The organism is Acidovorax facilis (assembly GCF_050626955.1).
Classification (GTDB): domain Bacteria; phylum Pseudomonadota; class Gammaproteobacteria; order Burkholderiales; family Burkholderiaceae_C; genus Acidovorax; species Acidovorax facilis.
In genome coordinates this window covers 4,317,918-4,372,756 of the sequence record NZ_CP192460.1, presented here as the reverse complement: position 1 = coordinate 4,372,756, position 54,839 = coordinate 4,317,918, and the positions used below count along the sequence as shown (strand labels likewise).

Annotated in this window: 51 protein-coding genes (2 of these 51 cut by a window edge); 26 read left to right on the top strand and 25 right to left on the bottom strand. The window is 66.7% G+C overall.

Annotated elements, in window-relative coordinates:
* The 3 genes in view from ACQ4MJ_RS20050 to ACQ4MJ_RS20040 are tightly spaced (at most 17 nt apart) and all read left to right on the top strand, a layout consistent with a single transcriptional unit that may run on beyond the window.
* On the top strand, positions 1-97 hold the 3' portion of the coding sequence (locus ACQ4MJ_RS20050) for an ABC transporter substrate-binding protein (protein ID WP_176887866.1). It extends 1,079 nt beyond the left edge of the window; 97 of the gene's 1,176 nt are visible here — the last part of the coding sequence; its start codon lies off the left edge, out of view; its stop codon occupies positions 95-97.
* A 17-nt stretch (positions 98-114) separates the two neighbouring features.
* Complete coding sequence (locus tag ACQ4MJ_RS20045) at positions 115-621, top strand: (2Fe-2S)-binding protein (RefSeq protein ID WP_431151517.1); 507 nt, start codon at positions 115-117, stop codon at positions 619-621.
* A complete protein-coding gene (locus ACQ4MJ_RS20040) occupies positions 618-4,373 on the top strand; it encodes a molybdopterin cofactor-binding domain-containing protein (RefSeq protein ID WP_431151518.1) in 3,756 nt (1,251 codons plus the stop codon). Before ACQ4MJ_RS20045 ends, ACQ4MJ_RS20040 begins: the two co-directional genes overlap by 4 nt.
* Before the next feature lie 509 nt (positions 4,374-4,882).
* Here ACQ4MJ_RS20040 and ACQ4MJ_RS20035 read toward each other — a convergent pair.
* Both ACQ4MJ_RS20035 and ACQ4MJ_RS20030 read right to left on the bottom strand, forming a co-directional pair.
* Positions 4,883-5,425 (bottom strand): EVE domain-containing protein, encoded by a 543-nt coding sequence (locus tag ACQ4MJ_RS20035; protein WP_431151519.1) that lies wholly within the window; start codon positions 5,423-5,425, stop codon positions 4,883-4,885.
* Positions 5,426-5,527: 102 nt separating this feature from the next.
* Positions 5,528-6,148, bottom strand: a complete 621-nt coding sequence (locus ACQ4MJ_RS20030; RefSeq protein ID WP_431151520.1) for a LysE family translocator — start codon at positions 6,146-6,148, stop codon at positions 5,528-5,530.
* Positions 6,149-6,249: 101 nt separating this feature from the next.
* Here ACQ4MJ_RS20030 and ACQ4MJ_RS20025 point away from each other — a divergent pair, with 101 nt between their 5' ends.
* Entirely contained in the window at positions 6,250-6,699 is a 450-nt protein-coding gene (locus ACQ4MJ_RS20025) for an Lrp/AsnC family transcriptional regulator (protein WP_431151521.1), read from the top strand.
* Between the two features lie 8 nt (positions 6,700-6,707).
* Here ACQ4MJ_RS20025 and ACQ4MJ_RS20020 read toward each other — a convergent pair whose 3' ends face one another.
* The 3 genes from ACQ4MJ_RS20020 to ACQ4MJ_RS20010 form a co-directional block, all read right to left on the bottom strand.
* On the bottom strand, positions 6,708-7,136 hold the full coding sequence (locus ACQ4MJ_RS20020) for a VOC family protein (protein ID WP_121507896.1): 429 nt from the start codon (positions 7,134-7,136) through the stop codon (positions 6,708-6,710).
* A 15-nt stretch (positions 7,137-7,151) separates the two neighbouring features.
* A complete protein-coding gene (locus tag ACQ4MJ_RS20015; RefSeq protein ID WP_431151522.1) occupies positions 7,152-7,529 on the bottom strand; it encodes a VOC family protein in 378 nt (125 codons plus the stop codon).
* 94 nt (positions 7,530-7,623) lie between these two features.
* A complete protein-coding gene (locus ACQ4MJ_RS20010; RefSeq protein ID WP_431151523.1) occupies positions 7,624-8,517 on the bottom strand; it encodes a helix-turn-helix domain-containing protein in 894 nt (297 codons plus the stop codon).
* Positions 8,518-8,731: 214 nt separating this feature from the next.
* On the opposite strand from ACQ4MJ_RS20010, the gene pobA reads away from it, so the two are divergent.
* Both pobA and ACQ4MJ_RS20000 read left to right on the top strand, forming a co-directional pair.
* On the top strand, positions 8,732-9,904 hold the full coding sequence (gene pobA, locus ACQ4MJ_RS20005) for a 4-hydroxybenzoate 3-monooxygenase (RefSeq protein WP_431151524.1): 1,173 nt from the start codon (positions 8,732-8,734) through the stop codon (positions 9,902-9,904).
* Between the two features lie 415 nt (positions 9,905-10,319).
* On the top strand, positions 10,320-10,472 hold the full coding sequence (locus tag ACQ4MJ_RS20000) for a hypothetical protein (RefSeq protein WP_431151525.1): 153 nt from the start codon (positions 10,320-10,322) through the stop codon (positions 10,470-10,472).
* A 171-nt stretch (positions 10,473-10,643) separates the two neighbouring features.
* Here ACQ4MJ_RS20000 and ACQ4MJ_RS19995 read toward each other — a convergent pair whose 3' ends face one another.
* The 9 genes from ACQ4MJ_RS19995 to ACQ4MJ_RS19955 all read right to left on the bottom strand — a co-directional run bounded on the left by ACQ4MJ_RS19995 (position 10,644) and on the right by ACQ4MJ_RS19955 (position 22,821).
* Positions 10,644-11,144, bottom strand: a complete 501-nt coding sequence (locus ACQ4MJ_RS19995) for a DUF4411 family protein (protein WP_431151526.1) — start codon at positions 11,142-11,144, stop codon at positions 10,644-10,646.
* A complete protein-coding gene (locus ACQ4MJ_RS19990; RefSeq protein WP_431151527.1) occupies positions 11,141-12,283 on the bottom strand; it encodes a helix-turn-helix domain-containing protein in 1,143 nt (380 codons plus the stop codon). Before ACQ4MJ_RS19990 ends, ACQ4MJ_RS19995 begins: the two co-directional genes overlap by 4 nt.
* Before the next feature lie 216 nt (positions 12,284-12,499).
* Positions 12,500-14,245 carry a tannase/feruloyl esterase family alpha/beta hydrolase gene (locus ACQ4MJ_RS19985; protein WP_431151528.1) on the bottom strand — a complete coding sequence of 582 codons (1,746 nt, stop codon included), beginning with the start codon at positions 14,243-14,245 and terminating at the stop codon, positions 12,500-12,502.
* Positions 14,246-14,318: 73 nt separating this feature from the next.
* Positions 14,319-16,028 (bottom strand): tannase/feruloyl esterase family alpha/beta hydrolase, encoded by a 1,710-nt coding sequence (locus ACQ4MJ_RS19980; protein WP_431151529.1) that lies wholly within the window; start codon positions 16,026-16,028, stop codon positions 14,319-14,321.
* A gap of 121 nt (positions 16,029-16,149) precedes the next feature.
* Complete coding sequence (locus ACQ4MJ_RS19975; protein WP_431151530.1) at positions 16,150-17,850, bottom strand: acyl-CoA dehydrogenase family protein; 1,701 nt, start codon at positions 17,848-17,850, stop codon at positions 16,150-16,152.
* Between the two features lie 274 nt (positions 17,851-18,124).
* The gene (locus ACQ4MJ_RS19970; protein WP_055399779.1) at positions 18,125-19,114 is read right to left on the bottom strand and encodes a Bug family tripartite tricarboxylate transporter substrate binding protein; all 990 of its coding nucleotides are present in this window, start codon (positions 19,112-19,114) and stop codon (positions 18,125-18,127) included.
* A 206-nt stretch (positions 19,115-19,320) separates the two neighbouring features.
* On the bottom strand, positions 19,321-20,085 hold the full coding sequence (locus tag ACQ4MJ_RS19965; protein WP_431151531.1) for an SDR family NAD(P)-dependent oxidoreductase: 765 nt from the start codon (positions 20,083-20,085) through the stop codon (positions 19,321-19,323).
* A 37-nt stretch (positions 20,086-20,122) separates the two neighbouring features.
* Positions 20,123-21,991, bottom strand: coding sequence for a feruloyl-CoA synthase (locus ACQ4MJ_RS19960; RefSeq protein ID WP_431151532.1), 1,869 nt, complete (start codon positions 21,989-21,991; stop codon positions 20,123-20,125).
* 44 nt (positions 21,992-22,035) lie between these two features.
* A complete protein-coding gene (locus tag ACQ4MJ_RS19955; RefSeq protein ID WP_055399790.1) occupies positions 22,036-22,821 on the bottom strand; it encodes a crotonase/enoyl-CoA hydratase family protein in 786 nt (261 codons plus the stop codon).
* 159 nt (positions 22,822-22,980) lie between these two features.
* On the opposite strand from ACQ4MJ_RS19955, the gene ACQ4MJ_RS19950 reads away from it, so the two are divergent.
* The 3 genes from ACQ4MJ_RS19950 to ACQ4MJ_RS19940 are packed head-to-tail and all read left to right on the top strand — an operon-like array spanning position 22,981 to position 27,081.
* Complete coding sequence (locus ACQ4MJ_RS19950; RefSeq protein ID WP_431151533.1) at positions 22,981-24,195, top strand: thiolase family protein; 1,215 nt, start codon at positions 22,981-22,983, stop codon at positions 24,193-24,195.
* A gap of 2 nt (positions 24,196-24,197) precedes the next feature.
* Positions 24,198-25,451 carry a thiolase family protein gene (locus tag ACQ4MJ_RS19945; RefSeq protein WP_431151534.1) on the top strand — a complete coding sequence of 418 codons (1,254 nt, stop codon included), beginning with the start codon at positions 24,198-24,200 and terminating at the stop codon, positions 25,449-25,451.
* 37 nt (positions 25,452-25,488) lie between these two features.
* On the top strand, positions 25,489-27,081 hold the full coding sequence (locus ACQ4MJ_RS19940; RefSeq protein WP_431151535.1) for an acyl CoA:acetate/3-ketoacid CoA transferase: 1,593 nt from the start codon (positions 25,489-25,491) through the stop codon (positions 27,079-27,081).
* 78 nt (positions 27,082-27,159) lie between these two features.
* Here the strand turns inward: ACQ4MJ_RS19940 and ACQ4MJ_RS19935 are convergent, their stop codons facing one another.
* Positions 27,160-27,666 carry a MarR family winged helix-turn-helix transcriptional regulator gene (locus tag ACQ4MJ_RS19935; RefSeq protein WP_370641403.1) on the bottom strand — a complete coding sequence of 169 codons (507 nt, stop codon included), beginning with the start codon at positions 27,664-27,666 and terminating at the stop codon, positions 27,160-27,162.
* Positions 27,667-27,832: 166 nt separating this feature from the next.
* Complete coding sequence (locus tag ACQ4MJ_RS19930) at positions 27,833-29,377, bottom strand: YifB family Mg chelatase-like AAA ATPase (RefSeq protein ID WP_431151536.1); 1,545 nt, start codon at positions 29,375-29,377, stop codon at positions 27,833-27,835.
* A gap of 224 nt (positions 29,378-29,601) precedes the next feature.
* Here ACQ4MJ_RS19930 and ACQ4MJ_RS19925 point away from each other — a divergent pair, with 224 nt between their 5' ends.
* The 10 genes from ACQ4MJ_RS19925 (at position 29,602) to ACQ4MJ_RS19880 (ending at position 38,769) form a co-directional block, all read left to right on the top strand.
* On the top strand, positions 29,602-30,333 hold the full coding sequence (locus ACQ4MJ_RS19925; protein ID WP_218301269.1) for a TorF family putative porin: 732 nt from the start codon (positions 29,602-29,604) through the stop codon (positions 30,331-30,333).
* 46 nt (positions 30,334-30,379) lie between these two features.
* Positions 30,380-30,718: a P-II family nitrogen regulator gene (gene glnK / locus ACQ4MJ_RS19920; protein WP_010466918.1), complete on the top strand. Its 339-nt coding sequence runs from the start codon at positions 30,380-30,382 to the stop codon at positions 30,716-30,718.
* A gap of 36 nt (positions 30,719-30,754) precedes the next feature.
* Complete coding sequence (gene amt, locus ACQ4MJ_RS19915) at positions 30,755-32,287, top strand: ammonium transporter (RefSeq protein WP_431151537.1); 1,533 nt, start codon at positions 30,755-30,757, stop codon at positions 32,285-32,287.
* A 261-nt stretch (positions 32,288-32,548) separates the two neighbouring features.
* On the top strand, positions 32,549-33,685 hold the full coding sequence (gene glcE, locus ACQ4MJ_RS19910) for a glycolate oxidase subunit GlcE (protein WP_431153042.1): 1,137 nt from the start codon (positions 32,549-32,551) through the stop codon (positions 33,683-33,685).
* A gap of 47 nt (positions 33,686-33,732) precedes the next feature.
* Positions 33,733-34,533, top strand: a complete 801-nt coding sequence (locus ACQ4MJ_RS19905; RefSeq protein ID WP_055399803.1) for a YoaK family protein — start codon at positions 33,733-33,735, stop codon at positions 34,531-34,533.
* 41 nt (positions 34,534-34,574) lie between these two features.
* On the top strand, positions 34,575-35,825 hold the full coding sequence (gene glcF / locus ACQ4MJ_RS19900; protein ID WP_431151538.1) for a glycolate oxidase subunit GlcF: 1,251 nt from the start codon (positions 34,575-34,577) through the stop codon (positions 35,823-35,825).
* Positions 35,826-35,956: 131 nt separating this feature from the next.
* Positions 35,957-36,823, top strand: coding sequence for a ProQ/FINO family protein (locus tag ACQ4MJ_RS19895; RefSeq protein WP_431151539.1), 867 nt, complete (start codon positions 35,957-35,959; stop codon positions 36,821-36,823).
* A 187-nt stretch (positions 36,824-37,010) separates the two neighbouring features.
* Complete coding sequence (locus ACQ4MJ_RS19890) at positions 37,011-37,298, top strand: DUF2798 domain-containing protein (RefSeq protein WP_431151540.1); 288 nt, start codon at positions 37,011-37,013, stop codon at positions 37,296-37,298.
* Between the two features lie 186 nt (positions 37,299-37,484).
* Entirely contained in the window at positions 37,485-37,973 is a 489-nt protein-coding gene (locus tag ACQ4MJ_RS19885) for a GyrI-like domain-containing protein (RefSeq protein WP_431151541.1), read from the top strand.
* 61 nt (positions 37,974-38,034) lie between these two features.
* Complete coding sequence (locus ACQ4MJ_RS19880) at positions 38,035-38,769, top strand: helix-turn-helix transcriptional regulator (RefSeq protein WP_055399814.1); 735 nt, start codon at positions 38,035-38,037, stop codon at positions 38,767-38,769.
* A gap of 275 nt (positions 38,770-39,044) precedes the next feature.
* Here ACQ4MJ_RS19880 and ACQ4MJ_RS19875 read toward each other — a convergent pair whose 3' ends face one another.
* Positions 39,045-39,989 carry a LytTR family DNA-binding domain-containing protein gene (locus ACQ4MJ_RS19875; RefSeq protein WP_218301262.1) on the bottom strand — a complete coding sequence of 315 codons (945 nt, stop codon included), beginning with the start codon at positions 39,987-39,989 and terminating at the stop codon, positions 39,045-39,047.
* 180 nt (positions 39,990-40,169) lie between these two features.
* Between ACQ4MJ_RS19875 and ACQ4MJ_RS19870 the strand changes: the two genes are divergently transcribed.
* The gene (locus ACQ4MJ_RS19870; protein WP_431151542.1) at positions 40,170-41,375 is read left to right on the top strand and encodes an acyltransferase family protein; all 1,206 of its coding nucleotides are present in this window, start codon (positions 40,170-40,172) and stop codon (positions 41,373-41,375) included.
* A gap of 58 nt (positions 41,376-41,433) precedes the next feature.
* Here the strand turns inward: ACQ4MJ_RS19870 and ACQ4MJ_RS19865 are convergent, their stop codons facing one another.
* The 3 genes from ACQ4MJ_RS19865 to lplT all read right to left on the bottom strand — a co-directional run bounded on the left by ACQ4MJ_RS19865 (position 41,434) and on the right by lplT (position 44,389).
* Positions 41,434-41,922 (bottom strand): glutathione peroxidase, encoded by a 489-nt coding sequence (locus tag ACQ4MJ_RS19865; RefSeq protein ID WP_431151543.1) that lies wholly within the window; start codon positions 41,920-41,922, stop codon positions 41,434-41,436.
* 73 nt (positions 41,923-41,995) lie between these two features.
* Positions 41,996-42,892: a DMT family transporter gene (locus ACQ4MJ_RS19860; protein ID WP_121421937.1), complete on the bottom strand. Its 897-nt coding sequence runs from the start codon at positions 42,890-42,892 to the stop codon at positions 41,996-41,998.
* A gap of 192 nt (positions 42,893-43,084) precedes the next feature.
* Positions 43,085-44,389 carry a lysophospholipid transporter LplT gene (gene lplT, locus ACQ4MJ_RS19855; protein ID WP_055399829.1) on the bottom strand — a complete coding sequence of 435 codons (1,305 nt, stop codon included), beginning with the start codon at positions 44,387-44,389 and terminating at the stop codon, positions 43,085-43,087.
* A 135-nt stretch (positions 44,390-44,524) separates the two neighbouring features.
* Between lplT and alr the strand changes: the two genes are divergently transcribed.
* Together alr and ACQ4MJ_RS19845 are read left to right on the top strand one after the other, a co-directional pair.
* The gene (gene alr, locus ACQ4MJ_RS19850) at positions 44,525-45,640 is read left to right on the top strand and encodes an alanine racemase (RefSeq protein WP_121507873.1); all 1,116 of its coding nucleotides are present in this window, start codon (positions 44,525-44,527) and stop codon (positions 45,638-45,640) included.
* Between the two features lie 128 nt (positions 45,641-45,768).
* Positions 45,769-46,653 carry a hypothetical protein gene (locus tag ACQ4MJ_RS19845; RefSeq protein ID WP_431151544.1) on the top strand — a complete coding sequence of 295 codons (885 nt, stop codon included), beginning with the start codon at positions 45,769-45,771 and terminating at the stop codon, positions 46,651-46,653.
* 125 nt (positions 46,654-46,778) lie between these two features.
* Here the strand turns inward: ACQ4MJ_RS19845 and ACQ4MJ_RS19840 are convergent, their stop codons facing one another.
* On the bottom strand, positions 46,779-47,252 hold the full coding sequence (locus ACQ4MJ_RS19840) for a MarR family winged helix-turn-helix transcriptional regulator (protein WP_055399835.1): 474 nt from the start codon (positions 47,250-47,252) through the stop codon (positions 46,779-46,781).
* 68 nt (positions 47,253-47,320) lie between these two features.
* Between ACQ4MJ_RS19840 and ACQ4MJ_RS19835 the strand changes: the two genes are divergently transcribed.
* On the top strand, positions 47,321-48,133 hold the full coding sequence (locus ACQ4MJ_RS19835; RefSeq protein ID WP_431151545.1) for a siderophore-interacting protein: 813 nt from the start codon (positions 47,321-47,323) through the stop codon (positions 48,131-48,133).
* A 204-nt stretch (positions 48,134-48,337) separates the two neighbouring features.
* Here the strand turns inward: ACQ4MJ_RS19835 and ACQ4MJ_RS19830 are convergent, their stop codons facing one another.
* Positions 48,338-49,225: a LysR family transcriptional regulator ArgP gene (locus ACQ4MJ_RS19830; protein WP_431151546.1), complete on the bottom strand. Its 888-nt coding sequence runs from the start codon at positions 49,223-49,225 to the stop codon at positions 48,338-48,340.
* A 77-nt stretch (positions 49,226-49,302) separates the two neighbouring features.
* Here ACQ4MJ_RS19830 and ACQ4MJ_RS19825 point away from each other — a divergent pair, with 77 nt between their 5' ends.
* Together ACQ4MJ_RS19825 and ACQ4MJ_RS19820 are read left to right on the top strand one after the other, a co-directional pair.
* Complete coding sequence (locus ACQ4MJ_RS19825) at positions 49,303-49,911, top strand: LysE/ArgO family amino acid transporter (protein WP_176887897.1); 609 nt, start codon at positions 49,303-49,305, stop codon at positions 49,909-49,911.
* 74 nt (positions 49,912-49,985) lie between these two features.
* Positions 49,986-51,566, top strand: coding sequence for an ABC transporter substrate-binding protein (locus ACQ4MJ_RS19820; protein ID WP_431151547.1), 1,581 nt, complete (start codon positions 49,986-49,988; stop codon positions 51,564-51,566).
* A 75-nt stretch (positions 51,567-51,641) separates the two neighbouring features.
* Here ACQ4MJ_RS19820 and ACQ4MJ_RS19815 read toward each other — a convergent pair whose 3' ends face one another.
* The 3 genes from ACQ4MJ_RS19815 to hpaI all read right to left on the bottom strand — a co-directional run bounded on the left by ACQ4MJ_RS19815 (position 51,642) and on the right by hpaI (position 54,214).
* Positions 51,642-52,265, bottom strand: a complete 624-nt coding sequence (locus ACQ4MJ_RS19815) for a glutathione S-transferase family protein (RefSeq protein WP_121421944.1) — start codon at positions 52,263-52,265, stop codon at positions 51,642-51,644.
* 76 nt (positions 52,266-52,341) lie between these two features.
* Positions 52,342-53,319, bottom strand: coding sequence for a 2-dehydropantoate 2-reductase (locus tag ACQ4MJ_RS19810; RefSeq protein WP_431151548.1), 978 nt, complete (start codon positions 53,317-53,319; stop codon positions 52,342-52,344).
* 64 nt (positions 53,320-53,383) lie between these two features.
* A complete protein-coding gene (gene hpaI, locus ACQ4MJ_RS19805) occupies positions 53,384-54,214 on the bottom strand; it encodes a 4-hydroxy-2-oxoheptanedioate aldolase (RefSeq protein ID WP_228897671.1) in 831 nt (276 codons plus the stop codon).
* A 116-nt stretch (positions 54,215-54,330) separates the two neighbouring features.
* On the opposite strand from hpaI, the gene radA reads away from it, so the two are divergent.
* Positions 54,331-54,839, top strand: the beginning of a protein-coding gene (radA, locus tag ACQ4MJ_RS19800; protein WP_431151549.1) for a DNA repair protein RadA. It continues 868 nt past the right edge of the window; only the first 509 of its 1,377 coding nucleotides appear in the window; it begins with the start codon at positions 54,331-54,333; its stop codon lies off the right edge, out of view.

Here is a 54,839-nt window from a genome sequence, read left to right as displayed (position 1 = left end):
CGGTGACTTTCCGCTGCAGTACGGCCCGGGCAACCACAATGGCTCCAACTTTGTGGATCTGGAGATGTACACGCGCACCGGCAGTCTGCGGCGCTGAGGGCACCCCAAAGAGACATGCACGCGCCCGCTTCGCTTCACACCATGGTCGTCAACGGCCAGCCTTGTGCCTTGCCAGCAAGTACCTCCACCCATGCCACGCTGCTGCACGTGCTGCGCAATGACCTGTCGCTCAACGGCCCCAAATACGGCTGTGGCCTGGGGCAGTGCGGGGCGTGCACGGTGCTGGTGGACGGCATTGCCGCGCGGGCCTGCGTGATCCCGGCGCAGGGCGTGGCAGGCCGCGAGGTGACCACGCTGGAGGGCCTGCCTGGGCGCTGCCGCAGCAGCGCAGGACTTCACCCTGTACAGCAGGCCTTTGTCGATGAACAGGCCGCGCAGTGCGGCTACTGCCTCAACGGCATGGTGATGATGGCCGTTGCCTTGCTGGAGCGCAATCCAGACCCCGACGAAGCCACCGTGCGCCGCGAGCTGTCGGGCAACCTGTGCCGCTGCGGCACACATGTCGAAATCATTCGCGCCGTGCTGCGCGCGGCCCAGTTGATGCGCGAGGCCCAGGCATGAGCGCCCCACCTGACAACGCCGCACCCCTGCGCGCCCACAGCCCGCTGACCCGCGCCGACTTCCATGCCGCCCAGGGCGTGCTGCTGGTGGTGCGCAACCCGCCGCCCGCGCCACCGCCCGTCAAGGGCCAGCCCGCGCTCGTGGTGGGCAACCCGGCCGAGGGCGTGGAGATACTGATCGCCGTGTGGGACGACGGCAGCGTGACCGCACTCAACGGCCATGTGGACCTGGGCACCGGCATCCGCACCGCCCTCGCGCAGATCGTGGCCGAAGAACTGGACATGCCGCTGGCGCAGGTGAACATGGTGCTGGGCGACACCACCCGCGCGCCCAACCAGGGCGCCACCATCGCCAGTGCCTCCATCCAGATCCACGCCAAGCCCCTGCGCACTGCTGCCGCGCAGGCGCGCCACTGGCTGGTGGCGCAGGCCGCAGAGCGGCTGGGCGTGCCGGTGGATCAATTGCAGGTGCGCGCGGGGATCGTGCAGGTCACTGCAGACCCGTCGCGCCAACTGGCCTACGGCGCGCTGCTGGCGGGCGCGCACACCACGCTGGAGCTGGTGGATGCCACGCCCACCAAGACCGCCGCCGATTACACCGTGGTCGGCCAGTCCGTGCCGCGCGTGGACATCCCCGCCAAGGTCAGCGGCGAGCTGGTGTTTGTGCACGACATGCGTGTGCCCGGCATGCTGCACGGCCGTGTGGTGCGCCCGCCGTATGCGGGGGCCGACCATGGCGACTTCATCGGCAACACGCTCGAATCGGTAGACCAGCAGTCCATCGCCCACATCCCCGGCATCCGCGCCGTGGTGGTGATCCGCGACTTTGTGGGCATCGTCGCCGAGCGCGAGGAGCAGGCCGAGCAGGCCCTGCGCGAGCTGAAGGTGCGCTGGAACGACTGGCCAGGCTTCCCGCGCCAGGACAGCACCGAGGCGCTGGAGCAAGCCATCCGCGCCAACCCGTCCACCCAGCGCCGCCTGGTGGACGAGGGTGATGTGGATGCGGCCCTGGCCGCTCTGTCCTCTGAAGGCCAGCCCATGCCACGCACCTATGTGTGGCCCTACCAGATGCACGCGTCCATCGGCCCGTCCTGCGCAGTGGCCGAGTGGCGCAGCGACGGCAGCGCAGGCCGCCCGCGCATGACCGTGTGGGCGGGCACACAAAACCCCCACGTACTGCGCGCCGACCTGGCCCGCCTGATGGGCCTGGCCGATGTGGACATCGACCTCATCCGCATGGAGGCAGCCGGTTGCTATGGCCGCAACGGTGCCGACGATGTGGCCGCCGATGCCGCACTGCTCTCGCGCGCCGTGGGCGCCCCGGTGCGCGTGCAGCTCACGCGTGAGCAGGAGCATTTGTGGGAGCCCAAGGGCACGGCCCAGCTCATGCAGGTGCGCGGCGGGCTCAAGGCCGATGGCACCGTGGCGGCGTATGACTTCGAAACGTCCTACCCCTCCAACGGCGCGCCCACGCTGGCCCTGCTGCTCACGCGCACCATCGAGCCCGTCGCCCAGGCCTATGAAATGGGCGACCGCACCGCGCGCCCGCCCTACCAGTACGACAACCTGCGCGTGGCCGTCAACGACATGCCGCCCATCGTGCGCGCATCCTGGCTGCGAGGCGTGTCGGCGCTGCCCAACTCGTTTGCGCACGAATCCTATGTGGACGAACTGGCCACGGCGGCGGGTGTGGACCCGGTGCAGTTTCGCCTGCAGTTGCTGGGCGACCCGCGCGCCGCCGAGCTGGTGCAGGCCACGGCCGAAAAGGCGGGCTGGATTCGCCGCACCGGCCCGCAGCAGCGCCCCTTGGATGGGGATTGGGTGCAAGGCCAGGGCTTTGCCTATGCCCGCTACATCCACAGCAAATGGCCCGGCTTTGGTGCCGCCTGGGCCGCCTGGGTGGCCGATGTAGAGGTCAACAAAAAGACCGGCGAGGTGCATGTGCGCCGCGTGGTCGTGGGGCACGACGCGGGCCTGATGGTGAACCCCGCTGGTGTGGAGCAGCAGGTGCATGGCAACGTGCTGCAGACCACTAGCCGCGCGCTCAAGGAGCAGGTGACGTTCGAGCCCGTCAAGCAGGCCGTGGACAACCGCGAATGGGGCAGCTACCCCATCCTGAGCTTCCGCGAGGTGCCGGTCATCGAGGTCATGCACATGCCCCGGCAGGACGAGGCGCCGCTGGGCTCCGGCGAGTCGTCGTCAGTGCCGGGCACGGCGGCCATTGCCAATGCAATCTTTGATGCGACCGGCGTGCGCTTCCGTGCGCCGCCGTTCACACCCGAGGTGGTGCGCGCCGGGCTCAACCCCTTGCCCGGCGGCGCAGGCGAGGCGGCTGCAGGCAGCACCGCACCCACAGAGCAGGCCGAGGTTTTGCCCACGCTGGAGCTGCCCGCACCCACCGTGCCCGCCAGCGCCACATGGCCCACACAGCGCAGCCCCTGGGCCCGCGCGCTCGCTCTCGTCGCCGGTGGCATCGCCATGGGCGCAGCGCTGCTGGGCTGGCGCCCCTCCATCGCACCCGTGGTGCAGACGGCGGGCGCGTCGGTTTACAACGCCGCCACCATCGAGCGCGGCCGCCTGCTGGCTGCTGCGGGCGACTGCGTGGTGTGCCACACCGCCCCCGGTGGCATGCCGAACACGGGGGGCCGCGCCATGGACACCCCGTTCGGCAAGGTCTACACCACCAACCTCACGCCCGACGCCGAGACCGGCATCGGCCAGTGGTCCTTCAGCGCCTTCCAGCGCGCCATGCGCGAAGGCATCTCGCGCGACGGCAAACACCTGTACCCCGCGTTCCCCTACACGTCGTTCGCCAAGATGAGCGACGACGACCTGACCGCGCTGTATGCCTATCTGATGGCGCAGCCCGCCGTGCGGGCCGAGGTGCCCAAGACCGAGTTGGCCTTCCCGTTCAGCGTGCGCCCCCTCATGGCGGGCTGGAACGCGCTGTTCCACGACGCGACCCCATTCAAGCCCGACCCGACCCGCCCGCCCGAATGGAACCGGGGCGCCTACCTGGTACAGGGCGTGGGCCACTGCGGCGCCTGCCACACGCCGCGCAATGCGCTGGGGGCGGAGCGGGGCGGGGCTGCGTTCCTCTCGGGCACCATGATTGATGGCTGGGAGGCGCCTGCGCTCACGGGCCTGTCGAAGGCGCCCGTGCCGTGGACGGCCGATGCGCTGTATGGCTACCTGCGCCACGGCCACAGCCCGCAGCACGGCAGCGCCTCCGGCCCCATGGCGCCCGTGGTGCGCGAGCTGGCGTACCTGCCCGACGACGACATCCGCGCCATGGCGGGCTACCTGGCCTCGTTCACCGCTGCGGAAGCCGCTACCCATCCAGCCACACAGCCTGTGTCTGACCCGCAGCAGCGCGCCCACACCGCCGTGGCCCAGGCCGCCGCGCTGGCCCCGCAACCCGGCCAGGCCCAGCGCCTGTTCGATGGCGCCTGCGCGGCCTGCCACCACGACGGCGACGGCCCGCGCCTGCTGGGCGTGAACGTGCCCCTGGCGCTCAACAGCAACCTGCACAGCGACCGGCCCGACAACCTGCTGCAGGTCATCGTGCACGGCATCCGCGAGCCCGCCGCGCGGGACATCGGCTTCATGCCCGGCTTTGGCCACGCGCTCAGCGACGCGCAGATCACCGAGCTGGCGGGCTACATGCGCCAGCGCTACGCCCCCGGACGCCCGGCGTGGCGCGATGTGCCCGAGGCGCTGGCGCGTGTGCGGGCAGGGCCTGCGCATCCTTGATTTTTAGTGTTTTTGGCCGCTAGCGCTTGATGAATAAGCGCTGATAGCTATAAAAACAGGAGTGATTGAAGCTGAAGGTGGCCTGGCACTGCCGCGCCTGTGGGCCATCGATGGCCCCGTGGGACATGAACAGCGCCGCCATTTCCCCTCACATCGCCGCATTGCCCCCGTGCCACGTTGGCACAGTGGCATGGGGCCTGGTCCATGGTGGGGCAGGCCAGGGTGCTGGTGGGTCTGCGGGCCTGCAACATGCACCGTGATCCCTCGGCCCACCTGCTTGGTGGCCGAAGAAGACTTCCTCCAAGGAGAACACCATGCCCAATGCCGAAATGGAAATCCACGTGATCGTGCTGCGCATGATGCGCGAAGGCTATGCCGCACTGAGCGCGGCCCAACGAAGGGTTGTGGATGCGTTGATGGCCGTGTGTTGAGGGGCTGCGTCGGCAGCTGCCAGCCCGACGTCGCCCTTTCTGGAGGGCGGTCAGTGTTTGCCGTCCGTTGGCGTGCCGCTATGCCCAATGCAGCAAGGCAGTATCTGCCTCCATCGCTTGTGCAATGAGGCGCATGTCGTGGTCGCTCACGGCAAACAACCCAAAGCGGAACTTGCTGCCCCAGCGCTGGCGGTCGTCCACAAACTCCAGCGCGTCCAGCAGCGGCGCAATCGCCGTCTCACGCGCAGGCACATAGGCCACGTCCCGCCGCGACGGCACAAACCCACCGCCCATATCAAACGCATACGGCGCGCCCGGCAACACGATGCCAATCGAGACAAACGCTTGCAGCCGGTCCTTGCCACCCATCGTGATGGTGGGCGCGTAGTACGCCACGCGGTCGCCGGGCCGTATGCGCTGCAGCGGCGCCACCTTGCCATGGCACACCTGCATGTAGCCCACGCCAGGCGTGGCGCAGCCCCGGCGGGCGTGCTGGGCGCAGGCCACGGCGATCCAGTTGCGGCGCGTGGTGGCTGCAGAGGTCGCTGCCGACAGGGGCATGTCGCTGCGCGCAGGCTCGGCATCCGGCCAGAGAGGGTGTTGCAGCACGGCGTCGGTCATGAGAAAAGCTCCGGGTCATAGAAGCCACCGATGGTGCGGGCGTGCTGCTGACACCGCAGTGTCAGTACCTTTGCAGCATCTCAGTCAGCAGCGCAGAGGTACTTAGATCAGCTGCCCCCACTGCCACAACGCAAACCCGCCCAGCAGCAGGGCCGAGGCCCGGTTGATGCGCTGGCGCCAGGCCGGCGTGAAGCGCTGCCGTTGGTAGGCAATCGCGCCGGTCAGCAGCAGCCACCAGGCGGCAGACCCCACCAGCACGCCCGCCACCATCCACAGCGGCGATGGCAGGCTGGGCCGGCCGCCGCCCAGCGAGCCAAACACCGCAATGAACGACACGATGGTGGCCGGGTTGGCCAGCGTCAGCGCAAACGTGCCGGCCGCCAGGCCCAGCAGCCCCCGCGCATCGCGGGCCGGGGCTGCGGTGTGGGCCACCGGCGCGTGCCAGGTGCGCCAGGCCAGCACCAGCAGCAGTGCGCCACCGCCCAGCGCCAGCGGCGTCTTGGCCTGCGTCAGCCCATCGATGAGCCAGCGCACGCTGAAGGCGCCCACGGCGCCATACACCGCATCGGCCGCAGCGGCGCCCAGGCCGGTGGCCAGCCCGGCTGCCAGGCCCCGCTCCAGGGTGCGTTGCATGGTCAACAGGCCAATGGGGCCCACAGGGGCCGCGATGAGCACGCCGATGACGGCGGCTTGCAGAAACACGGTGATTGAGGTCAAGTCCATGCACCGATGCTAGGGCGATGGCTGGCGGTGGAGAATGCAGAAAATTCGGCGAATCCAGAAAATGGGTTCGTTTTTTTCTGTGCCAACCGATAAAGGCTTTTATGGAAGTCGATGACAAAGCCTGGCGCCTGATCAGCGCGCTACAGGCCGATGGCCGCGCCTCGCTCAAGGAACTTGCCGAGGCCGTGGGCCTGTCGGTGCCCGCCACGCTCGAGCGCCTGCGCCGCCTGCAAGAGGCGGGCGTGGTGCGCGGCGTGCATGCCGACATCGACCCCGCCAAAGTCGGCTACGGCGTGCGCGCCGTGGTGGGCATCAACGTGCCGCAGCCCGGCAAGAAGGCGCTGATCGACAAGCTGCGTCAGTCGCCCCAGGTGCTCGAATGCCACCACGTCAGCGGCTACGACTCGTATGTGATGCAGGTCGTGGCGCGCGACCTGCCCGATCTGGAGCGCTTTCTGGGCGACATCAATGGCTATGGCGAAACACGCACGTCCATCGTGTTCTCCACGCCCATCCCGCTGCGCGGCCTGGCCCGCCCGGAGGCGGGCTGACCCACCCTTCAGAACGTGATCTTCACCGACGCCGCACTGCGCTGCGCGTCACCATGGAACACGGCCTCGATGTTGTTGCCATCCGGGTCCAGCACAAAGGCGGCGTAGTAGCCCGGGTGGTAGGGGCGTTCGCCCGGTGCGCCGTTGTCGGTGCCGCCGTGGGCCAGTGCGGCCTGGTAGAAGGCATCCACCATTGCCCGGTCCTGCGCCTGAAAGGCCAGGTGCGTGCGGCCGGTGAGGTGGCCTTGCGCGGCAGGGCTGTCGGCGGACGACACAAACAGCTCGTCCGCCCAGAAATAGCCCTCGTCAGCGCCACCCATCGGCACCTTCAGCGCCCCCAGCGCGGCTGTGTAAAACGCCTGGCTGGCCGCCAGATCGCGCACGACGAGCTGAATGTGGTCAATCAGACGGCCTCGGTGCAGTTCCTGTGTTTCCATGCGGTTGTCCCTTCTTCAAGAAAGTGCGTGCAAACCCACGCGGTTGCCATCCAGGTCATGGATGTGCGCAAAGAACCCCATGCCCGGTGGCAATGCCTGGCGGGGCAGTGCTACCTGGCCGCCCTGGGCTACGGCGCGCTCCAGCGCGGCGTCGAGCGAGGGCGAAGCGTCCAGGTACACCAGTGTGCCGCTGCCCGATACCTGCGGTGCCGTCGGGCCCATCATCAACGCGCCGCCCACGCCGTCTGCTGCGCCGTCGTAGTGAAACACAGCACCTTCGCTGGGCCCCATGTTCTCGCGGCGCAGGGGCTGGCCCAGCACGGCTTCATAAAAAGTCTGGGCGCGGTCGAGTTGGGTGGTGGGGATTTCAAACCAGGCGATAGCGTTTTTCATGCAAAGGCTCCTTGTGTGTGCAAAGTCAAAAAAAGAAGCCTTGATGGTCGCGGCGGCCTGCTGACAGCGCAGTGTCAGCAGCGTGTCACCGGGCTCACATGCTGCGGCCCGGGCTCGATGCTGCAACCTGCGCGCGAAAGCTGCGCGGCGACAAGCCTGCATCGCGCGTGAAGGCGCGGGTGAAGTACGCCGGGTCGGCATAGCCCAGCGTGTAGGCAATGGTGGCCACGCCCAGGTGGGTGTAGGCCAGGTTGCGCCGCGCCTCGCGCATCAGGCGCGCCTCGATCAGCCGCTGGGCCGACACGCCCGTGGTGGCCCGCGCCACGCGGCTCATGTGCGTGGGCGACACGGCCAGCGCCCGCGCGTAGTCGGCCACCTGCCAGTGCTCCAGAAAATGCGCCTCGATCAGCGCCTCCAGCCGCTGCACCAGGCTGGACTCTGGTGCAGCGGTGTCGCTCGGGCTGTGGTCCTCAATGGCCCGCGCCACCCAGCCCAGCAGCGTGGCGCTCAGGCCCCGCAGCACCAGCGCACGCGCCTTGGCGCGGCCTGAAAACTCCTGCCAGATCTGCCCCATGGCCTGGCTGATGGGCGGGCTGGCGGTGACCACGGCGGGCCGCGCCAGGTCGCGCCGCACATCGCCCACGCGCACAAAAATCTCGTCCATCAATTCATCGGCCAGCGTGGCCACCCAGCCCTGCGTGTGCTGCGTGAACCGAAACGCGTGCACATGGCCCGGCGGCACGTTGATGAGCGCACCGGCGGCCAGCCTGTGCTGCTCGCCATCCAGATGCGCCACACCACCGCCCGATTCGATCAGCAGCACCTGGTGCAGCCGCGTGTGCCGGTGCGGCGCCAGCTCCCAGTCGTGCAGCACCGATCGCGCGGCAATCGTCTCGCAGTGCAGCACGTCGGGCAGGTGCTGCGACTCGCCGAACAGGCTGTACGACTGGATGCTGCTGTGGTTCTCGGCCATGTTCGAAAAGTGCATGTTCTGGCTCCATCCGTCCATTCAACGCGGCGACTGTGCCACGTATCTTTGGGGGGTCGTTTTGACCCATGTCATCAACCCAACAGAGCGGCTCACACAACTCAGCGAAGCGGCCCTGGCTAGGCGTCCTGCCGCAGACAGTACAAGTAGTACGGCAAGGCAGGACAACAACGCCAGGGGAGTTTTGTGAGCCGCTCGCCACAAAGGAGACACCATGAAAACCCAGGTTTGCATCATTGGCGGAGGCCCCTCGGGCCTCATGCTCTCGCAGCTCTTGCACCTCAAGGGCATCGACACCATCGTGCTGGAGCGCCAAAGCCGCGAATACGTGCTCGGCCGCATCCGCGCCGGCGTGCTGGAGCACGGCTTTGCCGCGCTCATGCGCGAGGCCCAGTGCGGCGAGCGCATGGACAAGGAAGGCGAGATCCACGACGGCTTCATCATTGCCCACGACGGCAAGATGGACCGGGTCGATTTGCACAAGTACAGCGGCGGCAGCTCGGTGGTGGTCTACGGCCAGACCGAGCTGACGCGCGACCTCTACGAAGCGCGCGACCGCATGAAGGGCATCGTCATCCACAACGCCGAAGACGTGCAGCCGCACGACCTCAAAAGCGCCAACCCGTACGTCACCTACCGCAGTGGCGACGAAGTGGTGCGCATCGACTGCGACTTCGTCATTGGCGCCGACGGCTTTCACGGCGTGAGCCGCAAGTCCATCCCGCGCGACGTGCTCAAGGAATACGAGAAGGTGTATCCGTTTGGCTGGCTGGGCGTGCTCTCGCGCACCAAGCCCGTCTCGCCCGAGCTGATCTACGCTAAACATGAGCGCGGCTTTGCGCTGTGCTCGCTGCGCTCGCAGGTGCTGAGCCGCTACTACATCCAGGTGCCGCTGACCGACACGGTGGAAGACTGGTCCGACGAAGCCTTCTGGGCCGAACTGAAACGCCGCCTGCCCGCCGAGGTGGCCGCACAGCTCACCACGGGCCCCTCCATCGAAAAGTCCATCGCCCCCCTGCGCTCCTTCGTGGCCGAGCCGATGCGCTACGGCAACCTGTTCCTGGCCGGCGACGCGGCCCACATCGTGCCGCCCACCGGCGCACGGGGCCTGAACAGCGCGGCATCCGACATCTACTACCTGTACCACGCCATGGTCGCGCACTACAAGAATGGCGACAGCACCGGCCTGGACAAATACTCCGAGAAGGCCCTGGCCCGCGTATGGAAGGCCCAGCGCTTCTCATGGTGGATGACGACCATGCTGCACACCTTCCCCGAGTCGCTGACCTACGACCAGAAGCTGCAGGACACGGACTTGGCGTACCTGTTCTCGTCGGAAAAGGCGCTGGGCTCGCTGGCAGAGAACTACGTGGGGTTGCCGTTCTGAGCATCCGGCAATAGCACTGCCGCTCAATCAAAGGCTTGCATGGGGTTCCCTTATGCAAGCCTTTTTTGTGTGCGCGCGGTCGGCGTTGCGTGCAACCGGCGATCCGCCTGCTCACTCTCGGCGCGCACCATGGCCCGCGCATAGTGGTCACACACAGCCCCAATCACAAAGCCGCTTTCCAGGCAGTTGCCTTGCACAGCGACCTCCATCTGCTACGCAAAATTTAGGCAGAACTGATGCTTACGCCCACACAGCAGGCCCGATAGCATCGCACCAAGTTTTCAGATCATTTGCCCAACGGTGTCGAGGTGCGATTCGACGATGGCTTGAACACGATGAAGCTGCTGACGCAGCGTTTTGAGGCAGAGTGCTTCACGGTAGTGACTGCCCATCAACAGCCAGGAAAATCTCAAAAATGGATTGGGTCCCGATAGTCTTCATTGTGTTCAAGGTGGCCGTGTTTGGCACCGGCATGTTCTTTGCCATCAAGTGGCATTACGACCAAGGGAAGATGGCGAAGAACGAAGCCAGCAAATCGCATGAACGCACACCGGGCGAGTCGGGGTAGGCGGCTGTCTCCCCGGGAAAAGAAAGGCTTGCATGGGACCAACCTTTGCAAGCCTTTCGCGCCCTGTTCGACACTCCATCCGTCGTGACGTTTCGTCGCGTGGGCATCCTCAAGAGGTATGTGTAGATAGGGACCAAAACGGACAGGCGGTTGTAAGGCGCCTAACCTGCTTCAGTCGGCCAAGACGAAGCGCGCGTCAGTTCGACTGAGCAGTTCAAACGTGTCGATACACGTCACGCCAAAAGGCTCGCAGACGTTAGGGATGCTGTATTTGCGGCGCAGTTGAGGGTTGAACTGCTCATGCGTTACCACGATAGCGCCGGGAATAGTCATCGCCTTTGCGAGAAGCCAAGGGTCTGCGCCACCGAGAAATTCCTCCATCGCACCTGTTTTCATCATCACGGCTTGTGAGGCAACATATGCAGCGACATGGGCGAAGGCCTGCTGTGTCGCTTCATCTGAAACAGGTAGGAACAGCCCGTTTTGGTTCTTTGCCCACTCCGCGAGCTCGTCGTTCCCGCGCCTGAGTTCAGCACCAACTGGCTCAATACTGACCACGACTCCAGCGTGATGGCTGCGTTGCACCCAGCTCCAGTAAGCTGGGCAAGTGGTCATGCGGTAATAGCGATTCTTCGCTTCGATCAGCGTATTGGTGTCAAGTAGATAGGTCATGCGCCAAGCTGTCCTGCGAAGTCACGGATCTTCGATGGTTGAACACCCAAAAGCCTGCCGGCATCGCGAAGGAGTAAGCGGCCGCTGAACGCTTCTGCAATAACTGCTCGGGCGAAGCGAGCGCTGTTCTTAGCCCCAGCATTTCGATAGAAACTACCGCCGCCGCCCTCTTCGGTGCGGAAAGCGTCAAGCTCTGCTCGGTAAAAGGCAGAGTAAGTTGCCTGACTGACGAGGCCTAGGTCCAAAGCCCGGCGAATAACTACAAATCGGCTCACATGGAAGCTGTGCGTAAGCTCGGCCACGCGTACGGCAAGGTCTTGAGCACCAACAGCCCACAGCTTGGCGAAGATGTCCGTCGGGGCCAAGAATTCACCTGCAATAGCGTTGCTGGCGATCTCCTCGCGGCGTGTACCGCCGGGCGCAACGTTGGAAATTCCGCTACTGCCGAGCCAGATATGGGCGAGTTCGTGCAAAAGCGTAAAGAGTCTGGCGGAAGGTGCATCGGCAGAGTTAATGAAGACGACAGGGGCCAGCGGGTGGCAGATCGCAAAGCCTCGGAACTCACCTACGTCGAGCTTCCGACGGGTGTTATTTCCGACGATGCCACTACGCATCACCAGTACCCCAGCGCGTTCAGCAGCTTCGATCAACTCCCGGTAGTACGTTTCCCAACTGCGTTGCCCTTGCTCGACATCGACTTTGAGCACGGTGCGAATGTCTTGCGCTACCTTTACTACGTTGGCACTCGTGTTGAAACGGCCCACGAAGGGCAAAGGCTGCGCACCTTGATCTTGAAGGTACTCGACGAACCAAGCCTGCCGCTGCATTGCGTGCTGGACAGTTTCCGTGAGGTCGACACTGGGTTTGCCGGCTGGGGCTCCGCCAACGGTACGAAGGTCAGGCAACACAGGCTCCTCGGCAGGGGCCTCGTTCAAGAAGAAATAACCGAACGGCGCATGCAGCGCATTTGCGACTTGCTGGGCTTGTCGGAAGGTCGGTTGAGAGTCACCTTCTTCCCAGCGTTGGAACTGCTCCGGTTTAACGCCAACCGCTATCGCTGCCTCGCTCACATCGAGACCGACACGACCACGTGCCCAGCGAAGCATTGCTGGGTTAATAAGAGCGTGAGGGTGGGCCATAGACCTATTCTAAGAAAACAACCTGTCTATCAGTTGCCTACCGAATGACCGCAACGAGTCGTGTATTGATACCAGCAACTTAGGCAGATTGTCACTGGTAAGAACGCTGGCTGCAGAAGGATAAACGCTTGCTAAGTCACCACCCAGAAACTTTAGTCAAACCCTCGTACAAAAAAAGGCCCGGCACAAGCCGGGCTTCCCACTTTCAATCTCCCCTCACTTGCAGCTAAAACTGCTCGCACTCTCCACATCCCCCGTCCCGTTGTACCGTGCCACCTTGGGGTACACACACAGCGGCCGGGTGCGGTTGGCAGACCAGCTGGCAGGCAGCTCGGCATTCACCACCTTGGCTCCCGCGCCACGCGCGTTCGCCGTCACGCTCTCGGGCGCCTTGCCTTGTTCCACCCACGCCACCAGCGGGGCCAGCATGTCGAACTGGTCGGTGGCGGGGCCGCCGGAGCAGTGGTTCATGCCGGGCACCAGGTACAGGCGGGCGAAGTCGTCGGCCTTGCCGCCGTGGCTTGCCTGCACGCGGTCCATCCAGTGGGCGGTGTCGATGGGCGAGAACACGCCGTCGGCCACGCCGTGGTAGACCATCATCTTGGCGCCCCGGTTGCGCAGTGCGCTCAGGTCAGCCGCGTTGGGGGGCGTCATGTACGACCAGGATGACTCGGTGTAGACCGGCGTGGTGGCGAACATCTTGGGGTAGTCCGCGTCCATGCTGAAGTTCAGCGCGTACTGCAGGCCGGTGGTGGCCTTGAAGGCGTCCAGGGTGGAGGGCGGGGTGGTGAACAAGAAGGCCACGGCCCCCGCGTCGCGCGTGGTGGGCGCGTTGAAGTGCCAGAACGCAAAGTTGCTGCCCGCCACGCCGGGGTCGAACCAGGTGCCGGTGTACAGGGCTTCGCCCTTGCTGTTCTTGGGCCCGGCAAAGATGTTGGCCAGCACGTTCTTTTGCTCGGCAGAGATGCACGATCCATCCCGCGCAGTATTGGCAGCGGTACAGGTGGGCACGTCGCGTTGCAGGTTGAATGCGGCCTGGCAGGCATGCACGTCGTTCACCTGGCCGTCGGTGGCGCCGTCCAGCGCGTCGCAGCGCTCCACGATCTTGCGGCCGATGAGCTGGAATTCGGCGGGGCTCACGGCCTTGGTCAGGTCGGGCTGGCCGTTGGCTCCGGCGGGGGATGCCTTGGCGTATTGCTGGGCCTTCCACAGCTGCGCGGTGGCGGCCTTGGGCAGGCTGAAGCCGGGGTTGCCCGCCAGCACGCCGTCGTACTGGTCTGCATAGCGCGATGCGGCCACCATGGCGTGGCGCCCGCCGTTGGAGCAGCCTGCGATGTACGAGCGGTCGGGGCCTTTGCCGTAGGCGCCCTTGATCAGGTCTTTGGCCATGGGCGTGAGGGTGCCCACGGCCTGATAGCCGTAGTCGCGCCGGGCCTGGGGGTCCAGCCCAAAGAAGGGCGTGGGTGCGCCGTGGCCCGCGTCAGAGCTGAGCACCGCAAAGCCTTGCACCAGGCCGGGGGCCACGGGCGCGGCGCCGCTCACCGCGCCGAGCGCGGTCACCACGCTGCCGTCCAGCCCGCCGTTGGCCTGGTGCAGAAAGCGGCCGTTCCAGTTCTGCGGCAGGCGCATCTCAAAACCAATGGCATAGCTGGCACCGTCCACGGGGCCGGTGCGCTCTTTCATCTTGCCTTTGACGAGGCAGTGCGCCGGTGCCTGGGTGGTGTTGCCCTGCAGCGTGATTGGGCCCTCGGCCACCATCTCTGCCGAGGTGATGCGCGTGTCGGGCAGCGCGAGGCTCTGGGCCAGCGTGGTGCAGTTTTTCAGCGTGGCGGGTGTGGCGGCGCCGAGCTGCGGTGGGGGCGTGGTGCGCGGTGCGCTGGCGCAGCCCGCCAGCAGCGTGGCGGTGCCCAGAGCCATGGCCAGGGCCGACAGGGGGAGGGTGCGCGGGAGGGGGTGTGGCATGCGATGTCTCCAGGTGGGCGGGGGAAGGGCGCAGTCAAAAAAGGCCCTGGCCGCAGTGGCCAGGGCCGGGGCACTACTTGCAGCTGAAGCTGCTGGCGCTTTCGATATCACCCGTGCCGTTGTAGCGCGCCACCTTGGGGTAAGCGCACAGCGGGCGGGTGCGGTTGGCAGACCAGCTGGCGGGCAGCTCGGGATTGGCGCCGGCCACATTGCCCGCTGCTCTTACCCCTGCAACCACGCTATCGGGCGCCTGGCCTTTTTCCACCCAGTTGACCAGCGAGGTCAGCATGTCGAACTGGTCGGTGGCCGGGCCCATGCCGCAATGCGACATGCCGGGCACGGGGTAGTACCGCGCGAAGTTCGATGCGTCGCCGCTGTTGTTTGTGCGCAGGCCCTCATACCAGCTGGCCGTGTCGTTGGCCGAGAAGATCGGGTCGCTCACACCGTGGTAGACCATGACCTTGGCGCCGCGTTGCTTGAGCGTGGCCAGATTGGTAGGGTTGACGGGCTGCATGAATGCCAAGCCCGATTCGGTGTACACGCCGCTGGTCGCAGCCACCGAGGTGAGCATGGTGTCGATGGGTGTATTCAATGCAAACGCTGGGGCGCTGAAGCCTGTGGGGGACACTGGCGGCGAGCCCCAGGTCATGGCAGTCATCGCGGGGTCGATATTGGTGGAGACGAAGAACTCCCAGAACGACGAGTCCGCAGCGTTGTGGCCAGTGTCGAAGGGGAAGCTCGCGTAGAACTTGTTGCCCTTGCTGTCCACCGCGCCCGAGAAGATGGGCGCGATGGCCGTCTTCTGGGCGGGCGTCAGGCAGCTGCCGTCCCGCGCGCCAGAGCACGACGGAATGTCGCGCTGGAAGTCGAAGTTGGCCTGGCAGGCCGCAGTGTCTTGCACGATGCCGTCCTTAGCCCCGTCCAGCGCATCGCACTTTTCAAGCACCTTGGCAGAGACCATAGCCCGCTCGGTGCTCGTAAAAGCGGTGGACAAGTCCGCTGGGTCGGTTGCGATGGTCGCGTACTGCTTGGCGCCGAACTGGTTGGCGATGGCCGCCAGCGGCAGGCGGTAGCCGGGGGCGCCAGCCAGGTAGCCGTCGTATTCACCCGGCATCCGGGTCATTGCCACGAAGGTGTGGCGGCCGGCATTGGAGCAGCCGCCGATGTAGGAGCGGTCGGGTTTTTTGCCGTAGGCCGAAGCGATCAGGTCCTTTGCCATCGGGGTCAGCTTGGCCACCGCTTGGTAGCCGTAGTCCAGCCGGGCCTGGGCATCGATACCAAAAGTCATGTTCCCCTGTCCGGCGTGGCCGGCGTCAGAGCTGATGACTGCAAAGCCTTGCTGCAGCGCCACGGTGGGCTGCGGCCCGGTCTGGGAGCCAATTGCGGGCCAGAGCACGCCGTCAGAGCCGCCGTTGGCCTGGTAGAAGAACCGGCCATTCCAGGCCAGCGGCATACGCATTTCAAAGGCAATGGCATAGCGCTGGCCGTCCTGCGGGCTGATGCGGGGAAACATCTCGCCGCGCACCAGGCAGTGTGCGGGCATGGGAGCATCGCCACGGGTCAGTGCCCCTGCAGCCACCGGCTCGGCCAGGCTGATCTGCGTGTTGGGGTGGGTGAACTTGCTGGCCAGGTCAGAGCACGTGGCCAGCGTGCCCGGTGTGGCCGCGCTCAGCTGCGGCAACCCCGCGTCCGACGACCCCCCGCCGCAACCCATGAGTAGCGCCACCGGCAGGGCCGACAGTGCGAGAGGGTGCAATCGCATTCTTCTTTTCGTACGGTTCATGCTGTTGTCTCCATTTTTTTGAGGCGCAAGGAATCCCGCAGCGCGGCCTCAACACGCTGTGGGAGGGAAAGCGGGAGATCGTCTGGTTGCTACTGAATCAATAGCTGATGGCGCTTGCCTATCAGGCGGTAGCGGCTTTTCTTGGCAAAGATTCGAACGCCTGGGTGATGCGTTGGCGGATGATGGCCGCGCGCATCTCGAACTCAGGCAGTACCCACTGTGCGAAGGCGTTGGCAGGCTCTTGCCAGCGCGGCGTGTTGCTGGCGGCGGCAATGCGCTGCCAGGCCCAGTCCAGCAGCACCAGCGCCACAGCGCGCAGGTAGTCGTCGGCCACCCAGTAGGGCAACTCGGCGTCGGACTGGGCGGCAATCGCCAGCGTCTGTGTGATCTCCACCAGCGCATGGCGGCGTGCGCTGGCCGCAGGGCTGGGCGCTGTGCCGGGCAGTGTGGTCAGCAGCGTTGCCAGGCCCTGGCCGCCATCGGCCAGCACCTTGCGCACCAGCAGGTCAATCGCCTGGATCTCGTTGGTGCCCTCGTAGATCATCGCCACGCGCGCATCGCGCACGATCTGCTCGATGCCCCATTCGCGCACATAGCCGTGGCCACCAAACACCTGCAGGCAGGCACTGGCGCCGTGGAAGCCCTGGTCGGTGAGTGCGGCCTTGAGCACGGGCGTGACCAGTGCACACCAGCGCTGGGCGGCGGCGCGCTCGCCCGCGTCGGTGCTGTGCTTGGCCACATCGAGCTGCAGGGCGGTGTGGTAAGCCAGCACGCGCCCGCCGTCGATCCAGGCGCGCTGCGTGTGCAGGATGCGGCGGATAGCGGGGTGGTCGTGGATGAGGCTGGTGTCTTTGGCGCCGGGTGCGCGCATCTGGCGGCGCTCGGCCGCATAGGCGCTGGCCTTTTGCCAGGCGGCTTCGAGCAGGCCGATGCCCTGCAGGCCCACGTGCAGGCGGGCGGCGTTCATCATCACGAACATGGCGTTCAGGCCCTTGTTCGGCTCGCCCACCAGCCAGCCGGTGGCGTCGTCAAAGCGCATCACGCAGGTGGGGCTGCCGTGCAGGCCCATCTTTTCTTCGATGCGCTCGCACACCACGGCATTGCGGCTGCCGTCTGGGAGCACTTTCGGTACGAGGAACAGCGACAGCCCCTTGGGGCCCGCCGGTGCATCGGGCAGGCGTGCCAGCACCAGGTGCACGATGTTGTCGGTCAGGTCGTGTTCGCCGCCGGAGATAAAAATCTTGCTGCCGTTCACCCGCGCGCTGCCGTCGGGCTGCGGCACGCCGCGTGTGCGCACCAGGCCCAGGTCGCTGCCCGCGTGGGCTTCGGTCAGGCACATGGTGGCCAGCCATTCGCCGGTGGCGACCTTCTCCAGGTACTGCGCCTTGAGTTCGTCGCTGGCGTGGTGCTTGATGCACTCGTACGCGCCGTGCAGCAGGCCGGGCGCCATGGTCCAGCCGTGGTTGGCACCGGCCAGCCATTCAAACAGCACACACTCCAGCACCGCAGGCAGGCCCTGGCCGCCGTCCTCGGGCGCGCACGACAGCGACGGCCAGCCCGCCTGCCAGAAGGCCTGGTAGGCATCGCGAAATCCTGCGGGCGTGTGCACTTTGCCTGCGTCAAACCGGCAGCCTTCCTCATCGCCCGTGCGCTGCAACGGGGCGATGGCGCTGTCCACAAACTTGGCGGCCTCGTCCAACACCTGCGCAGCCAGCTCGCCATCGGTGTCGGCAAACGGCGCCAGCGCCTGCCAGCGGCTGGGCGCCTGCAACACGTGGGTCAGCAGATGCTGGATGTCGGCAAGGGCTTGGCGTGCTTGCATTAAATGCTCACTATTTGATAGCTATTGGCGCTTGATAGATAAGCGCTGGAGGCCGTTTTCTTCTGAATTTCGTCTGCACAAGCCTGGTGGCTGCTTGCGCGCTGGCTTCGACAGGCTCAGCCCGAACGTGTGGGGTGTGGGGGTTGCGCCCGCCACCTGTCGATACCGGCGCGCCCCCAGGCGAGGGCCACCGCGCAAGGGCCGCCCCGCCGCGCTGGTGGCGTCCCCCCCAAGGGGGGAAGCGGCGAAGCCGCTCAGGGGGGATTCACAACCTTCAAGAATCTGCGGTGAAGCCAATCTTCTTGATCAGCGGGCCCCAGGTGTCGTACTCGGCCTTCTGCCAGCGCGCTTGTTCCTCGGGCGTGGAGCCGTGGGGCATCAGGCCCACGATGGCCAGGCTGTCGATGACCGACTTTTCCTTCAGGGCGGCGTTGATGGCAGCGTTGGCGGCGGCAATCACGGGCTTGGGCGTGGCGGCGGGGGCGTAGAAGCCAAACCATTCTTCGGTGGTCAGCTCGGGGAAGCCCTGCTCGGCGAACGTGGGCACATCAGGAACGTACTGCGAGCGCTTGGGGCCCGAGGTGGCCAGGATGCGCAGCTTGCCCGCCTTGTAGTTGGCGATGAAGTCACCGTGCGGCGTGACCATGGCAGCCACCTGGCCGCCCACCACGTCCGTCACGCCCGGGATGGAGCCACGGTAGGGCACGTGGCGCAGGTCCACGCCGCTGTTGATGCCCAGCAGCGCACCCAGGAAGTGCGGTGTGGAGCCCGCGCCGGGCGAGCCGTAGCTGGCGTCCTTGGGGTTGGCCTTGGCCCAGGCCAGGAAGTCCTTCACGTTCTTCACGCTGGCGGGCACCATGGGGCCCACGGCCAGGCCGTGGTGCATCACGGCGGCAATCGACACGGGCGCGAAGTCCTTGTCGGTGTAGTTCATCTTGCTGTAGATGTGCGGGTAGTTGGCAATGGCCGAGACCTGCGCCAGCGCCAGCACCGAGCCGTCGGCGGGCGCTGCCTTCAGCGTCTCCAGCGCAATGCGGCCGCCCGCGCCGGGCTTGTTCTCCACCACGCCAGCGTTCTTGCTGAAGGCGCTGCCGCCCCATTTTTCTGCCACGCGACGGGCCACGGTGTCGCCCGAGCTGCCAGCGGGGAAGCCGAAATACACCTTCACCTGGTCCACCTGGGCGTGGGCAGCAAAGGGATGCAGGGCGCCCAGCGCGGCGCTGGCGCCAAAGGCCTGGACGAGTTGTCGGCGGGTGATGGTCATGGTGTTGTCTCCTGGTATGACGGGGTAAAACTCAAAAAATTGGAACGGGGCTTTTCACGCCCTCTCGTTATCTGGCAAATGGCGACGCATTTCCTGATGCGCTCCAAACGGGCGCTGCATAAGCCAGCGCCACCGTGGAACTGGCTTGCCAGGCCACGGGTGGCGTCCCCCAGGGGGGATGGCGCGAAGCGACTCAGGGGGGCTTCTCATCTCGGCGCCATGCGCAGTGCGCCATCGAGGCGGATGACTTCGCCGTTGAGATGGCCGTTGGTCACGATGTGGCAAGCCAGCTCGGCAAACTCCTCGGGCTTGCCCAGGCGTGGCGGGAAGGGGATGCTGGCGGCCAGCGACTGCTGCACGGCCTCGGGCAGCTCCTTCATCAGCGGCGTGGCAAACAGGCCGGGCGCCACGGTGCACACGCGGATCGCGTGCTGTGCCAGGTCGCGCGCCATGGGCAGGGTCATGCCCGCCAGGCCCGCCTTGGAGGCGCTGTAGGCCTGCTGGCCCACCTGGCCGTCAAAGGCGGCGACGGAGGCGGTGAACATCATTACGCCGCGCTCGCCGTTGTCCAGCACGTCGAGCTTGCTGCAGGCGGCGGCAAACAAACGACTCACGTTGTAGGTGCCGATCAGGTTGATGTTGACCACGCGCACAAAGTCTTCCAGCGGCGCGGCACTGCCATCGCGCTGCACCACGCGTTTGGCGCTGCCGATGCCTGCAACATTCATGAGAATGCGCGCGGGGCCGTGGGCGGCGGCGGCCTTGTCGATGGCGGCCTGCACGCTGGCGGCGTCGGTGATGTCGCAGGGGCAGGCCACGCCGCCGATTTCGCTGGCCACTTTCTCGGCCAGTTCGGCATTGCGGTCCAGCACCGCGACCTTGGCGCCCTGGGCGGCCAGTGCGCGGGCGGTGGCTTCACCGAGGCCCGATGCGCCGCCGGTCACGAGGGCGGCTTGTCCTTGAATCTGCATGGTGGTGTCCTTGGGTAGTCGTTCAGTTCAGGTCAATTCATTTCTGGGGCACGAGGGTGAATGGCAACTTGCCTTCGTGCATGGCTTCCACCAGGTTGGCGCGGTGTTTGAGCACGGCGCGCTGGTTGATGGAGCCCTTGTCGGTGACCTCGCCCTTGTCGAGCGAGGGCGGCTCGGCCATCAGGTGCATGCGGGCCACACGCGTGGCACTGCCCGTGGCTTGTGCGGCCAGCTGGTTGATCACCTGCTGAAAGTGCTGCTGCACTGGCGCGCTCTCCAGCACCTGTGGCAGGCTGGCGTCGCTGGGCAGCCCCGCCAATGTGCGGATATGGGGCGTGGGGATCAGCAGCGCGCCCACTTCCTTGAGGTTGATGCCGGTGATGACGGCATCCTGCACATAGGGTGCGCAGGCCGCGATGATCTTGGCGCGCATGGGGCCCACGCTCACGAAGGTGCCGGTGGAGAGCTTGAAGTCCTCGGCAATGCGGCCGTCGAACTTCAGGCCCTTGTTGTGGTCGGTCTCGTCGATCCACTTCACGGCGTCGCCGGAGCAGTAGAAGCCTTCTTCGTCGAACGCCTCTTGCGTGGCCTCGGCGTTGCGCCAGTAGCCCTGCGTGATGTTGGGGCCGCGATAACGCACCTCGACCTTGCCATCAATCGGCACCAGCTTCAACTCCAGGCCCGGCGTGGGCACGCCGATGTCGCCTGCCTGCACGTTGGGGCTGTTCACGGCCACGCAGAAGGGGCAGCCCTCGGTCATGCCCAGGCCGGTGTTCATCACGATGCGCTCGCCCACCTCCTGCTCGGCCACTTCAAAGAGGGCATCCCAGATGGGTTGCGAGAGTGCGGCAGCGGCAAAGAAGAACATCTTCACGCGGCTGAGCAGGTTCTTGCGCAGCTGCGCGTCGGTCTTCATGGTGTGCGCCAGCACCTCGAAGCCCGTGGGCACGTTGAAGTACACCGTGGGCGCGATCTCGCGCAGGTTGCGGATGGTCTCGGCCATGCCCGCGGGCGTGGGGCGGCCTTCGTCCAGGTACAGCGTGCCGCCGTTGTAGATGACGATGCCGAAGTTGTGGTTGCCGCCGAAGGTGTGGTTCCACGGCAGCCAGTCCACCAGCACCAGGTCTTCCTCGGCCAGCACGGGCATGGACTGGTTCATCTGCTGCAGGTTGGCGGCCCACATGCCGTGCGTGATGATCACGGCCTTGGGCGCCTTGGTGGAGCCCGAGGTGAACATGAACTTGGCGATGCTGTCGCCCGTGATGGCGGCGTGTGCGGCGTCCACTGCGGGCGTGGCCTTGGTGGTCAGCAGCGCGCTGAATGGGGTGGTACTGCGGCCGGGCAGGGTGCCCTCGATCAGCGCCACCTCTACGTCGGCGCCCACGGTGGCGTTGATGGCGGCGGCAAAGCGCTCGCCGCTGCTCGCAAACACCAGGCCGGGCGTGAGGGTGTCGATGGCGTGGCGCAGCTTGTCGTAGTCCTTGCTCACGGTGGAGTAGGCGGCGGACACGGTGCACTGCGGCACGCCCGCCACCAGGCAGCCCAGCGACAGCAGGGCGTGCTCCAGATCGTTTTCGCTGAGCATGACCACGGGGCGGTCGGCGCTCAGGTTGCGGTCCAGCAGCGCCTGTGCAATGCGGCATGCACTGTCCCATGCCTTGCGGTAGCTGATGTGGCGCCAGTCGCCCAAGCTGCCGTCGGCGTTCTTCACACGCTGCGCCATCCAGGTGCGGTCGGGCGTCGTCTGCGCCCAGTGCGCCAGGCGGTCGGTCAGGCGCACGGGGTGGGGCTGCAGGTCTTGCGTGGCGCGCACATAGACCACGCCGTTGTCGCCCTGGCGGGTGGTGACCTCGGTCACGCCAAAGCGCAGCGGCCGGTAGCGGGGGGTGGGGGCGGTTGCCATCATGGGTGCTTTCAAGAACTCACTGGCGCGGGCGGGGGCTCGCATCTTCAGGCCTTCTGGACCTTGGCTGCCTTGCCGTCGAGGAAGGCGCGCACGCGGGCCTTGGCTTCGGGCGCGCTCTGGGCAATGGCGGCCATCATGGCTTCGGTCATCAGGCCCTGGTCGGACGGCTGCTCGGCAATGCGGGGCAGCGCGTGCATGAGTGCGTAGTTGGTCAGCGGTGCGTTCTGCGCAATGCGCTGGGCCAGCTCAAAGGCCTTGTCGAATGCGGTGCCGGTGGGCACGAGGTATTGGGCAAAACCCACACGCTCGCCGTCCACGGCGTTGTAGACGCGGCCGGTCATCATCATGTCGGTCATGCGGGCCGTGCCGATCAGGCGCGGGATGCGCACCGCACCGCCGCCGCCCACAAAGATGCCGCGCGAGCCTTCGGGCAGTGCGTAGAAGGTGGATTCATCGGCCACGCGGATGTGGCAGGCGCTGGCCAGCTCCAGCCCGCCGCCCACCACCGCGCCGTGCAGCGCGGCCACCACGGGCACGGGGCCGAACTGCACGCGGTCCAGCGCTGCATGCCACATGCGCGAGTGGTGCAGGCCCTGGCCCGCGTCGCGCTCTTTCAGCTCCGAGAGGTCGAGGCCCGAGCAGAAGTGCTCGCCATCGCCATCGATCACGGCGGCGCCCACGCTTGCGGGCAGGTTGTCCATCACGTCGCGCAGCGCCAGGATCAGGCCGTCGTTCAAGGCATTGCGCTTGGCGGGGCGGGTGAGGCGGATGACCGCGATTTCCTCGCGTTCGCCACGGATTTCAAGGGAGATGTCGGAGTTCTTGGTCATGGTGGTGTGAGTGAGTTAGGGAAATTATGGTTATCAAAAATAACTAAAACAAGACCGCAAGGCCGCTCTTTGCTAGGGGGTTTCCCTAGCTTTTCAAGCGACTCATATGGTTATGATAAATAACTAAAATTGGTGCGCAATCCAAGCAAGGACCCTGTCATGAACGCCTTCATCCCCTACGGTATCTACTGGTCGTCCCCGTTTGCCAAGTGGCAGGGCACGCTGGCCAACCTAAACGCGCTGCCGCTGGCCGCCGCCGTAGGCAAGCAGGCGCTCGCCGCGCGGGGCTACGACCTGACGGCGGTGGACCTGGCGATCCTCGGGATCACCAACCCGCAAAAGGGCAGCTTCTACGGCCTGCCCTGGGTCACCGGCATGATGGGTATCGACCGTGTGGCCGGGCCCACGGTGCAGCAGGCCTGCGCCACCAGTGTGCGCGCGCTGCAGATGGCTGCACAAGAGGTGGCCTGCGGCACGGCCACCAGCGCGCTGCTGGTGATGGCCGACCGCCAGTCCAACGGGCCGGTGGTGTACTACCCCGACTCCAGCGGCACGGGCGGCTATGGCATTACCGAGCACTGGGTGCCCGACAACATGGGCCACGACCCGTATGCCAAGAACCCCATGCTGCAGACCGGCGAGAACGTGGCGGCGCGCTATGGCATCAGCACCGAAGAGCAGCATGCGCTCAAGCTGCACCGCTACCACCAGTACCAGGAGGCGCTGGCCAACGACCGCGCCTTCCAAAAGCGCTACATGGCCGATGTGCCCGTCACCGACTCCAAATTCCGCAAGCAGACCGGCACGCTCAGTACCGACGAAGGCATCTTCCCCACCACCGCCGAAGGCCTGGCCAAGCTCAAGCCCGTGAAGGAAGGCGGCACGGTGACCTTTGGCGGCCAGACGCATCCGGCCGACGGCAACGCGGGCGCCATTGTCACTACCCGCGAACGGGCCCGCGCCGTAGCCACCGACCCCGGCATCGAAGTGGAGATCCTGGGCTTTGGCATGGCGCGCGTGGAGGCGGGTTACATGCCCATGGCACCGTCGCCTGCCGCGTTCAACGCGCTCAAGAACGCGGGCCTTTCCATCAGCGACGTGGTGGCCATCAAGACGCACAACCCCTTCGCCGTGAACGACATCGCCCTGGCGCGCGACACCGGCTTTGCCTGGGAGCGCATGAACAACTACGGCAGCTCCATCATCTGGGGCCACCCCCAGGCACCCACCGGCATGCGCGCCATCATCGAACTGATCGAAGAGCTGGTGCTGCGCGGCGGCGGCGTGGGCCTGTTCACCGGCTGCGCGGCCGGCGACACCGGCTACGCCACCGTGCTGCGTGTGACCGACAGCAAAACCACTTCCAAGGCCTGACCATGACGACCACTTCGACAAGCTCTTTCTCCGCGCCCCTGAACGCCTGGCTGGTGGACGGCGTGCGCACGCCCATGGTCGATTACTGCGGCCCGCTGGGCCATGTGTCGCCCACCGACATGGGCATCAAGGTGGCGCGCGCCGTGCTGGTGCGCAGCGGCGTGCCCGCTGCCGATGTGGGCTCGGTCATCACGGGCTCCATGGCGCAGGCCGATTTCGACGCCTTTGTGCTGCCGCGCCACATTGGCCTGTATGCAGGCGTGCCGCAAGCCGTGCCAGCCATCCTGGTGCAACGCATCTGCGGCACGGGCTTTGAGCTGTTCCGCCAGGCCGCCGACCAGATTGCGCTGGGCTACACCGACGTGGCGCTGGTGGTGGGTACCGAGTCCATGACGCGCAACCCGATTGCGGCCTACACGCACCGCACCGGCTTCAAGCTGGGCGCGCCCGTGGAGTTCAAGGACTTCCTGATGGAGGCATTGATCGACACCGCAGGCCCGGTGACGATGATCGAGACGGCCGAGAACCTGGCCAAGAAATACGGCATCACCCGCGAGGACGTGGATGCCTACGCCTCGCAGTCCTTTGCCCGCGCGCTCAAGGCGCAGGAGGATGGCTTTCTGGCGGGCGAGATCGTGCCAGTGACCAGCGAGAAGTTTGAACTGGAAGGCTACGCCACGCGCGGCATTACGCTGCCGCGTAAGGTCGCGCAGCTCGACCGCGACACGCACCCGCGTCCTTCGCCGGTCGAGGCCCTGGCCGCGCTGCGCACCGTGTACCCGGGCGGCGTGCAGACCGCCGGCAACAGCTCGGCCCTGGTGGACGGCGCCGTGGGTGCCGTGGTGGCCAGCGATGCCTATGTGCAGCAGCGTGGCCTCAAGCCGCTGGCGCGCCTGCGCGGTGTGGCCGCTGTGGGTGTGGCGCCCGAGTACATGGGCATCGGCCCGGCCCCGGCCATCCGCGCGCTGCTGGCGCGCACCGGCCTCACGCTGGATGACATCGGCCTGTTCGAGATCAACGAAGCCCAGGGCGCACAGACCCTGGCCGTGGGGCGCGAGCTGGGGCTCGACCTGAACAAGCTCAACGTGAACGGCGGTGCGATTGCCCTGGGCCACCCGCTGGCCGCCACCGGCGTGCGCCTGACCGTGACGCTGGCGCGCGAACTGCGCCGCCGAGGGCTGCGTTACGGCATCTCCAGCGCCTGTGTGGGCGGCGGGCAAGGCATTGCTTTGCTGATCGAGAACACCGACGCGTAAATCCAGTCTTCACACCCATTTGCAAGAGCACAGCACCATGAAAATCATCACCGCAGCCCAGGCGGGGGCCCTGATCCCCGACAACGCCACCATCTTTCTGGGCGGTCTGGCCGTCTCCAGCCTGCCGGAGGAAGTGCTCAAGGGCATCGAGAAAAACTTCCTCGACCACGGCAGTCCGAAGAACGTGACCACCTGGGCCTGCGGCGCCATCGGCAACAGCAAGGACGCGGGCATGGTGCACTTTGCCCACCCCGGCATGATCAAGCGCACCGTGGCGGGCCACTTCGGCCAGACGGGCGCCGAGATGATGAAGATGGTGTTTGACGGCGAGGTGGAGGCCTACAACTTCCCGCAGGGCAGCCTGTCGCACCTCACGCGCCACATTGCCAGCCGCAGCCCGGGGCTGCTCACCAAGGTGGGTCTGGGCACGTTTGTGGACCCGCGCATCGAAGGCGGCAAGCTCAACAGCAAGTCCACGGAGGACCTCGTCAAGCTCGTCGAATTCAACGGCGAGGAATGGCTGTTCTACCCCTCGCCCAAGATCGACGTGGCCATCATCCGCGGCACGCTGGCCGACGAGAACGGCAACCTCACGCTCGACAAGGAAGGCGTGCTGCTGGAGCAGATCAACATCGCCCACGCGGCCAAGGCCTGCGGCGGCATCGTGATCGCGCAGGTGGAGCGCATCGTCAAGGCGGGCAGCCTGCACCCCAAGTCGGTCAAGGTGCCCGGCGTGTCGGTGGACTACGTGGTGGTCAGCCAGCCCGAGAACCACATGCAGACCATCACCACGCAGTTCAACGCCGCGCTGTGTGGCGACGTGCGCGTGCCGGTGAACTCGCTGGCGCCCATGGCACTGGACGAACGCAAGGTCATCGCACGCCGCACCGCGCTGGAGCTGAAACCTGGCGCCATCACCAACCTGGGCATCGGTATTCCGGCCGGTGTGCCGTCGGTGGCGGCGGAAGAGGGTGTGGCGGACCAGTTCACGCTGAGCGTGGAAAGCGGCATCACCGGCGGCATCCCGGCGCAGCTGGGCGACTTTGGCACGGCCTACAACGCCGACGCGATCATTGAGCAGTCGTTGCAGTTCGACTTCTACGACGGCGGCGGGCTGGACGCGAGCTTCCTGGGCCTGGCGCAGGCCGACAACCACGGCAACGTGAACGTGAGCAAGTTCAACGGTCGGCCCGTGGGCTGTGGCGGCTTTGTGAACATCACGCGCTCGACCAAGAACCTGGTGTTCTGCGGCACTTTCACGGCGGGTGGCCTGGAGGTGAAGGTGGCCGACGGCCAGCTCACCATCGTGAAGGAGGGCCGCTCGCGCAAATTCATCGAGAAGGTCGAGCAGATCACCTTCAATGGGCTGGATGCTGCCCAGCGCGAGCAGAACGTGCTCTTCGTGACCGAACGCGCCGTGTTCCACCTGACCACCGAAGGCCTGGAGCTGACCGAGATCGCGCCCGGCATCGACCTGGAGCGCGACGTGCTGGCGCACATGGGCTTCAAACCGATCATGCGCAATGTGAAGACCATGGACGCGGGCCTGTTCCACGAAAAGTGGGGCGGGCTGGCGGCGGCCATGGCGGCGAAGTCTGAGACCGTGGCACCGGCGGCCGCAGGCCTGTAACCGGGGCGCAGAAGCTGCCCGAAGCCGGGCACAAAACCAAAGACCAAGGGGCGCTGGCTGCAGCGCCCCTTTTCTTTGTCAGGCTCCGTCGCGGGTGTAGACCTTTTGCAGCAGGCGGATCAGCGTCTTGCGTTCGGCGGCAGTGAGGCCTGCGGTGGCGTCCACCTCCAGCTGCGCGGCGGTCTGCTCGGCCTGGGCCGTCAGCTCCACACCGGCGGGCGTCAGGTGCAGGCCCATGGCGCGGCCGTCGCTGGGGTGGGGGCGACGCTCGATCAGGCCGCGCCGCTCCAGCGCAGCCACCAGGCCCACCAGGTTGGGCGGCAACACGCCCAGCGTCACGCACAGCTGGCGCGAGGTCACGCCCGGGTTGTGCGCCACCAGCGACAGCACCGAAAAATCCACCACCTTGAGGCGGTACACCGCCATGCGCTCCATGAACACCTCGATCACGGCCAGCGATGCGCGCCGCGCGTTGTAGCCCACCAGGGTGCGCAGAAAGCCGGTATCCACCGATTCGGGTGCGGGCGCCGGGTTGGCTGGAACCATGGAGGCGGTGGTCTTTTTGGTGGGGCGAACGCTGGACATGGGGTGATTGTGGCGGGGGGTGGGCGCGGGTTGGCAGCAGGTTGCACGGAAATTTGATTCAAATCAGCCGCTAGCGCTTATTTGACGGATATGTATTGCTATAAAAATTATAGTAATTGATGTGTGGCAGGCGACACACACGGTGCAGCATCGGCGCCTGTGGCTCTCAGACGGGGCTGCGCAGCACGCGCCGGTATTGCACGGCCTCGGCCACATGGCCCACTTCGGTCGAGGGTGCACCCGCCAGGTCGGCAATGGTGCGCGCGACCTTCAGCGCACGGTGCGTGCTGCGGGCCGACCAGCCCAGGCGGGCGGCGGCGGTGTTGAGGAATTTGGCGGCGGCATCCTGCAGGTGCAGGTGGGTGTCGATCTCCTGGCCCTGCAGCGCCTGGTTGGTCTTGCCTTGCCGTGCCAGTGCCCCGGCGCGGGCCTGCGCCACGCGTTCGCGGATCGCCTCGCTGGCTTCGCCCGCGGGTGCCTGCACCAGCTGGTCGGCGGGCAGGGCGGGCACCTCCACATGCAGGTCAATGCGGTCCAGCAGCGGGCCGCTGAGCTTGGCTTGGTAGCGGTTCACCTGGTCGGGCGTGCAGCGGCACGCGCGCTGGGTGGAGCCCAGGTAGCCGCAGGGGCAGGGGTTCATGGCCGCAATCATCTGGAACCGGGCGGGGAAATCCGCACGCTGCGCCGCTCTGGAGATGGTGATATGTCCTGTCTCCAGCGGTTCGCGCAGGGCCTCCAGCGCAGCGCGCGGAAACTCGGGCAGTTCGTCCAGAAACAAGATTCCGTTGTGCGCCAACGAAATTTCGCCGGGCCTGGGGGGTGATCCGCCACCCACCAGGGCCACTGCGCTGGCGGTGTGGTGTGGCGCGGCTGTGGGCCTGTGGCCCCACTGGTCGGTGCGAAAGCGCCCGGCCAGGCTGGCAATGGCGGCGCTCTCCAGCGCCTCGTCCACGGTCATCGCGGGCAGCAGCCCCGCAAACCGCAGCGCCAGCATCGACTTGCCCGACCCCGGCGGCCCGGCCATGAGCACGCTGTGCCCGCCAGCGGCAGCAATCTCGAGCGCGCGTTTGGCGCTGGCCTGGCCTTTCACGTCGCACATGTCGGGGCCTGCTGTGCTCGCCGCCATGGGGGTGGCCTGCAGGCGGGTCCAGCCGTCGTTGGCCACGTCGGCATCGCCCGCAGCCACGCTGCCCGGCGGCAGGAAGGCGCGCACCACATCCAGAAGATGCCGTGCGCGCACCACCTGCGCGGCGGGCACCAGGGCGGCCTCTTCAGCGCTGCCGGGGGGCAGCACCAGTTGCGCGGTGATCTGCTGGGTCTGCAGCGCCAGACTGGTGGCCAGCGCGCCGCGCACGGGGCGCAGTTCGCCCGACAGCGACAGCTCGCCCGCAAACTCATAGCCCGCCAGACGGCTTGCGTCCACCTGCCCGCTGGCGGCGAGGATGCCCAGTGCAATCGGCAGATCGAAGCGCCCTGAGTCCTTGGGCAGATCGGCTGGTGCCAGGTTTACCGTGATGCGCTTGTTATGCGGGAACTCCAGCCCCGCGTTCTGCAGCGCCGAGCGCACCCGTTCGCGGGCCTCCTTGACCTCCACCTCGGCCAGGCCCACCAGCGTGAAGCTGGGCAAACCATTGGCCAGATGCACTTCGACGGTGACAGAAGGCGCCTGCAGCCCCAGAAGGGCGCGGCTTTGCACCAAAGCAAGACTCATGAAGCGGTTTCTCCCCAGATGGGTGCGTTTTATGGTTTTTTAGCGCGGCCCTGTTGTGTAGTGCACCAACAAGGTGCAACATGGTCCGCGCGCACACCGTCACTGTACTTGGGGATCGGTGTAACGCAACGCAACGGCGATGTGAAGGCGATGCAATGGTTGCACTGGCGTGGCACGGTCCGTGCTTAAAACGCTCGTCCCTACTTTGTCCAACCGGAGGAAACATGACCCGCGCCATCATCAAGACCCTGGGCGTTGCCCTTGTTGCAACCCTTCCCATGCTGGCCAGTGCCCAGCTCACCGGCAATGTCAGCCTGACCACCAACTACAAGTTCCGTGGCCAGGACCAGGACGTTTCCAAGTCCAAAGCGGTCAAGCCTGCACTGCAAGGCGGTTTTGACTACGCCTTCGGCGACACCGGCTGGTACGTGGGCAACTGGAACTCCAGCGTGGACTGGCTGGCCAACAACTCGCTCGAATCCGACCTGTACGGCGGCTACAAGTTCAAGGCTGGCGGCGCCGACCTGGACGTGGGCGCCCTGACCTACATCTACCCTGGCAACAGCAACGGCAACACCACCGAGCTGTATGGCGCGGCCACCATGGGCCCCTTCACTGCCAAGTATTCGCACACCATCTCCAAGGACTACTTCGGCTTTGCCGGCGCCAAGGCTGGCTCGGGCCTGAAGGGCCGCAACACCGGCTACCTGAACTTCGCGTTTGCGCAGGAAGTGGCCCCCAGCATCACAGTGAAGGCCTCGGTCGGCTTCACGCGCTTTGCCAGCGACATCAAGGACCTGGGCGTGCCCAACTACATGGACTACAGCGTGGGCGGTGCCTACGACTTCGGCGGTGGCCTGTCGCTGGGCGCTGCCGTGGTGGGTGCCAACAAGAAGGCCTTCTTTGGCCACGTCAACAAGTCGCGCGTGATCGTCACGCTCACCAAAACCCTGTAAGCAAGTCTCAATGGGCGCTTGCTGCGCCCATGTCGGAGGAACCAAAATGAAAATGGTGACAGCCATCATCAAGCCCTTCAAGCTGGACGAGGTGCGTGAAGCGCTTTCGGACATCGGCGTGCAAGGCATCACGGTCACTGAGGTCAAGGGCTTTGGCCGCCAGAAGGGCCACACCGAGCTGTACCGCGGCGCGGAATACGTGGTTGACTTCCTGCCCAAGGTCAAGATCGAAGCCGCTGTGGCGGACGACCTCGTGGACCGCGTGATCGAGTCCATCGAAAGCGCCGCCCGCACCGGCAAGATCGGCGACGGCAAGATCTTCGTGACCCACCTGGAGCAGGTGGTGCGCATCCGCACTGGCGAAACCGGCAAGGAAGCGCTGTAAGGGCGCGGCCGTACTACATCCAAGAAGAGAAACGCCATGAAAAAACTGCTTGCTTCCTTCATTCTGGGGCTGGGTCTGCTGACCATGGGCAACTTGTCCCTGGCACAGGCGCCCGCCGCCTCCGAGCCGGCTGCTGCCGCTCCTGCCGCAGAAGCCCCGGCTCCTGCTGCTGCCGCAGCCCCCGCAGCGGCAGCGGCCGCCGCTCCCGCAGCTGCCGCCGAGGCACCCGCTCCTGTCCCCAACAAGGGTGACACCGCCTGGATGATGACCTCCACCATCCTCGTGATCCTGATGGTCCTGCCCGGCCTGGCGCTGTTCTACGGTGGCCTGGTGCGCAGCAAGAACATGCTGTCCGTGCTGATGCAGGTGATGGTCACGTTCTCGATGATCGTGGTGCTGTGGTTCATCTACGGCTACAGCCTGGCCTTCACCGAAGGCGGCGCGTTCATCGGTGGCTTTGACCGCCTGTTCATGAAAGGCATCTGGGACAACGCCGCAGGCACGTTTGCCAACGCGGCCACGTTCAGCAAGGGTGTCGTGATTCCAGAAGTGGTGTTCGCCGCCTTCCAGGCCACGTTCGCCGGCATCACCTGCGCCCTGATCGTCGGTGCGTTCGCAGAGCGCATCAAGTTCAGCGCCGTCATGATGTTCATGGTGCTGTGGTTCACCTTCAGCTACCTGCCTATTGCCCACATGGTGTGGTTCTGGATGGGCCCTGACGCCTACGCCTCCAAGGAAGTGGCCGACGCCATGACCGGCAAGGCTGGCCAGATCTGGCAGTGGGGTGCTCTGGACTTCGCTGGCGGTACCGTGGTGCACATCAACGCCGCTGTGGCGGGCCTGGTGGGCGCGTTCATGGTGGGCAAGCGCATCGGTTACGGCAAGGAAGCCATGGCGCCTCACAGCCTGACGCTGACCATGGTCGGTGCCTCGCTGCTGTGGGTGGGCTGGTTCGGTTTCAACGCCGGCTCTGCCCTGGAAGCCAACGGCTTTGCCGCCCTGGCCTTCATCAACACGCTGGTGGCCACCGCCGCTGCCGTGCTGGCATGGTGCATCGGCGAAGCGCTGATGCGTGGCAAGGCTTCGATGCTGGGTGCAGCTTCGGGTGCCGTGGCCGGCCTCGTGGCCATCACGCCTGCCGCTGGCAACGTCGGTATCGGCGGCGCCCTGGTGATCGGCCTGGTGGGCGGTTTTGCCTGCCTGTGGGGTGTCAACGGTCTCAAGAAGCTGCTGGGTGCGGACGACTCGCTCGACGTGTTCGGCGTGCACGGCATCGGCGGTATCGTGGGTGCCCTGCTGACCGGCGTGTTCAACGCCCCTGGCCTGGGTGGCCCTGGCTACGTGGCCGACTGGGTGACGGCAACGATGGTGACATCGGCCGACTACTCCATCGCCGCGCAAGTCTGGACACAAGCCAAGGCTGTGCTGCTGACCATCGTGTGGTCGGGTGTGGTCTCCTTCGTCGCCTACAAGATCGTTGACCTCACGGTGGGCCTGCGTGTCACGGAAGAAGACGAACGCGAAGGTCTGGACATCACTTCGCACGGCGAGACAGCGTACAACCGCTGATCCGCCTGCACCCCACGCGCTGCGGTGTCTGGTGGCACCGCAGCGTCGCAACAAGAACAAGCGAGTCACTCCTCTGGTTGTTGAGCCCGCCGGCAACGGCGGGTTTTTTTCGTACCGGTGGGGGGCTCGCTGTTGGCTTTGGCAGGGTAGCCAAGGCATGTTCCCCCAGACAACTTGTCCGCAGGACCGAGTCCTTTGCACGCGCCCTGTTCAAAAAATTCACGCATTGCAGGTGTAGCACCGGACATGGCTGCAGCTACGATGCAAGGCATGGACCTCGCCCTTGCCCAGATCACCGAACGTGTGCGCACCGCCGCCGCCGACCAGACCCCCTTGCGCATCCGTGGCGGTGGCACCAAGGATTTTCACGGCCTGGCACTGCATGGTGAAGTGCTCGACACGCGGGTGCTGCGCGGCATCGTGAGCTACGAGCCGAGCGAGCTGGTTGTCACCGTGCGGGCGGGCACCCCGTTGGCCGAGTTGGAGGCCGCGCTGGCCGAACAAGGCCAATGCCTGCCTTTTGAGCCCCCGCATTTCGCCAAGGCCTCCTCGGATGCCGCCACCGTGGGCGGCATGGTCGCGGCAGGCCTCTCAGGCCCCGCCCGCGCCAGCGTGGGGGCTGTGCGCGACTATCTTCTGGGCGTGACCCTGCTCAACGGCAAAGCCGAGCTGCTGACTTTTGGCGGACAGGTCATGAAAAACGTGGCGGGGTATGACGTGTCCCGCCTCATGGCCGGTGCCTGGGGCACGCTGGGTTTGCTGACCGAGGTCAGCCTCAAGGTGCTGCCCGTGGCGCCCGGCGAGGCCACGCTGCGGTTTGACGACATCAACCAGGCCGACGCATTGCGCAAGCTGCACGCCTGGGGCGGCCAGCCGCTGCCCCTGAACGCCAGCTGCTGGGTGCAAGACGGTGGCGTGGGCACGCTCTATGTGCGCCTGCGCGGCGCCGTGGCGGCGGTCGAGGCCGCCTGCAAAACGATGGGTGGCACGCGCATGGACAACGCCACGGTGGCTGCCGACTGGACGGCCTGCCGCGAGCAGACCCTGCCCTGGTTCACCGCACGTGCTGCACAGCCCGGCCACGCCCTGTGGCGCCTGTCCGTGCCCGCCACGGCCCCGGTGCTGACCTTGCCGGGCGGCGCGCAGCCGCTGGTCGAGTGGCATGGCGCGCTGCGCTGGGTGCAAGCGCCCGAATCCACAGGCGACGCCCTGCGCGAAGCCGCTCGGGCTGTGGGTGGAAATGCTTCTATTTTTGTAGCTGCTAGCGCAGGTGGGACAAGCGCCAGTGGCACATTTGACCTTCAGTCCAAGGCGCTGGAACACATCCACGCCCGGCTCAAACACAGCTTTGACCCGGCTGGCATCTTCAACCCCGGCCGCATGGCGCGGGCCTGGTAGGCGGGGTCAGTTCCATCACCACCACCGTTTTCACCGTCACCTTGGCCATGCGACGCCTTCGCCACCTCACCGGAAACCGCCGCACGGTCGCCAGCAACCGGGTGCTGGGCCTGCTGCTGGCGTTCAATGCGGGGGCCGTCAATGCAGGGGGCTTTCTGGTGGTGCACCTGTACACCTCGCACATGACCGGCTTTTTGTCCTCGCTGGCCGACAACCTGGTACTGGGCCAGATGAAGATCGTGCTGGGTGCCATCGGTGCGCTGTGGGCCTTCATGTCGGGCGCAGGCACCACGGCCATCATGATCAACTGGGCGCGCCAGCGCAAGCTGCGCAGCACCTTTGCGCTGCCGCTGGTGCTGGAGTCCGTGCTCATGCTGCTGTTCGGCCTGGTGGGGGCCATCACGCTCACCTGGCCCACACCGTTTGCCGTGCCGCTGGCGGTGTTGCTGCTCTCCTTCATCATGGGCCTGCAGAACGCCACGGTGACCAAGATGTCGTCGTCGCAGATCCGCACCACCCACATGACGGGCGTGGTGACCGACCTGGGCATCGAGATGGGCAAGATGCTCTACTGGAACCGCACCGGCACCGCGCCCGAATCACAAGTGCGCGCCAACCAGGCCCGGCTGCGGCTGTTTGCCGGGCTGGTGGGCATGTTCCTGGTGGGCGGCATTGCGGGCGCGGCGGGCTTCAAGCATGTGGGCTTTGTGTTTGTGGTGCCGCTGGCGCTGGTGCTGCTGGCCCTGTCGCTGCCCCCGCTGTGGGCCGACCGCGCAAGGCTGCGCCACCCCTTGCGCAAGCCGCTGGCGCTGGAAGCGCCCTTGGACCCACCGACCGCGCCGCGCTGAATCGGCCCTGATCTTTCTGTCTTTTCGCCCAGGCATGCACCATGCAAACCCAGCTCTCTCCTGAATACCGCGCCCGCGCCGATGGCCTGGAGGCCGAATCCATCCTGCGCAAATGCGTGCACTGCGGCTTTTGCACCGCCACCTGCCCCACCTACCAGCTGCTGGGCGACGAGCTGGACGGTCCGCGCGGCCGTATCTACCTCATCAAGCAGGTGCTTGAAGGCGAGACCCCCACGCGCAAGACCCAGATGCACCTGGACCGGTGCCTGACCTGCCGCAACTGCGAAAGCACCTGCCCCAGCGGCGTGCAATACGGCCACCTGGTGGATATCGGCCGCAAGATCGTTGATGAAAAAGTGGCCCGCCCCGTGGGCGAAAAAGCCCTGCGCTGGGCGCTGAAGGAGGGGTTGCCCTCGCCCCTGTTTGCCCCGGCGATGAAGGCCGGGCAACTGGTGCGCGGCCTGCTGCCCGCATCCCTCAAGGCCAAGGTGCCGGCGCCCCAAAATGCCGGCGCCTGGCCCACACGCGAGCATGCCCGCAAGGTGCTCATGCTGGCGGGCTGCGTGCAACCGGCCATGATGCCCAACATCAACACCGCCACCGCCCGCGTGCTTGACGCCGTGGGCATCCAGACCGTGATCGCGCCCAAGGCTGGGTGCTGCGGCGCCGTCAAGTTCCACCTCAACGACCAGGAAGGCGGCAAGGCCGAGATGCGCGCCAACATCGACGCCTGGTGGCCGCTGGTGGAGCAGGGGGTGGAGTCCATCGTCATGAACGCATCCGGCTGTGGCGTGACGGTCAAGGAATACGGCCACATCCTCAAAGACGACACGATGTACGCGGCCAAGGCCGAGCGCATCAGCGCCCTCACGCGCGACCTGTCGGAGCTGCTGCCTGACCTGTTGCCCGAGCTGGCGCATAAGCTCGCCGGTCGCGTGCAAAAGCCCGACACGCTGTTCGCCTACCACCCGCCCTGCACGCTGCAGCACGGCCAGAAGCTGCGTGGCGGGGTGGAGATGCACCTGAACCAGCTGGGCTTCAAGTTGCGCGCGGCGCGCAACGATGCCCACCTGTGCTGCGGCTCGGCGGGCACCTATTCCGTGCTCAACCCCGAGCTGTCGTACCAGCTGCGCGACCGCAAGCTCGGCGTGCTCGGCGAGGCCTTTGGCGACCAGCCTCCGGACATGATCCTGTCGGCCAACATCGGCTGCATCACGCACCTGCAAAGTGGCACGGGCACGCCCGTGCGGCACTGGGTGGAGGTGCTGGACGAGGCGCTGCGCGCAGGCTGACCCTCCCTGCCCTGCTGCACAGGCACAGGGTAATTCAGGCCTCTGTCAGAGGCTGTTTTGCGCCCGCCGACCCAACGCTGGCATGATCGAGGGTTTTGTCGCCCCCATTTTTGCCCCGGAACTGCACCGCCATGACCGACTCCGTGTCCGCACAAGAACAACCCCACACAGCCCCTGTCGAACCCTTGGCAGCGCCTGTGGCAGCCGCGCCCACGGAGGCTGGGGCTCCCCCCCAGCGTACAGGGGGCTCGCGCCGTGGTGGCCGCAACCGCCGCAATGCTGACGGGCGCCAGGCGCCCCGGAGCGCGGAGGGTGCCGAGGGCGCCACCGTGCCAGCAGGCGCCCCGGGCCCGCGTGCGCCCCAGCGTGTTCACCCCGCGCTGGAACAACTGGCGGGGCTCTATCCCCATCTGTTTGGCGCCGTGTTCCGCCCGCTCAAGCGCGGCATCTTCCAGGACCTGCTGGCTGCGCACCCCGAGCTGTTTGAGCGCGAGGCGCTCAAGGTGGCGCTGGGCATCCACACCCGCTCCACACGGTATCTGCAAAGCGTGGCGGCGGGCGACAAGCGCCATGACCTGCAAGGCCAGCCTGTGGAAGACATGGCGCCCGAGCATGTGCACCACGCGCTGCTGGAGGTCTACCGCCGCAAGAAGGCCCGCGCCACCGAAGACCTGCTGCCCAAGCTGCGCAACCGCATGATTGCCGCGTTCGAGGCCTCGGGCCTCACGCGCGAGGCGTATACCGAGCTGGTGCAAAGCCGCGACGAGGCCGCCAACGCCATCCTCGAAGAAGCCTTTGCCGAATGGGCAGCCCGCAATGCCAAGGACGAAGCCCTGCTGCGCGCCTTTGAAGCAAGCGGCCAGACGCTGGAGGCCTTTGCCGACATGTACGGCATGGTGCCTCGCACTGCGGCCCAGCAGGTCGAACGCGCGCGCCGCCTGGCCGCCGCGCGGGCCCAGGCCACCGTGGCTGCGGCGCCTGAGGGCCAAAGCAGCTAAGGCCAGCGCGGCCCGGGCCGACTGGGCCTAGAATCTCCCCGCGACCCGGTTCATGGGTTGCCGTAAGCGTTTACGTCAATCAACGTGCCAACCAACACCGGCCCTGCCGGGGTTGTGGTCCCTGGCCTGCATCTGCTGCAGGGTGGGGGCGGCACCTTGCTTGACCGGTCTGCTTTCTGGAATTTCAATGAACCAACCTTCCTCGCTCCCGCCGTCGTCCCGCCAGACCTTCCTCGGGCTGCGCAGATTGCCCGCACGCTCGGCGGCCTGGGTCATGCCACTGCTGCTGTCGCTGCTCATGACCTTCATCGTGTCCCTGATCAGAACCGTGCGCGTGGCGGGCTTCTCGCTGGACCTCCCGCGCCTGTGGCTGAGTGCCTGGGCGCTGTCCTGGGTAGTGGCCTTCCCCACGCTGTTGCTGGTGCTGCCTGTGGTGCGCCGCATCACGGCGGCTATCGTCGAGCAGCCGCGCTGACCGATCGCGTGGCGGGCGGTGGGCACCCTCACGCCGCCCATGGGCTGAGCCCACCCGGAGTCACCAGCGTGCGTGCACGCTACTGACATCAGGTTGTCAGTAGCGTGCACGCACCATGCCTCTCCTGCACGGCGCCCAGCGGCCCGCGCGTCAATTCCATCCATTGAAGACCAGAGAGGACCCGCCATGACAAACACCCCCGCAATCATCCAGATTCCAGCATTCAGCGTGGCCGGCATCGCCGTGCGCACCCGCAACAGCGAAGAGATGAACCCCGCCATCGCGCGCCTCGGAGGCCTGTGGAACCGTTTCTTCAGCCAGAGCTGGGAGCGCAAGCTGCCCAGCCGGGGCGACGATGGACGCATCTTCGGCGTGTACAGCGGCTACGAGTCGAACGAGCACGGCGCCTTTGATGTGACCGCCGGTGTGGCCGTGGCCGACCCCGATGGGGCCCAGGCCGTACCCGGCGCCAGCCGCGTTGACATTCAGGCTGGCGACTACCTGGTCTTTACCGGCCAGGGCGATATGCCCCAAATGGTGATCGACACCTGGGTGCGCATCTGGCATTACTTTGCCGAGAACCCACAGGTGCAACGCCGCTTTGGAACCGACTTCGAGGCCTATGAGGGCCCAGACCAGGTGGCCATCCATATCGGAGTGATGCTTCAAAATTAATAGCTTGTAGCGCTTGATGGATAAGCGCTAGGGCCTTAGAACTCTGAAAAAATAAACCACCATGCGCCGCGCCGACCGCCTGTTTCAGATCGTCCAGCTCATCCGGGGTCGGCGCTTGTCCACGGCCGCCTTCCTGGCCGAGCGGCTCGAAGTCTCGCAGCGCACCATCTACCGCGACGTGGCGGACCTCCAGCACCAGGGCGTGCCCATTGAGGGCGAGGCCGGTGTGGGCTACCGCCTGGGCGCGGGTTTCGAACTACCGCCGCTGATGTTCAGCCAGGGCGAGGCCAACGCCCTGGTGGCCGCCGCGCGCCTGGCCCAGGCCTGGCTCGACGCTGGGCTGGCGCGCGAGGTCGAAGGGGCGCTGGGCAAGATCCTGTCGGTGCTGCCCCCCGCTGCCCGCGTAGCGGCCGAGGCGCAGGCGCTGTATGCGCCATCGGTGGGGCTGGACCCGCGCGTGCAGGCCACCCTGCAGGCCCTGCGCGAGGCGGTGCACAGTCGCCACGTGGTGCAGATCAACTACGCCGACGTACACGGCCGCCCCAGCCTGCGCCGCCTGCGCCCACTGGGTTGCTTCTACTGGGGCAAGGTCTGGACGCTGTCGGCCTGGTGCGAGCTGCGCAATGACTTCCGGGGTTTTCGCATCGACCGCATCGTGGATCTGGTGGTGCTCGACGAACAGTTCCGCCAGGAGCCCGGCAAGACCCTGGCCGACATGCTGCGCAAGGTGGAGGCGGAGATGGCCGCCTGCCCGCCCGAATGGGGGGCTGCGCAGACGCCGGGGCTCAATGCCTGAAGTGAAACACCCCCTGAGTCGCTTCGCGCCTTCCCCCCTCTCTCTCCTCGCTGCGCGAGTCGGGAGGGGGACGCCCCCAGCGCGGCGGGGCGGCCCTTGCGCGGGAGCACTGGCCTTGGCCGCGCCAGCTTCGTGCGTCGAGGGTGGCGCGCAGCGCAATGAATAGCTGATACGGATTCGCGTTCGATTGCGTCAAACCGTCCACGCTCAGCGTGGACGGTTTTGTATTTTTTGACTGCAGTTGGGTATGGGACCTTGAACAGCTCCCGAGGTATTTAGCCCGCGCGGGGTGCCAGCCCGTCCCGGTAGCGCCGGCTGCAGGGCACGCTGCTCCCATCCTTCATCACCAGGCGCGCGTCGCCGCTGTCCAGCGGCTCGATCACGGCGATGGCGTCCAGGTTGACCGCGTAGCTGCGGTGCACGCGCACGAAGCGTGATGGGTCCAGCTGGGTGAGGAAGTCGGTGAGCGTGGAGCGCAGCAGGTAGTCGTGCCCATTCACATGCAGGCCCACGTAGTTGGCCTGGGCCTGCAGCCAGGCGATGTCGCCTGCGGCGATCAGGAACTCGCGGCGCAGCTTGCGCACCAGGAAGCGTTCGGGGCGTTGTGCGGGCGGGGCGTGCGGGGTTTCGGGCGTTGATGCCGGGGCTTGCGCAGCGGGCGTTTCGGGCACGTCCTGCACCTGTGGCGCGGGCGGTTCGGGGGCATCCAGCACGCGCGCCTCGCCCTGCAGGCGCAGCAGCAAGAAGCGGTAGCTGACCAGCGCGCACACCGTGAGCGCGTAGCTGCGCACGTCTTTCAGGTATTCATACCCCCACTGCGCCCACCAGCTTGGCGGCTGGTAGCGCTCGCCCAGGGCCGCATAGCCCGCATGGCGCAGCGCCCACATGCCCGCCAGGTGCACGGTGCAGTAGGCCACGCTGGCCAGCACGTGCCAGGGCAGATGGCGCCGCAGCGTGCCCCAGCGCAGCACAAAGCGCCGCTCGAACGCCACCACGGCCGGGATCAGCGCCGCCACCACCAGCGCGCTCGTCAGCTCCCACAGCAGCGGCTCCCACGCGGCCACGGTCCGCCCGGCGCTGCGCAGTTCGATCCGGGTCACCACCGTGTTGAAGGTCGCCTGCACCAGCAGCACCACGGCCCAGAAGCTGACTTCCGCACGGCGCCGCAGGGCGCGGTCGTGGGGGTAGCGGTCGATCCAGGCGGGCGCGGGGGCGGTCATGGGTGGCAAGTGTAGGCAGGGCCGTGCGCCGCCGGGCGGGAGTTTCCCTGGGGCGGTTTCTTTTCGTCCCTCCTGCCCGCCACTGGTCCCAGTGGCACCCCGGCCCGTCCCCCGGCGGTGCCGTGAGAAGGGGCGGGGCTGCAGCATCAGGCCCTGTGTCCACCCTGTCTGCGTTGTGCCATGTCTACACCTTCCTGTGCCTCCACCCCCGTCCGCCGCCATGACATCGACGCGCTGCGGGCGCTGGCCTTTGGGCTGGTCATCCTGTACCACGTGGCCATGTATTACGTGGCCGACTGGCACTGGCACCTCAAAAGCCCGTACGCGGCGGAATGGCTGCAGGCGCCCATGCGCGCGCTCAACCTCTGGCGCATGGATCTGGTGTTCCTGGTCTCGGGCCTGGCCTTCGGGCTGGTCCGGCGGGGGCAGTCGGTGGCGGGGCTGGTGCGGCTGCGCAGCCTGCGCCTGCTGGTGCCGCTGGCCTTTGGCATGGCCGTCATCGTGCCCTACCAGCCCTACGCGCAGGGGGTGGCGAACGGGCTCATCGCGCCGGGCTTGGGGGCCTTTCTGCTGCGCTACTACAGCGGCAGCACCTGGCCGACGGGCGCATTTGACGGCTGGCACGCTGGCGTCACCTGGAACCACCTGTGGTACCTGGCCTACCTGTGGGTCTACACCATGGTGCTGGCGGCGTTGCTGCCCTTGGCCGAATCCGCCGCCGGGCAGCGCCTGCGCCGAGCCTTCACCGGGCTGCGGGGCGCTGCACTGATGGTGGTGCCCGTGCTGCCGCTGGTGCTGTATTCGGTGCTGCTGTGGCCGCATTTCCCGCCCACGCACGACCTGGTCCATGACGGGTGGCTGCACGCCGTGTACTTCACGGTGTTTGTCTACGGCTACTGGATCGGGCTGGATACCGGTCTGTGGGCCGAACTGGTGCGCCTGCGCTGGCGCACCCTCGGCCTGGCGCTGGTGCTGCTGGTTCTGTACCTGGGTCTGCTGGGCCTGGCGCAGCAGCACGGCGTGCGGTCCGCGCGCTGGCCGCTGCGCGTGCTGGCAGACGTGTACCTGTGGGCGGCCCTGCTCACTATCCTGGGTTGGGCCCATCACCGCCTCAATCGGCCCTGGCCCTGGCTGCGCTGGGCCAGTGAGTCGGTCTACCCCTGGTACCTGCTGCACCAGACGGCCATCATCGTGCTGGTGGTGTGGCTGGCGCCTGCGCACCTGGGGCCGGTGGTGGAGCCGCTGGCCCTGGTGGCCGGGACGGTGGGGCTCTGCTGGGGGCTGACGGCGGTGGTACGGCGTGTGCGGTGGCTGCGGCCGCTGTTCGGGTTGCCGGGCCAGGGCGAAAAGCCGTTGGTCAAACGGGCCCCAGCAAGTCTGGGATAGGAAGCGCTACCACGACCGCTGGTGCGATGAACACCATGCATCGATGGCTGCGTTGGGATCAACCCGCCAGCGCTGCCTCGATATCCCCCGCCAGCTTCTTCGGCGCATCCTGCGGCGCATAGCGGCGGATCACGCGGCCGTCCTTGCCGACCAGGAACTTGGTGAAATTCCACTTGATCGCCTTGCTGCCCAGCAGGCCCGGGGCTTCGGCGGCCAGCCACTGGTACAGGGGCGAGGCATTGGCGCCGTTCACGTCGATCTTGGCCATCATCGGAAAGCTCACGCCGTAGTTGAGCTGGCAGAAGCTGGCGATCTCGTCGTTGCTGCCGGGGTCCTGGCTGCCGAACTGGTTGCAGGGGAATCCCAGCACCACCAGACCCTTGTCGGCATATTGCTTGTGCAGCTCTTCGAGCCCGCCGAACTGGGGCGTGAAGCCGCAGGCGCTGGCAGTGTTCACGATGAGCAGCACCTTGTCCTTGTATCGCGACAAGGGCACGGTCTTGCCGTTCATCTGCTGGGCTTCAAAGTCGTAGATGCTGGTGGGCATGCGGAACCTCCGGGGTTGGGATGACGGGCCATGGTAGCCCCTGCCGCCCATCCGCGTGCGGCGCGTGGCCTGCTCAGTGGGCCGTGGCGCCGGGGCGGCGAAACTGCAGCGCCGCGAGCAAGGATGCCAGCAGGATCAGCGCCCCACCCAGCACGGTCCGCGTGCTCAGGGTGGAGGCGCCCAGCAGGGCCGACGACACGCTGGCAAACATCACCTCCGACAGCATCACCAGCGCCGTGGTGCCCGCCGCCAGGCGCGCGGCGCCGAACTGCAGCGCCCAGTTGCCCAGCATGAGCACCCCCGCCAGCAGCAGGCCGGTGACGACCCAGGTGGTGTTGGGGGCAGGGAACGGCTCCACCACCCCCACTTGCAGCCCGATGCAGGCCACCACCAGCGCCATGAGCATGCAGCCGCCGAACATGGTGACCATGCGCGCAGGCCCCGGCACGGCGTGCAGGCGGCGCAGCGTGACGTTGGTGAGCGCGAACATGAAGCCGCCCAGCAAGGCCAGGCCATCGGCCAGCGACAGGTTCTGCAGCAGGCGCGTGGCGGGTGCGCCCTCGGGCAGCAGCACCAGCACCACGCCTGCAAAGGCCAGCGCCAGGCGCAGCAGTGCCGAGGGCGTGGGGCGCTCGCCCAGAATGCGCCAGGCCAGCAGCACGGCCCAGGCGGGCATCAGGTAGAACAGCAGGATCACGCGCACCACGTCGCCAATGGTCACGGCCCAGTTGAAGGCCACGTTGTTCAGCCCCGAGGCCAGCGCCAACAGCCACAACTGCGGGTGCGCCCGCACCTGCGCCAGGATCCCCGGCCGCCAGGCCAGCAGCGCCACCAGCACCACGGCGTACATCGACGCCGTGGCCCACAGCGGATGCAGCCCCGCCTGGTGCATGCGCTGAAACGGCCACCACGCCAGGCCCCAGACGAAAGCGTTGAACAGCAGGGCGGCAAAGGGCAGGGGAGATTGCATTGAGAGTAAAAATAGGCTCTAGCGCTTTATGGATAAGCGCTGGAAGCTATAAATTATGTAGCAATTTGCGCCAAGTCACACAGCGCTCAAAACAGGCACGCCCCAAGGCCTGTGCACCCGTGGAACTGGATCTGCCAGGCCAGCGGGTGCGTCCCCCTCAGGGGGAAGGCGCCGAAGGCGACTCAGGGGGATTCAGTGGTGCGTATCGTGCCGCGCAATGTCCAGCAAGTGGTTCACTTCGTCGCGGTAGTTGATGCAGTTGCGCTGGTGCCAACGGCGGATGATCCACATGATTCCGGCCACCACGAGGCCAAACGTGATGATCGCGCCAAACACCGACAGCCCCAGCTTGAGCGACAGGCTGTAGAACGCGCCCAGGCCCAGGATGCAGGCCTGTTCGTTGAAGTTCTGCACAGCAATCGACCGGCCCGCGCCCATCAGGTTGTGGCCCCGGTGCTGCAGCAGCGCGTTCATGGGCACGACCAGGTAGCCGCCCAGGCCGCCCAGCAGGATGAGGAAGGGGATCGCCAGCCAGATGTTGCTGATGAACACCATGAGGATCAGCAACAGCCCCATGCCAATGCCCAGCGGGATCACCTTGGTGGCCATGTCCAGGCGCATGCGCATGGACGCCACCACCGCGCCCACGGCCGTGCCGATGGCCACCACACCGGTGAGGGCCGAGGCCTGCGTGGTGTTGTAGCCCAGCGCCACAGCCGCCCAGGCCAGCACGATGAACTTGAGGTTGCCGCCTGCTCCCCAGAACAGGGTGGTGGTGGCCAGCGAGATCTGGCCGAGCTTGTCGCGCCACAGGCGGCCGTTGCAGGCCCAGAAGTCGGGCAGCAGATTGAGTGCGTTGGCCAGCACGCTGCGCGAAGGGTCGGCGCGCAGGGGGCGCATCTCCACCCCGGTGTGCGGGATGCGGGTGTTGAACCAGGCCGCCAGCGCATACACCGCAATCAGTGCGGCGATGGCGGATTCAGCGGGCGTGTCCACGCCGGTGTCGATCATGGGGATGTCGATGCCCAGCAGCATGTGCGACAGGTGCTGCCCCACCAGCTGGCCGCCAAACAGCACGCCGAGGATGATGGACGCAATGGTGAGCCCCTCGATCCAGCCATTGGCCTTGACCAGTTGCGAGGCCGGTAGCAACTCGGTGAGGATGCCGTATTTGGCGGGCGAGTAAGCCGCCGCACCCAGCCCCACCACCGCATAAGCCATCAGCGGGTGCGAGCCAAACAGCATCATGAGGCAGCCCACCACCTTGATGGCGTTGCTGACAAACATGACCTTGCCTTTGGGCAGGGCGTCGGCAAAGGCGCCGACAAAAGGCGCCAGCACCACATAGAAGAGCGCAAACATGGGCACCAGGGCGGCGCGCTGCCACTCGGGGGCACCTTCTGTACGCAGAAGCTCCACGGCGGCCACGAAAAGTGCGTTGTCGGCCAGCGAGCTGAAAAACTGCGCCGACATGATGGTGTAAAAACCGCGCTTCATCGAATGGCTGGTGGCAGCATCAGTTCGGCTGATGCCCTGTTAAATGTGGGGACCCTGGCAAGTGACGGACGGTTATATCACGCGGATAAACGGCCACGGTGCCAGAATCCGGTGCTTCCCACCCGGTCAAACCCCATGCCCCGTCCCATTGCCGCCACCATCCACACCGCCGCCCTGCACCACAACCTGGAGCGTGTCCGACAGGCGGCCCCTGATGCCAAGGTCTGGGCCGTGGTCAAGGCCAATGCCTACGGGCACGGCATCGAGCGCGCGTACGAAGGCCTGCGCGGCGCTGACGGTTTCGCGCTGCTGGACCTGGCCGAGGCCGAGCGCGTGCGCCACCTGGGCTGGCGCGGGCCCATCCTGCTGCTCGAAGGCGTGTTCGAGCCGCGCGATCTGGAGCTGTGTTCGCGCCTGGGCCTGTGGCACGCAGTGCACTGCGACGAGCAGATCGACATGCTGGCCGCCCACAAGACGCAGGTGCCGCACCGTGTGTTCCTCAAGATGAACTCGGGCATGAACCGCCTGGGCTTTGCGCCCCAGCGCTTTCGCGCGGCCTGGGCGCGCCTCAATGCGCTGCCGCAGGTGGACGAAATTTCGTTCATGACCCACTTCAGCGACGCCGATGGCCCCCGGGGCGTGGCGCACCAGCTGGCCGTGTTCAACACCGCAGCGCAAGACCTGCCGGGTGAGCGCACGCTGAGCAACAGCGCCGCCACCCTGCGCCATGCGGCGGACGCACGCGTGCGTGCCGACTGGGTGCGGGCCGGCATCGCGCTGTATGGCAGCGCCCCCGACTACCCGGAGCACACCGCCACCCACTGGGGCATGCGCCCCACCATGACCCTCGCCACCCGCCTCATCGCTACGCAGCAGCTGCAGGCGGGCGACACCGTGGGCTATGGCTCGCGCTTCACGGCCGAGGGGCCGCTCTTGATTGGCGTGGCGGCCTGCGGCTATGCCGACGGCTACCCGCGCCACTGCGACACCGGCACACCCGTGCTGGTCAACGGCATCCGCACGCGGCTGGTGGGGCGGGTGAGCATGGACATGATCACGGTGGATCTCACGCCGCTGCAGCAGGCGGGCGTGGCCGCAGGGTTTGGCAGCGAGGTCACACTGTGGGGCCAGGCCAGCAACGGCACGGTGCTGGGTGTGGACGAGGTGGCCGCCGCTGCGGGCACCGTGAGCTGGGAGCTGCTGACGGCGCTGGCCCAGCGGGTGCCGGTGTCGGTGGACGGCAACGCCTGATTCATCGACAAGTTCACGCACGGCCGTATGCAGGGCTGCAGCGGCGCGGCAAACTGGTGTGAAATGGCGCGGTTCTGGCCGAACATGCGGCCGGCGACCACCCACTTTTCACCGCAGGCGTTCCCTCCATGGCCACTTCCCGCAGCGACCGCAGCAGCAACACCAGCAACCACGGCAAGAAGAAAACCTCCACCTGGCGCTCCGTGCGCATGCCACACCACGGCACGGTGGCGCGCACCCTGCAGCAGCGCTACAGCCTGCGCTGGCATGGGCTGCTGATCGGCAGCTTCACGCTGCTGCTGATGTGGTGCACCTCCCATGTGCAGATGCTGCTGGGCGTGGAGTCGCTCGCGCTGCGGTATTTCGTGACCCTCTCGGTCGGCTACCTGGGGTACCTGCTGGTGCTGCGGGCCTGGGCGGCGCGGCTGGTACGGTCGGACCGGGACACAGGGGGCGATGGCAGCAGCCTGGACGTGCCCGATGTGTCCTGGCCCAGTGGCTCCTCGTCCGGCGGCAGTGGCCAGGTGCCGCTGCCGCGCACCGGCGGCGGTGATTTTGGCGGCGGCGGCGCATCCGGTGACTTTGGCGGTGCGTGGACGCAGGGCCTGTCCAGTGGGGGCTCCGGCAGCGATTCCAGCGCGCTGGGCGACCTGGCCAGCGGCGCCGCCGACGCCATTGGCAGTGCCGACGAAGGCGCGGTGGTGGTGGTGCCCGTGGTGGCGATTTTTCTCATCGGCGCGGCGATCATCTTTGGCGCGGGCTCGCTGGCCATGCTGTTCTTTGGTTGGGACGTGCTGCTGACCGTGGCGGTCGAAATCGCCTTCTCGGTGGCCACCGCCCGTGCCGCTGTGGGCGTGGAGCGCGAGGGCTGGCTCACGGCTGCCGTGCGCCTGACCTGGAAGCCGCTGCTGGGCGCGCTGGTCTGCGCCGTGGTGCTGGGCGCCACCATCGACCATTTCATGCCCGGCGTGCAGTCGCTGCCCCAGGCCGTGCGGGTGATCCAGGGGCAGTGATGGAAAAGATGAAATGCTACTAAATTGATAGCTATAAATGTAGATCCATAAAGCGCTAGGCCCCGGTTTTCACCATTTTTCCGTCTTGGAGCGGGGGCGGGCCTCCTGCGCCTCCCTTCCCGTCGCTAGCTGCGGCAGTCCCGGCCGCCCTGGCAGCCGGTGTCGATGGCGTCCAGGTTGCTGCGCACCTGTGCCAGCAGGGCGAGCAGCTGGGCCTGCGTGGCGTCGTCACACCCTTTGAGCAGCGACGCCGCCAGCCCCCGGCGGGCGTCGCGCAGCGCCTGGTGCAGGGCCGCACCCTGGGCGCTCAGGCGCAGGCAGCGGCTGCGCTTGTCCTCGGCATTCGGTGCGCTCTCCAGCCAACCCTTGTCCTGCAGCATCCCCACCATGCGGGCCACCTGTGCCTTGTCGGCACCGCTGTGCGCCACCAGTTCGCGCTGCGTGGTGCCAGGGTGGCGCCCCACGAACATCAGCGCCCGCACTTCGTTGTGCGTCAGGTCGGGGTGGATGGCGGCCATCGTGCGCACCATGTGCGCCCGGTAGGCATGCAGCAGGTCGTGCATGGCTTCAAAGACATCGGCGGGTGCGTGGGTCGTCATGGCGATATGTGGTTGACAAAATCAACCAATGCGCAGATCATTGGTTGACTAAATCAACATTTTACGCCATGAACGCACCTCTGCCTACCGCCACTCCCCCGGTTGACGCTGCACACCTTGCCGTCGAACGCGTCCGCCATCCCTTGCAAGCCCGCCACCTCCAGGTGGTGCGGCGCACCGCCGTCAGCCCCGGTTTCGTGCGGCTCACCCTGGCCGGGCCCGAGCTGGCCGGGTTTGTGAGCGCGGGGTTTGACGACCATCTCAAGCTCATCCTGCCCCAGCCGGGCCAGGAGCGCCCCTCGCTGCCGTCCCTGCACGATGGTCGCCCGGTTTTCCCCGATCCGCGCCCCGTGCTGCGCGACTACACCCCTGCACGTTATGACGCCGCCACGGGCGAGCTGGACATCGAAATCGCCCTGCACGACGCAGGCCCCGCCACTGACTGGGCCGCCAGTGCCGCCGTCGGCCAGTGGGTGGGCATTGCCGGGCCGCGCGGCAGCATGGTGGTGCCCACCGGGTTTGACTGGCACTGGCTGCTGGGCGACGAAACCGCGCTGCCCGCCATCGCCCGCCGCCTGGCCGAGCTGCCCGCCCACACCCAGGCCACGGTGCGCATCCAGGTGCGCAACCCAGCCGACCAGCGCGTGCTGGCCAGTGCGGCACAGCTCGACCTGCAATGGGTGAGCGCGCTGCCCGCCGCCGTGGAAGCGCTGGCGCTGCCAACCGGCGCTGGGTTTGTCTGGGCTGCCGGCGAACACAGCGAGATGTCCGCCGTGCGCCGCGCCATGCTCGCCAAGCCGGGTGTGGATGCCAAGCGCATGCGCATCTCCGCCTACTGGAAACGGGGCGCCGCTGACCACCACGAAGACTTAGTCCAGTGAACCTGAGAAATCGGCGGTACGTGAGTACCTAGCCGCCCCGCATGCTAGGCGGCGAGGCACTCACCCAAAGGGCCGGGGCCCCACGAGTCGCAGTGCAGCGTTGCAGTCCTTGTCAAGGCGGCCAGCCTTGACTGCGGCCTGCGCCTAGCCCCGCACCCCTTGGAGCACCGGCGTACCGTCGATTTTTCAGGTTCACTGGACTACTCAGCGCAGCAGGGTAAGCCCCGCCGCCCGCTGCACTGCTTCGGTCATGTGGTGCAGCGCCTGCACGTTCAGGCGCCAGGATTGCCAGTACAGCGGCACGTCCACCGGCTTGCCTGGAATCAGCTCGACCAGCGTGCCAGCCTCCAGGTCGTGCTGCACCATCGGGTCGGGCGTCATGCCCCAGCCCAGCCCGGCCCGGGTGGCCATGACAAACGCGTTTGCCTCGGGCAGCCAGTGCACGGGCGGCGTGAGTTTGCGGCGCGTGATGCGCCCCACAAACCGGGCCTGCAGCGCATCCTTGCGGTTGAACACCAGCATGGGCGCCGTAGCCAGCGCAGCAGCGGTCACCCCCTGGGAAAAGTAGCGCTGCATGAACGCGGGGCTGGCCAGCGCCCGGTAGCGCAGCGTGCCCAGCGGGAGCACCTTGCAGCCCTGCACGGGTTGCGGGTCGGCCGTCACGGCGGCCATCACGCGGCCTTCGCGCAGCAGGTTGGCTGAATGGTCCTGGTCCTCCACATGGATGTCGAAGGTGATGCTCTGGCCCTCGGCTGCCTGGGCCATGGCGTGCGGGAACCAGGTGGCCAGCGAGTCGGCATTGACGCCAATGGCCAGGCGCGTGGACGTGTGCTGCCCACCGCCAATGGTGGCCAGCGCGTCGGTCTCGCTCAGTGCCACTTCGCGTGCATGCCGGTACAGCGCCTGCCCGGCTTCGGTGGGTGTGCAGGGCGTGGCGCGGCGCACCAGCACCTGGCCCACGCGTTCTTCCAGCAGTTTCACGCGCTGTGAAACCGCCGAGCGGGTGACGTGCAGCACGGCGGCGGCCCGCTCGAAGCTGCCCTCGTCGATCACGGTGGCAAAGGCGTTGAGCTGGGCAGAGTCGAGGCGCATGGTGCGTTAGCCATTTTGACGGATCGTTAAAAAGTATAGCTGGCGTGACGAGAATGCGATCCCCACAATCCACGCCCATGAGCACCACTGCCTTTCTTCACGGATTCACTTCGACGGCCCTTCTGATCATGGCCATTGGCGCACAAAACGCCTTTGTGCTGCGCCAGGGCCTGCGGCGCGAGCATGTGATGCCGGTGGTGCTGGTGTGCGCGCTGTCCGATGCGGTGCTGTTGCAGGCGGGCGTGTGGGGCATGGGCGGGGTGCTGCTGGCGCGGCCCGAGTGGGCGCAGTTCATGCGCTGGGCGGGCGCGCTCTTTCTGGCCGCCTACGCCGTGCAGGCCGCCAGCCGGGCCTTCAAGCCTGCCCAGCTGCTGGTGTCCGCCAACGGGCCGGGCGCCAGCCTGCGCACTACCGTGCTCACGGTGCTGGCGCTGACCTGGCTGAACCCGCATGTGTACCTGGACACCGTGCTGCTGCTGGGCACCATGGCCACCCCGTACCCTACCTGGGGCCGTGCCACCTTTGCCGCAGGGGGCTCGCTGGCCAGCGCCTTGTGGTTCCTGACCCTCGGGTTTGGCTCGCGCTGGCTGGCGCCTTTGTTCGCATCGCCCGGTGCGTGGCGGGTGCTGGACGCTGGCACGGCCGTCACGATGATGGGTTTGGCCATGGTGATGGTTCTAAGCTAACAAATACAAGTTCGTTACACGGAGAAGCGACTTGCGCCATAGTGGGGGACTGACTGATCTGGAGTGATTCCCCCATGCGTTTCAAGACCCTCTTGCTCGCGGCCGCGCTGGCCACGGCGCTTCCGATGGCTGTGCAGGCCAAGACCTTCCGCTGGTCCCGCTCGGTGGATATTTCCACCTGGGACATCCACACCCAGAACGTGGGCGTGAACAACACCATGCACGGCGCTGTGTACGACACGCTGGTCGAATACAACAGCAAGACCTTCAAGCCCGAGCCGTCGCTGGCCACCGAGTGGAAGCTGGTCAAGCCCACGCAGCTGCGCCTGACGTTGCGCAAGGGCGTGAAGTTCAGCGACGGCAGCGAGTTCACGGCCGACGACGCCAAGTTCTCGCTGGAGCGGGCCAAGGCCAAGACCTCCAACTTCGCCGTCTACACCCAGGGCATTGACCGCGTCGAAAAGGTCGATGCCTACACCATCGACATCCACTCCGACCTGCCCAACCCGGTGCTGGTGAACCAGCTGACCGAGCTGCGCATCATGAGCCGCGCCTGGGCCGAAAAGAACAAGTCGGTCGAGCCCAAGGACATCAAGACCAAGGACGAAACGTACGCCCACCGCAATGCGCTGGGCACCGGCCCGTACCAGCTCAAGCAGTGGGCACCCGACCAGCGCGTGGTGCTGGAGCCCAACCCGCACTGGTGGGGCAAGGGCAAGTACCCCACCAACCTGACCGAGATCGTCTACACCCCCATCAAGGCCGACGCCACGCGCACGGCGGCGCTGCTGTCGGGTGAGATTGACTTTGTGATCGACCCCAGCCTGCAAGACTTGGCGCGCATCAAGCAGACGCCCACCCTGCAGGTGCTCGAAGGGCCGGAGTACCGCACCATCTTCCTGGGTCTGGACCAGTTCCGCGACGAGCTGCCCGGCTCGGATGTGAAGGGCAAGAACCCGCTGAAAGACCTGCGCGTGCGTAAGGCGCTGTACCAGGCGATCGACATCCAGTCCATCCAGCGCGTGGTGCTGCGCGGCCTGGCCCAGCCCACGGGCACGCTGATTGCCAACCAGGTCAACGGCTGGACCAAGAAGGCCGATGTGCGCTACCCCTTCGACCCCAAGGCCGCGCAAAAGCTGCTGGCTGATGCGGGCTACCCCAACGGGTTTGAGGTGGACTTTGCCTGCAGCGCAGGCCGCTACATCAACGACGAGCAGCTGTGCCAGGCCATCACGTCACATTGGGCCAAGGTGGGAGTCAAGGCCAAGCTGCGCTCGCTGCCGTTTGCCACCTACTTCCCGATGATCCAGCGCAACGAAGCCAGCATCTACCTGCTGGGATGGGGCGTGCCCACGTTTGACGCGTTCTACAGCCTGCAGTCGCTGGTGCGCTCGCCCGGTGCTGGTGGGGATGGCAACTTCAACCTGGGCCGGTTCTCCGACCCGCAAATGGACGCGCTGATCGAGCGTGTGAAGAAGGAAACGGACACCGCCACGCGCAACGGCCTGATCGAGCAGGCGCTGATCAAGGAGCATGAGCTGGTGTCGCACATCCCGCTGTACAACCAGGTGATTCCGTGGGCGGGCACCAAGAAGGTGGACATCATCCACCGCGCCGACAACCGCATCGACTGGCGGTATCTGAAGGTGAACTGATCCCGGTTGCCAGCAAAAAGCCCCGGTGCTTCGAGCCAGAAGCACCGGGGCTTTTTTGCGTCCGCAGGTGGCGTATCAGGCAAGTGCGCGCTGCACGGCGGGGCGCTGCAGCATGCGCTGCGTGTGTGCAAACACCTTCGGGAACTGTGCGATGTCCACGCCATCGCTGTGCAGCCAGGTGCCGATGGTGAACAGGTAGCCGTCGGCCACGGTGTATTGCTCGCCCATCACCCAGGGCCCCTGGTCCGCTTGCGGCAGGTAGTGGGTTTCGATGAGGTGAAAGCACTCGGTCATGTTCTGTGGCACCTTGCGCTGCATGGCGGCGTGGGCTTCGGGCTCGTCCGCCCAGCGGCTGGCGCGGGGGCGGTGGGCGTGGGCGATGTGCACCGTGGACGCGAGGTAGCTGTGGAACTCTTGCAGGCGCGCAAAGCCATGCGCGTCGGCGGGCGCCAGGCGCGCCTCTGGAAAGCTCTGCGCCACATAGGCCAGCAGCGCCGGGGTTTCGGTCAGCGTGCCGTGCGGCGTGGCCAGCGCGGGCACGCGGCCCTTGGGGTTCACCGCCAGGTATTCGGGCGTGCGTTGCTGGCCAGCGGCGAAGTCCACGCGCACCAGGTCGTAGGGGGCGCCCGCTTCTTCCAAAGCGATGCGAACGGCCTGCGCGCAGGTGCCGGGGGTGTAGTACAGCGTGAGTTGGGTCATGGTTGGTTTGCTATGAATTAAATAGCTGTTGACGCATATTCCACTAGCGCCTGCAGCCGATTTTGCTTGAGATGACTCAGTACAGTCCCCGCGTGCGAGCCATCAGCCGCGTGAGGCCCAGCAGTGCGTCGGTGTGGGGCGTGGGCGTGCCGGTGATCTGGCCCAGCTCGCGCACCGCGCCCACCAGGGCGTCGATCTCCATCGGCTTGTTCGCTTCCACGTCCTGCAGCATCGAGGTCTTGAACGCGCCCAGCTTGCGCGTGACGGCGTGGCGGTCCTCGGGCTGCTGGTCAATCGGCAGGCCCAGTTGGTCGCCGATGGCCTTGGCTTCCAGCATCACGGCACTCACAAAGCCGCGCACCAGGTCGTCGTCGAGGATACGGTCGGTGGTGGCGCCGGTGAGCGCGCTGATGGGGTTCATGGTGAGGTTGCCCCACAGCTTGAACCAGATGTCCTTCTGAATGCAGCTGCTCACCTCCACATCGATGCCACCGCGCTGCAGCGTGTCGGCCAACGCTTGCAGGCGCGCGCTCTGGCTGCCGTCCGGCTCGCCTACGATGAGGCGGTTGCCGAAATGCTGTTTGACGAAACCCGGCGCTTCGAGCGAGCAGCTGGTGTGCACCACGCTGCCCACCACGTTGCGCGCCGGGATGGCCTGGGCAATCACGCCCCCCGCGTCCACGGATTCGAGGGCACGCCCCTGCGCCGCGCCGCCAAAGCCGTCGAGAAACCACCACGGCACGCCGTTCATGGCGGTGAGCACGATGGTGTCGGGCCCGATCAAGGGCGCCATGGCGCGCGCCACGTCGGGCAGGCCCGGGGCCTTGACGGCGACCACCACCAGGTCCTGCACGCCCAGTGCCGCCGGGTCGCTGTGGGCCGTGACTGCCACCTGTGCCAAGGTGCCGTCCGCGCGCCGCATGCGCAGCCCCTCGGCCTGCAGGGCGCGCAGCGTGTCGCCGCGCGCCACCATGCTGACCGGGTGGCCCGCTTGCGCCAGGGCCACGCCCAGCCAACCTCCGATGGCGCCTGCGCCGTAAATACAAACTTTCATGGTGGTCGTGCCTTTGTCTTCCGGTGAGTGTCGTGGTGAATCGGTGTGTGGTGTCTTGTGGGCTTCAGTAGCCCGCAGGGCGCGCTGGTGTGCCCCCAGCGTCGGCGCGAAAGCGCGCCAGCAGATTCTGCGCAGCGCTGGCCAGCAGCATGGTGTCCACGCCCACGGCCACAAACAGTGCGCCCGCCGCCAACCACTGGCGCGCCTGGGATTCGGTGGTGGCCAGGATGCCTGGCGCCTTGCCCGCACGCAGGATGCGGGTGATGCCGTCGTGGATGGCGGCCTGCACGTCAGGGTGCCCTGGGTTGCCGGGGTGACCCATGGAAGCCGACAGGTCGGCCGGGCCGATGAACACGCCGTCCACCCCTGGCGTGGCGGCGATGGCGTCGAGGTGGGCCATGGCTTCCACCGTTTCTGCCTGCACCAGCAGGCAGATCTGCTGGTTGGCCTCGTGCACATACTGGGGGTAGGCCTGCCAGCGCGACGAGCGGGCGAGGGCGCTCCCCATGCCGCGCACACCCTCGGGCGCGTAGCGCGTGGCGCGCACCAGCTGCTGGGCTTGCTCGGCCGTGTCCACCATGGGCACCAGCAGGGTCTGTGCGCCGATGTCCAGGTACTGTTTGATCAGTGCCGTGTCGCCCACGGGGACGCGTGCGATGGGGTGGGGCGCCTGCACGCCGGGGGGCAGCGCGCTGCTGGCGCTGGCGATGGCCTGCAGCTGGTGCAGGATGGAGCGCAGGTCATTGGGCGCATGTTCGCCATCGACCAGCAGCCAGTCGTAGCCGGTGCCTGCTAGGATTTCGGCGCTGTAGGCATCGGCCAGCCCGAGCCACAGGCCGATCTGCGCCTGGCCCTGGGCCATGGCCTGTTTGAAGCGGTTGGTGGGTGTCTGCAATCTGAACTCCGTGCGGCAGTGCCAAGCCCGTCATCGTACGGGCTGTTGCTATTCCAGTGGGCATGGCCGCTATAGTCGGCTGCCCCCACTTCGGGGCAGCCTCAACGACACCTGCCATGGCCAAAGAAAAAACCACGTTCACCTGCACCGAATGCGGCGGTACCAGCCCGCGCTGGCTGGGCAAATGCCCGGCCTGCGGTGCCTGGAACACGCTGATCGAGCAGGTGGCCGAGGCCGGGCCGGGCAAGAACCGCTACAGCGGCTCGCAATTTGCCGGTTTGAACCAGGCCCAGGCCGTGATGCCGCTGTCGGCCATCGAGGCCAGCGATGTGGAGCGCACACCGAGCGGCATCGACGAGCTGGACCGGGTGCTGGGCGGCGGCATTGTCGAAGGTGGTGTGGTACTGATCGGTGGCGACCCGGGCATCGGAAAATCCACCCTGCTGTTGCAGGCGCTGGATGCGCTTCAGCGCGCAGGGCTGCCCACCTTGTATGTGACGGGTGAGGAAAGCGGTGCCCAGGTGGCCCTGCGCTCGCGCCGCCTGGGGCTGGACCAGAGCCAGGTCAACGTGCTGGCCGAGATCCAGCTCGAAAAGATCCTGGCGACCATCGAGTCCATGCAGCC

What these genes read in the sequence shown, in the direction of transcription:
- ACQ4MJ_RS20045 (WP_431151517.1), top strand. Translation starts at nt 115, where the DNA reads ATGCACGCGCCCGCTTCGCTTCACACCATGGTCGTCAACGGCCAGCCT.
- ACQ4MJ_RS20040 (WP_431151518.1), top strand. Translation starts at nt 618, where the DNA reads ATGAGCGCCCCACCTGACAACGCCGCACCCCTGCGCGCCCACAGCCCG.
- ACQ4MJ_RS20035 (WP_431151519.1), bottom strand. Translation starts at nt 5,425, where the DNA reads ATGACCGACGCCGTGCTGCAACACCCTCTCTGGCCGGATGCCGAGCCT.
- ACQ4MJ_RS20030 (WP_431151520.1), bottom strand. Translation starts at nt 6,148, where the DNA reads ATGGACTTGACCTCAATCACCGTGTTTCTGCAAGCCGCCGTCATCGGC.
- ACQ4MJ_RS20025 (WP_431151521.1), top strand. Translation starts at nt 6,250, where the DNA reads ATGGAAGTCGATGACAAAGCCTGGCGCCTGATCAGCGCGCTACAGGCC.
- ACQ4MJ_RS20020 (WP_121507896.1), bottom strand. Translation starts at nt 7,136, where the DNA reads ATGGAAACACAGGAACTGCACCGAGGCCGTCTGATTGACCACATTCAG.
- ACQ4MJ_RS20015 (WP_431151522.1), bottom strand. Translation starts at nt 7,529, where the DNA reads ATGAAAAACGCTATCGCCTGGTTTGAAATCCCCACCACCCAACTCGAC.
- ACQ4MJ_RS20010 (WP_431151523.1), bottom strand. Translation starts at nt 8,517, where the DNA reads ATGCACTTTTCGAACATGGCCGAGAACCACAGCAGCATCCAGTCGTAC.
- pobA (WP_431151524.1), top strand. Translation starts at nt 8,732, where the DNA reads ATGAAAACCCAGGTTTGCATCATTGGCGGAGGCCCCTCGGGCCTCATG.
- ACQ4MJ_RS20000 (WP_431151525.1), top strand. Translation starts at nt 10,320, where the DNA reads ATGGATTGGGTCCCGATAGTCTTCATTGTGTTCAAGGTGGCCGTGTTT.
- ACQ4MJ_RS19995 (WP_431151526.1), bottom strand. Translation starts at nt 11,144, where the DNA reads ATGACCTATCTACTTGACACCAATACGCTGATCGAAGCGAAGAATCGC.
- ACQ4MJ_RS19990 (WP_431151527.1), bottom strand. Translation starts at nt 12,283, where the DNA reads ATGGCCCACCCTCACGCTCTTATTAACCCAGCAATGCTTCGCTGGGCA.
- ACQ4MJ_RS19985 (WP_431151528.1), bottom strand. Translation starts at nt 14,245, where the DNA reads ATGCCACACCCCCTCCCGCGCACCCTCCCCCTGTCGGCCCTGGCCATG.
- ACQ4MJ_RS19980 (WP_431151529.1), bottom strand. Translation starts at nt 16,028, where the DNA reads ATGAACCGTACGAAAAGAAGAATGCGATTGCACCCTCTCGCACTGTCG.
- ACQ4MJ_RS19975 (WP_431151530.1), bottom strand. Translation starts at nt 17,850, where the DNA reads ATGCAAGCACGCCAAGCCCTTGCCGACATCCAGCATCTGCTGACCCAC.
- ACQ4MJ_RS19970 (WP_055399779.1), bottom strand. Translation starts at nt 19,114, where the DNA reads ATGACCATCACCCGCCGACAACTCGTCCAGGCCTTTGGCGCCAGCGCC.
- ACQ4MJ_RS19965 (WP_431151531.1), bottom strand. Translation starts at nt 20,085, where the DNA reads ATGCAGATTCAAGGACAAGCCGCCCTCGTGACCGGCGGCGCATCGGGC.
- ACQ4MJ_RS19960 (WP_431151532.1), bottom strand. Translation starts at nt 21,991, where the DNA reads ATGATGGCAACCGCCCCCACCCCCCGCTACCGGCCGCTGCGCTTTGGC.
- ACQ4MJ_RS19955 (WP_055399790.1), bottom strand. Translation starts at nt 22,821, where the DNA reads ATGACCAAGAACTCCGACATCTCCCTTGAAATCCGTGGCGAACGCGAG.
- ACQ4MJ_RS19950 (WP_431151533.1), top strand. Translation starts at nt 22,981, where the DNA reads ATGAACGCCTTCATCCCCTACGGTATCTACTGGTCGTCCCCGTTTGCC.
- ACQ4MJ_RS19945 (WP_431151534.1), top strand. Translation starts at nt 24,198, where the DNA reads ATGACGACCACTTCGACAAGCTCTTTCTCCGCGCCCCTGAACGCCTGG.
- ACQ4MJ_RS19940 (WP_431151535.1), top strand. Translation starts at nt 25,489, where the DNA reads ATGAAAATCATCACCGCAGCCCAGGCGGGGGCCCTGATCCCCGACAAC.
- ACQ4MJ_RS19935 (WP_370641403.1), bottom strand. Translation starts at nt 27,666, where the DNA reads ATGTCCAGCGTTCGCCCCACCAAAAAGACCACCGCCTCCATGGTTCCA.
- ACQ4MJ_RS19930 (WP_431151536.1), bottom strand. Translation starts at nt 29,377, where the DNA reads ATGAGTCTTGCTTTGGTGCAAAGCCGCGCCCTTCTGGGGCTGCAGGCG.
- ACQ4MJ_RS19925 (WP_218301269.1), top strand. Translation starts at nt 29,602, where the DNA reads ATGACCCGCGCCATCATCAAGACCCTGGGCGTTGCCCTTGTTGCAACC.
- glnK (WP_010466918.1), top strand. Translation starts at nt 30,380, where the DNA reads ATGAAAATGGTGACAGCCATCATCAAGCCCTTCAAGCTGGACGAGGTG.
- amt (WP_431151537.1), top strand. Translation starts at nt 30,755, where the DNA reads ATGAAAAAACTGCTTGCTTCCTTCATTCTGGGGCTGGGTCTGCTGACC.
- glcE (WP_431153042.1), top strand. Translation starts at nt 32,549, where the DNA reads ATGCAAGGCATGGACCTCGCCCTTGCCCAGATCACCGAACGTGTGCGC.
- ACQ4MJ_RS19905 (WP_055399803.1), top strand. Translation starts at nt 33,733, where the DNA reads ATGCGACGCCTTCGCCACCTCACCGGAAACCGCCGCACGGTCGCCAGC.
- glcF (WP_431151538.1), top strand. Translation starts at nt 34,575, where the DNA reads ATGCAAACCCAGCTCTCTCCTGAATACCGCGCCCGCGCCGATGGCCTG.
- ACQ4MJ_RS19895 (WP_431151539.1), top strand. Translation starts at nt 35,957, where the DNA reads ATGACCGACTCCGTGTCCGCACAAGAACAACCCCACACAGCCCCTGTC.
- ACQ4MJ_RS19890 (WP_431151540.1), top strand. Translation starts at nt 37,011, where the DNA reads ATGAACCAACCTTCCTCGCTCCCGCCGTCGTCCCGCCAGACCTTCCTC.
- ACQ4MJ_RS19885 (WP_431151541.1), top strand. Translation starts at nt 37,485, where the DNA reads ATGACAAACACCCCCGCAATCATCCAGATTCCAGCATTCAGCGTGGCC.
- ACQ4MJ_RS19880 (WP_055399814.1), top strand. Translation starts at nt 38,035, where the DNA reads ATGCGCCGCGCCGACCGCCTGTTTCAGATCGTCCAGCTCATCCGGGGT.
- ACQ4MJ_RS19875 (WP_218301262.1), bottom strand. Translation starts at nt 39,989, where the DNA reads ATGACCGCCCCCGCGCCCGCCTGGATCGACCGCTACCCCCACGACCGC.
- ACQ4MJ_RS19870 (WP_431151542.1), top strand. Translation starts at nt 40,170, where the DNA reads ATGTCTACACCTTCCTGTGCCTCCACCCCCGTCCGCCGCCATGACATC.
- ACQ4MJ_RS19865 (WP_431151543.1), bottom strand. Translation starts at nt 41,922, where the DNA reads ATGCCCACCAGCATCTACGACTTTGAAGCCCAGCAGATGAACGGCAAG.
- ACQ4MJ_RS19860 (WP_121421937.1), bottom strand. Translation starts at nt 42,892, where the DNA reads ATGCAATCTCCCCTGCCCTTTGCCGCCCTGCTGTTCAACGCTTTCGTC.
- lplT (WP_055399829.1), bottom strand. Translation starts at nt 44,389, where the DNA reads ATGAAGCGCGGTTTTTACACCATCATGTCGGCGCAGTTTTTCAGCTCG.
- alr (WP_121507873.1), top strand. Translation starts at nt 44,525, where the DNA reads ATGCCCCGTCCCATTGCCGCCACCATCCACACCGCCGCCCTGCACCAC.
- ACQ4MJ_RS19845 (WP_431151544.1), top strand. Translation starts at nt 45,769, where the DNA reads ATGGCCACTTCCCGCAGCGACCGCAGCAGCAACACCAGCAACCACGGC.
- ACQ4MJ_RS19840 (WP_055399835.1), bottom strand. Translation starts at nt 47,252, where the DNA reads ATGACGACCCACGCACCCGCCGATGTCTTTGAAGCCATGCACGACCTG.
- ACQ4MJ_RS19835 (WP_431151545.1), top strand. Translation starts at nt 47,321, where the DNA reads ATGAACGCACCTCTGCCTACCGCCACTCCCCCGGTTGACGCTGCACAC.
- ACQ4MJ_RS19830 (WP_431151546.1), bottom strand. Translation starts at nt 49,225, where the DNA reads ATGCGCCTCGACTCTGCCCAGCTCAACGCCTTTGCCACCGTGATCGAC.
- ACQ4MJ_RS19825 (WP_176887897.1), top strand. Translation starts at nt 49,303, where the DNA reads ATGAGCACCACTGCCTTTCTTCACGGATTCACTTCGACGGCCCTTCTG.
- ACQ4MJ_RS19820 (WP_431151547.1), top strand. Translation starts at nt 49,986, where the DNA reads ATGCGTTTCAAGACCCTCTTGCTCGCGGCCGCGCTGGCCACGGCGCTT.
- ACQ4MJ_RS19815 (WP_121421944.1), bottom strand. Translation starts at nt 52,265, where the DNA reads ATGACCCAACTCACGCTGTACTACACCCCCGGCACCTGCGCGCAGGCC.
- ACQ4MJ_RS19810 (WP_431151548.1), bottom strand. Translation starts at nt 53,319, where the DNA reads ATGAAAGTTTGTATTTACGGCGCAGGCGCCATCGGAGGTTGGCTGGGC.